The organism is Agrococcus sp. SGAir0287, from assembly GCF_005484985.1.
In the GTDB taxonomy this organism is placed as follows: domain Bacteria; phylum Actinomycetota; class Actinomycetes; order Actinomycetales; family Microbacteriaceae; genus Agrococcus.
In genome coordinates this window covers 2922002-2974281 of the sequence record NZ_CP027942.1, presented here as the reverse complement: position 1 = coordinate 2974281, position 52280 = coordinate 2922002, and the positions used below count along the sequence as shown (strand labels likewise).

The following is a 52280-nucleotide window of genomic DNA, read 5'->3' as shown; positions in this document are numbered from 1 at the left end:
GCCTCGCCGACGCCATGCGCCGCTACTCGTCGCTCGCGCTCGTGTCGTTCCTCGTCGTGGGCTTCTCGGGCGTCGTCTCGGCGTGGGTGCGGACGGGCTGGGAGGGGCTCGCGACGCCGTACGGGATGCTCGTGCTCGTCAAGACCGCGCTGCTCGTCGTCCTCGGCGCGTTCGGCGCATGGCAGCGCACGCGGCTCATCCCGCGCGCGGTCGAGACGGGCCGCATCCGCTGGTTCCTCGTCGCCGAGCTCGCCTTCATGGGCGTCGCGATGGGCGTCGCCAACGGCCTCGCGCAGACGCCGACGCCCATCTCGGAGGCGCTCGTCGACTCGAGCCCCGCGACGATCCTCACCGGCTCGCCGCTGCCGCCGACGTTCGAGGCGTCGCGCCTCGCCACCGAGTGGTCGCTCGATCCGCTCTGGACGGTCGTGTGCGCCATGCTCGCGTTCTTCTACGTGGCCGGCGTCCTGCGCCTGCGTCGCCGCGGCGACCGCTGGCCCGTGCTGCGCACCGTGCTGTGGCTGGCCGGCGTCGCGCTGCTGTGGTGGGTGACGTCGGGTGCGCTCGCGGTGTACGAGCACTACCAGTTCTCGTTCCACATGGCCGGCCACATGCTGCTGGGCATGGCCGTGCCGCTCCTGCTCGTGCCCGGTGCGCCCGTCACGCTCGGGATGCGGGCCATCGCGAAGCGCACGGACGGCACGCGGGGCGGGCGCGAGTGGCTGCTCGCGATCGTGCACTCGCGCTACATGCACGTCATCGGGCATCCGATCGTCGCGACGGGCATCTTCATCGTGAGCCTGTGGATCTTCTACTTCTCGCCGCTGTTCCGCTGGGCGATGGAGGACCACGTCGGCCACGTGTGGATGGTGGTCCACTTCGTCGGCTCCGGATACCTCTTCGTGCAGGCGCTCATCGGCGTGGACCCGTCGCCGCATCGCACGCCGTACCCGATGCGCATCGTGCTGCTGCTGGCAGCCATGGCGGCGCACGCGTTCTTCGGCGTCACGATCATGACGAGCGAGGGGCTCCTGCTCGCCGACTGGTTCGGCGCGATGGGCAACGGCGTCGACGCGCTCGAGGATCAGCGGGTGGGCGGCGGCATCGCCTGGTCGATCGGCGAGCTGCCCGCCCTCGCGCTCGCCCTGATCACGTGCGTGCTGTGGGCGCGCTCGGACCGCCGGGAGCAGCGTCGCGTCGACCGCAAGGCCGATCGCGACGGCGACGCGGAGCTGCAGGAGTACAACGCAATGCTCGAGAGGATGTCGAACCGATGACCGATGCGACCACCACCGTCCCCTCCGACGGGCAGCGACTGCCCGAGGAGCTCGGCGCGCTCGCGGGCGGCACCTCGCTCACGCTGCACGTCGTGCGGCACGCCGAGACGGAGTACAACGTCGCGCACGTCATGCAGGGCTGGTCGAACTCGCCCATCACGGCGCTCGGCGAGCGGCAGATCGCGGCCGCAGGCGCCGCGCTCGCGGGCGTGCCCTTCGACGCCGCGTTCTCGAGCGACCTCGAGCGCACGCGCCTCACGGCCGAGGGCATCCTCGCCGCGCATCCCTCGCCGCCGCCGCTCGAGCTGCGCGAGGACCTCCGCGAGTGGAACTTCGGCGGTCACGAGGAGGTGCCGTCGGTCGAGGTCTGGGGGCGGCTCTTCGCGCAGCACGGGCTCGAGGTCGATCGCGAGATGTCGGCGATGCGCGTGCTCGCCGAGCGGATGACGTGGAGCGACATCTTCGACGGCATCGCCGACCTCGACGAGACCGGCCGGAGCGAGAAGGCCGCCGAGACCGTCGTGCGCGCCGACCGCGCGCTCGCGCACGTCATCCGCACCGCGACGGCCGGCGCGGCGCCCGGCGACGAGCGCACCGCCCTCGTCGTGAGCCACGGCGGCTTCATCACGACGCTGCTGCGGCAGATGACGCCCGAGATGACGCCGAACACCATCCTGCCGAACTGCTCGATCTCGACGGTGCGGCTGGTGGACGGGGCGTGGACGCTCGTCGGCGTCGGCGAGCGCCCGGAGGCGTTCGCGGCCTGAGCGGAGCACGCGGTCGTCCCCCTGGTGCGCGCGAGTAGGGTACGGAGAACGCGACACGGTGTCCGACGTTCGTCGCGACGCGGCCATGATGGTCGCACGACCCGTCGACGAGCCGAGGAGGCGTGCATGAGCCCCGACCGCCGCAGCCTGCGCACCCCGCCCGTGCAGCGACGCGCCTCGGACCGCATCGACGAGATCCTCGCCGCCGCCGCCGAGGTCGTCGACGAGGTGGGGCCGGAGCTGCTGACCACGACGCTCGTCGCCGAGCGCGCCGGCGCAGGGGTCGGCACCGTCTACCGGTACTTCCCCGATCGGCTCGCGATCCTGCAGGGCCTCGCCGACCGCAACGTCCGCGTGCTCGGCGAGCGCTTCGCGTCGGTGGCGTCCGAGGCGCGCGAGGACGTGCTCGACGACCTCACGGCCCTGTTCCACGCGTACGTCGACGTGTACCGCGACCTCCCCGGATACCGCTCGGTGCGCACGGGCGAGTGGCTGCCGAGCCAGACGAGGCCGCGCGGAGCCGTCGTCGTCGGGCTCGTGGATCGGGTCGCCGACATCATCGGCGCGCGCTCCGGCGCGGTGATCGATGCGGATCTCCGCGCCCGCTTCGTCGACTGCTTCCACGTGGTGGACGCGGTGGTCGCGGCGGCGTTCGTCGACGATCCGGCGGGCGACGAGCACCTGCTCGACCTCGCCTACGACGTCGCCCGGGCGATCTCGCGCCGTCGCCTCGGGCTGCTGCCGTCGCGCCTCGAGGTGCGCGCGTCCGTCGGCGAGCCGCGGCCGACGCTGCCCTCGCCGCGACCCACGCTGCCGAGCGCGGCGCCGACGTTGGTCGCGGGCGACGATGCTCGCTCGCTCGCATCCGTCGAGGCGACGCCGCCCGTCGCGGTCGCGCACGAGGCGGCGGCCGACGCGCCGCAGCCGCCCGTCTGAGCAGCGTCGGCTGCGCTACGCCGCGCGGCGCGCGGCCTGCGGCAGGTCGACGACGTCGAAGGCGAGCGTGGCAAGGTCGACGCGCGCGGCCGTGTGCTGCGCCATCCGCTGCCAGCCCTCGCTCGCGAGTCCGCTCGACGTGAAGGCGATCGCGCCATCCGCCTCGCGTCGCCACGACAGCTGGTAGTAGTGGTCGACGTGGTCGGCGGGGAGGTCGATGCCGAGCCCCGACTCCTCGAAGAGGTCGAACGGCACGGGCGCGCCCTCGTTGGCGTGCACGGCGATGAGCTCGTCGGCCGAGAGGACCAGCAGGTTGATCGCCGAGGTCGCGAAGCGCTCGCGCAGTCGCGCGACCGTCGACGTCACCGCCTCGAAGAGCGGCACGCCGCGGGCGACCTCGCGCAGCACGAGGGCCACGACGATCGCCGAGTCGGTCGTGCCGCCGACGCGCTCGACCTCCTCGGGTCGCACCATGGCGCGCAGCTCCTGCACGGGATGGATCGAGCCGTTGTGGGCGAAGGCGATGCCGTCGACGAGGAACGGATGCGTGTTGCCGAGCACGTTGCCCATGCCCTCGGTCGCGAGCCGCAGATGCGCGATGCGCGCCGGTGCGAGGTCCTCGCCGATCGCGCGAGCCAGGTCGGGGCTCGTCGCGCCATCGCTCGGATCGCGGTGCCGCTGCACGGCGCCGGACTCGTCGACCCACGCGGTGCCCCAGCCGTCGGCGTGCAGGCGCCCCATCCGCTGCCACTCCCGCGCGTCGGCCTCGCCGAGCACGGCCGCTGCCGTCGTCGCGCGAGGGGCGGCGTATCCGAGCAGTCGGCACATGCGCATCCCCCTTCGTCCCCTCCATCCTCTCGCGCTCGCGTGACGGTCGTGTCACCGACGCGTCACGCGACGCAACAGAGGAGGTCGACGGGGAGCGGCGCCTCAGCCGTCGTGCAGCCGCCGCTTCACGGCGTGCTCCGTGAGCACCTCGACGTAGTCCTGCACGGGATTGCCCGCGAGCTTCGCGTGCTCCTCGCGGGCGAGATGCTCGACGGTCTCGCCGTCGAGCTCGGGATGCCGGGTCGTGATCGCCTGCACGACGTGGTCGACGACCGCGTCGGGCTCGGCCTCGGTGCCGCTCATGCGTCGACGCTGACATGCGAGCGGCGCGAGGGCAAGGGCGGCCATCGATGGCGACCGACTCCGCAGCCCGCGTCGATCCACAGGGTGCGCGGGCAGCCGCTCGAGCACGCGTCCCGCGCGTACCCTGGACGGATGGGTGTGTCGCTGACCGCGGAGCAGCAGGCGGTCTTCGATCGCATCGAGCTGACGCGCGACCACCTCTTCATCACGGGTCGCGCGGGCACGGGCAAGTCGACGCTGCTGCAGCATCTCGCGTGGCAGACGTCGAAGGCGCTCGCGATCTGCGCGCCGACGGGCGTCGCGGCCCTCAACGTCGGCGGGCAGACGATCCACTCGCTCTTCCGCCTGCCGCTCGGCCTCATCGGCGATGCCGCCATCGAGCAGACGCAGGAGACCCGCAAGCTGCTCAACGCGATCGAGACGCTCGTGATCGACGAGGTCTCGATGGTGAACGCCGACCTCATGGATGCCATCGACCGCTCGCTGCGACAGGCGAGGCAGCGGCCCGCGGAGGCGTTCGGCGGCGTGCAGGTCGTCATGTTCGGCGATCCGTACCAGCTCGCGCCCGTGCCGGGCGACGCCGACGAGCGCGCCTACGTCGCCGACCACTACCGGTCGATGTGGTTCTTCGACGCACGCGCGTGGCTCGAGGCAGAGCTGCACACCGTCGAGCTCGTCGAGATCCACCGGCAGGCCGACCTCGAGTTCAAGGTGGCGCTCAACGCCGTGCGCCACGGCACCGTGACGGCCGAGGTCGCGCAGCTGCTCAACGATGCGGGTGCGCGCACGCCACCCGAGGACGACATCCTCACGCTCGCCACCCGCAACGACATGGTGCAGCGCACGAACGCGCGCGAGCTCGCGCGCCTGTCCGGCTCGGTGCGCAAGGCGGTCGCCGAGGTGTCCGGCGACTTCGGCCCGCGGGCGCTGCCGGCCGACGAGGTGCTCGAGCTCAAGGAAGGCGCGCAGGTCATGTTCCTGCGCAACGACTCCCAGCAGCGCTGGGTCAACGGATCGATCGGCCGCGTCGTCGACATCGGCGCGACCGTGTGGGTCGAGGTCGACGGCGAGGACCACGAGGTCGAGCCGGCGGTCTGGGAGCGCTACCGCTACCAGTACTCGCCGGCGACGAAGGAGCTGCGGCGCGACGTCGTCGCCGAGTTCACCCAGTTCCCGCTGCGGCTCGCGTGGGCCGTGACGATCCACAAGTCGCAGGGCTCGACGTTCGACCAGGCGATCGTCGACCTCGGCTCGCGCGCCTTCAGCCCGGGGCAGACGTACGTCGCGCTGTCGCGGCTCACGAGCCTCGACGGCCTCTACCTGTCGCGGCCCCTGCGTCCAGCCGACATCATCGTCGACCAGCGCGTGCGCGAGTACATCTCGGAGGTGCGTACGAGGGCGCAGGCGGCGAGCGCCTGATCAGATCGGCGCGATCGGCTGCCGGAGGATGGTGCGCCGACGCTCGGGTGGCGTGCGCCGCGCGTCGGACAGGTAGATCTCGTGGTGCCGGCCCGTCATGCGGTGCCCGGAGGCTGGGATCGCGTCGTCGTGCATGTGCGCGAGCACCGCTGCCTCGTCGTCGAACGCGCCGACGTGGAGCGTCTGCATGCAGCGGCCCTCGATGAGACGCTCGAGGCGCACGTCGCCGAGGGTGGGCGCCGCGCGCCTGCGCTCGACCTTCGCGCGCGCCTGGTCGAGCGCGTCACGGTCGACGTGCTCGGGCACCACGATCAGCAACGTCCAGTGCCAGCGAGCCTTGTCGCGCTCGTGCGTGAACGCCGCCATGTCGTCGGCCCACCAGAGCCCCTCGAGCGGCATCACGACGAAGTCGCGGCCCTCGCGCCGCGCCGCCTGCTTCAGCGCGTACGCGAGCGGGAACAGCGCACCGACGGCGAGCCCGAAGCGCTCGGTCGCGTTCGGGTCGCCGTGCCCGTCGATCGACAGGGCCGTGAGTGGCGGCACGTCGAGGATGCGCAGCTCGCCCTCGCGGGCCCGGTACGCGTCGAGCTCGCGCTTGAGGTCACGGGGACGCGACGGGGCGTCGCTCATGTCCGCATCGGGATCGGCGTACGCGTGCGTGGTCTGCGGCGATGCCGGCTCGTGACGCGCCATCGCGCGAGCGCAGGGAGCCGCTCGGCTCGAGATCGGGGCCGGGGAGGTCGATGGCCGGCGTCGGCCATCGCGTCCTCCTCCGGGATCGCGCCATCCTTGGGTCGGTCCTCGACGGGTCGGATCTCGAGCGCGCCGCGATGCACCTCGGTGTGGTGGAAGCGGCAGAGCAGGATGCCGTTCGCGACGTCGGTGACGCCGCCGTCCGCCCAGCGCACGACGTGGTGCGTCTCGCACCAGCCGGCGGGTGCCGAGCAGCCCGGCGCCCGGCAGTGGCGATCGCGGGCGACGATCGCGCGTCGCTGGCTCGTCGAGAAGAGCCGCCTGCGGCGCCCGAGGCGCAGCACCTCGCCGTCGTCGCCCTGCAGCACGGGCTGCACGAAGGCGTCGCACAGCAGGGCCGCGGCGACCGCGACCGGCACGATGTCGCCCGATCGTCGCAGCCAGGGCCGGTCGTCGGGACTCGCGGGCTCGCCGTGGAGGGCATCGGCCGTCGTGACGATCGTGAGCGTCGCGGCCTCGCCGCAGACGCGCGGGGAGGCCGACGCGCCGTGGTGCGCGACGATCGCGGCGAGCGCGTCCATGCGTCGCTGGTCGAGCGTCCGATCGTCGCGCTCCTCCTCCGCCTCCGCGTCGCCGTCGCACGCCGCGAAGGTCACGCGTCGAGGCCGTACCTCGGCGTCGAGCACGGTCTGGATGGCGTCGCCGACCTCGGGGGTGCAGCGCAGCTCGCCGCGCACCGAGCCGTCGGCCATCCGACGCAGGCGCAGGAACCGACCGGCGAGCTGCTCGTCGTAGCGCGGCTCCTCGCCGTCGGGGTCGAGGTGGTCGAGCCACCGGCGCGCGAGCACCGAGAGCGCCTCGGGCACCTGCGGCGAGGCGTCCCCCTCCGCAGCGCCGATCGCGCGGGCGACGAGGTCGCGCTCGGCGATCTCGACGTCGGCCGGAGCGACGCGTGCGCCGCAGCGCTGCAGCGGCTCGACGATCGCGTGCGCCTGCGAGAGCGAGATCCAGCCCGCCGAGAGCGCTGCGGCGACGTGCGGGAACGGCACCGCGATCGTCGCGCCCGAGAGCGAGACGGTCGACCGCGTGGCGTCGGCGACCGCGCACAGCACGCGCGCCTCCCGCGAGCGGAGCCCGACGCGCTGCTGCAGCATCTCGGCGGCCGATCGGTGGCCGGCGCGCCGCACGAGGGCGTCGGCGGGCGGCAGGTCGTCCGAGCGTCGCGCCATCTCGGCCGTCGCGCGGGCGAGGGCCGCGTCGATCGCCCGGCGGCGCGCCGCGAGCTCGTCGACGACGGTCAGCAGCTCGGCATCGAGCAGCCCGGACCAGGACTCGCGACCGGCGAGGAGCGCGTCGACGACCGCCGTCTCGACCGTCGCCTCGTCGCGCATCCGCTGCCCCTTCGCCATACGAAGCATACCATGGATTCGAACGTATGTTCGAATCCATGCGACCTGTGGAAGGCGAATCGTGGCCGGAGGCGCCAGGACCGTCGCATCCGACTCAGTCGGCCGATTCGCCCGATCCGACGACGCGCGCGAGCAGGACATCCAGCTGCTGCTGCGCGATGGAGCGCATCGCGCCGACGACCAAGGTCGCCAGGAGCGTCGCTGCGCCGGCGGCGAGGAGCGCCAGGCCCAGCTCGCCCTGCGCGATGCGTCGTTCGGGCTCCTGGGACGCGTACGAATCGATCCCCTGGACCGCGAGCCACGTGCCGAGGATGACGAGCGCGATCGTCACGACCAGCAGGACGATCCCCGCGGGTGGGAAGCGCACGCGCGCCGGGTCTCGATCGGGATCGTCGCCGAGCGTGCTCATGAGCGGACCCTAGGCGCACCACGGGGCCGATCGGCCGCGCCACGCTCGAACCTCGAGTCGCGGCCGTTTGCGGCGAGCACGGACGAAGGGGCGCGGCCCACGTGGCCGCGCCCCTCCATCCGTCCTGCGCTACTCGTTGCCGATGCGCTTGTCGATCTGCTCGCGAGCATTCTGGATCGCGTCCGAGTGCTTGCCGCCCGTGACGTCGTCGATCTTGCCTGCGACGGCGTCGAGGACGGTGTCGCTGACCTCCTCGGCCTTCTCGCTCTGCAGGGCCTCCTCGATCTGCCCCTTGTTCTCCTCCACGAAGCCCTGCGCCTTCTTGGCGAGGTCGTCGAGCGCGCCCATGCTGACTCCTTCGGTCGGTGCCGCGGCTCACGACGAACGGCGGCCTGGGGGAGAGGCTATGCCCGGCCCGCGCCGAGCGGTAGGGCGGATGCGCGGACGCGGCGGCAGCAGGTCGCGCAGCTGGGCTGCCGCGTCGGTCACGCGTGCGCACGCGTCGAGAGAACGCTCGGGGAGGTCGGGCAGGTCGTAGCCCGCGTCGAGGCCGACGTGGCAGATCTCGATGCGCGCGAGGGCGGCGTCGAGCTCGTCGCGGAGCGCGCTGCCGGCGACGGCAGGGGCGGGAGCGCGCCGCACTGCCGCACGCAGCTGCCTGGACCGCTCGACCAGCGTCGCCGCGAGCGCAGGGCCCTCGAGCACCTCGTCCGTCCGGGTGCAGGTCAGCGCTGCCTCGGGCGCGTGGCACGAGCGCAGGGCTGCCGTCACGTGCGCGAGATGCGTCGCGAGTCCTCGCAGCAGCGCGCGGCGGGATGCGTTCGACGAGCGCGATGGGGCGTCGAGGTCGTCGAGGTCGCGCACCGTCGCCGCCAGGCGATCTAGCGCGGCGCCGATCGCCGCGACGAGGGCGTCGATCGCGTCGTCGCTCATGCCGCGACCGCCGCGCGCGCGACGGACGACGGGATGCGCTGCACAGTGCTCCAGGAAGTGTGTGGTTCGGCGGCCGAATCACCTGCAGCGCACCGACGTGGCCCGCGATCCCAGGAATCCAGCGGCCTCATCCTATCGAGACGATCGTGCGAGATGCTTCGCGTGCCGAGGCATCGACCCGCGCGCTGTGGCGACGTCAGGGCGACGTCGAGGCACGAGTCCTATCGTGTGCGCGTGGATCCGCTCGCGTTCGCCATCGCCCTCATGGTGCTCGGCGCGCTGCTCGTCGTGGCCGGGCTGCTGCTGCGCCCCATCTGGCGCGCGCTCGTCGCCCCGCTCTACCGTCGCCCCGACGCGCAGGAGCCCTCGCCGCTCGGCTGGCGCCTGCGCACCGCCATCCTCGTCGTCGGCGGCATCGCGACGATCGTCGGCGGAGCGCTGCTCGCGAGCGACCTCGCCGGGCGGACCGCGGAGGTGGAGCCGGCAGCGAGCGTGGCGACGTCCGCCGGCGAGGCACCCGACGCGTGCGCGTCGATCGTCGAGGCCGTCGCGCGGCCGGCCTCGCTGGACCTCGCCGACGCCGCGATCGCGGAGGCGGCAGCCGACGCCGGGTACGAGGTCGACCGGGAGTCGAGCGAGACGGAGGAGACGCTGCCGCAGCCGAGCGGCGAGGCCACGGTCGTCGTGCTCCAGACCAGGTGGACGGTGCTCGACGGCGACGCCGAGGTGGCGGCCTTCACCTGGACGAGCGACGCGGCGGGCGGCAGCGCGCGCTTCGACGCCGAGCCCTGCGACTGAGTCGCTCCGTTGCCGCGCGGACCCGAGCGCGTGCCCGTCGCGGCGTCGCTTGCACCGCATCCGGCGCTTGTCCAGCCCCACCGCCTGTGCGGCGCGCCGCGCTCGGTCGACCGTAGCGTCGAGGCATGCCGAAGCACGCCGCGTCGCCCGTCGATCCCGACGACCTGCCTGCGGAGCCGACCGTGACGCGCACCGACGACCCGCGACGCATCCTCGTGCTCGGCGCGACGGGCTACCTCGGCGGGCGGCTCGCGCCGCGACTCGTCGATCGCGGGCACACGGTGCGCGTGCTCGCGCGCAGCCCGCAGCGGCTCGCGGAGGTGCCCTGGGCGAAGGACGTCGAGGTCGTGGAGGGCGACCTCGCGGACCTCGACGCCGTGCGCGACGCGATGGAGGGCATGGAGGTCGTCTACCACCTCGTGCACTCCATGTCCGCAGGCGGCGACTTCGAGACCGAGGAGGCGCAGGAGGCGCGCAACGTCGCCCGCGCCGCGAAGGACGCCGGCGTGCGCCGCATCGTCTACCTCGGCGGGCTGCATCCCAAGGGTGAGCTCTCCCGGCACCTGCGCTCGCGCGTGAAGGTCGGCGAGATCCTGCTCGCCTCCGGCGTGCCGACGCTGGTGCTGCAGGCGGGCATCGTCATCGGATCCGGATCGGCCTCGTTCGAGATGATCCGACACCTCACGGAGGTGCTGCCCTACATGCCCGCGCCCAGGTGGGTGCGCAACTTCGTGCAGCCGATCGCGGTGCGCGACGTCATGCACTACCTCATCGCGGCCGCGACGCTGCCGGACGACGTGCACGGCGCCTACGACATCGGCGGCCCGGACGTGCTGCGCTACGGCCAGATGATGAACGGCTACGCGGTCGAGGCGGGCCTGCGCCAGCGGCCCATCGCGTCGTTGCCGGTGCTCACGCCGTGGCTCGCCTCGCACTGGGTGAACATCGTCACGCCCGTGCCGCGGCAGATCGCGGTGCCGCTCATCGGCTCGCTCGTGCACGACTGCGTCATGCACGACCATCGCATCGACGACGTCATCCCGCCGCCCGCCGAGGGCCTCGTGCCCTACCGCCGCGCCGTCGCGCTCGCCCTCACGCGCGAGCGTGACGCGGAGGTCGAGACCTCCTGGCGCGACGCATCCGGCGACGACGCGCCGCCGTCGGACCCGCTGCCGTCGGATCCGGAGTGGGCGGGCACGATCGTGCGCACCGACGAGCGCGAGCGCGACTCGTCGGCGCCGCCCGAGGCCGTGTGGCAGATGATCGAGGGCATCGGGGGCGAGAACGGCTGGTACTCGATGCCGCTGCTGTGGGCGGCGCGCGGGTGGATGGATCGCTTCGTCGGCGGCGCCGGGCTCGCTGGTCGCCGCGACCGCAAGCGCATCCGCGTCGGCGAGCAGGTCGACTGGTGGCGCGTGGAGGACCTGCAGCGCGGGCGGTCGCTGCGGCTGCGCGCCGAGATGCGCGTGCCCGGACGCGCGTGGCTCGAGCTGTCGGTCGAGCCGCGCGGCGACGGCAGCACGTATCGGCAGCGCGCGGTCTTCTTCCCGAAGGGGCTCTCGGGCCGGCTCTACTGGGCCGTCCTCATCCCCTTCCATCACTTCATCTTCCAGGGCATGGCGGAGCGCATCACGGCCGAGGCCGAGCAGCTCGCCACCGTGTCCTCCGATCCCGGCGACACGGGCGCGCACGGCGTTCGCGACGAGGGCGCCGCGGGCGAGCCGCGGTAGCGTGGCGGGATGGAGGAACCGGTCGAGCTCGTGGTGCTGGTCGACGACGACGGCACGCCCATCGGCAGCCATCCGAAGGCCACCGTCCACACGACGGACACCCCGCTCCACCTCGCGTTCTCGTGCCACGTGCGCAACGAGGCCGGCGAGGTGCTCGTCTCCCGTCGTGCGCTGACGAAGCGCACGTGGCCGGGGGTGTGGACGAACGCCTTCTGCGGGCATCCCGCGCCCGGCGAGGACATGGAGGAGGCGGTGCGCCGTCGCGCTCGCGACGAGCTGGGGCTCGAGCTCGGTCCGCTCGCGTCGATCCTCCCCGACTTCCGCTACCGCGCCGTCGATGCGGGCGGCATCGTCGAGCACGAGATCTGCCCCGTGTTCGAGGCCGTCGCGCTCGCCGAGCCGCTGCCCGACCCCGACGAGGTCGCGGAGGTCGCCTGGGTGGCGCCCGCCGCCCTCCGCGCCGCCGTCGCCGGGGCGCCGTTCGCGTTCAGCCCGTGGCTCGTCTGGCAGCTCGAGGAGCTCGGCCGGGACCTCGCCGCGGAGCCCGCGTGACCGCCGTCGGGAGGCGGTGATGGCCGAGGAGACCGGGCTCGAGCTCTACGCCCGCACCGCGCGCCGCTCGGCCGCTCTCGTCATCCGCGACTACTCGACGTCCTTCGGCCTCGCGTCGCGGCTGCTGACGCCCGAGGTCCGTTGGCAGATCGGTGCGATCTACGGCGTCGTGCGCCTCGCGGACGAGGTCGTCGACGGCCCGGCGGAGGCGGCGGGCGTGCCGGTCGACGAGCGCCGCACGATGCTCGATGCGCTCGAGCGCGAGGTCGAGGCCTCGCTCGAGCGTCGCTTCTCGACGAACCTGCTCGTGCACGCGTTCCAGGACGCCGCGTCGGTCGCCGCGTTCGGTCCCGAGCTCACGCGCCCCTTCTTCGCCTCCATGCGCCGCGACCTCGACCCCGTCGACCTCACCGACGAGGCCGAGCTCGACGCGTACGTGTACGGCTCGGCCGAGGTCGTCGGGCTCATGTGCCTCGCGGCGTTCCTCGCGGACGCTCCGCCGCCCGCCGACGTGCGCGAGCGGCTCGACGAGGGTGCGCGCGCCCTCGGCTCGGCCTTCCAGCGCGTCAACTTCGTCCGCGACCTCGCGGCGGATGCCGACGGCCTCGGCCGCCGCTACCTGCCGCAGCTCGACCCCGCGCATCCGACCGAGGAGGCGAAGCACGCCGTGCTCGACCGCATCGACGCCGACCTGGCGACCGCCGAGGCGACCCTGCCGCTGCTCCCGCGCGACGCGCGGCGCGCCGTGGGTGCCGCGCACGGGCTCTTCGCCGCGCTGTCGCGCCGCCTGCGCACGACGCCCGCCGATCGGCTGCGCCGAGAGCGCGTCCGTGTGCCGGGGCCCGAGAAGCTGCGCATCCTCGCCGCGGCGGCGGTGCGCTGATGGTCGGCGCACGTCGCACGGGGGCGCACGCGCGCCGTCGCGCCGTCGTCATCGGCGGCGGCATCGCGGGGCTGCACTCCGCCGCCCTCCTCGCGCGCGACGGCCATGACGTGACGCTGCTCGAGCAGCGCGACGCGGTCGGCGGTCGCATGGGCACGTGGCGCAGCGAGGGGTTCACCTTCGACACGGGGCCGTCGTGGCTGCTCATGGGCTCCGTGTTCGAGCATGCCTTCCGCATGCTGGGCACGACGATGGAGCGCGAGCTCGACGTCGTACGACTCGACCCCGCATACCGCGTGTGGCATGAAGGGGGCGCGCCGATCGAGCTGCGCTCGGAGCGCGCCGATGCCGAAGCGACGTTCGAGGCGATCGAGCCCGGCGCAGGCGCTGCGCTCGGCGCGTACCTCGACTCGGCGGAGCGCGTCGCCGAGCTCGCGGTCGGCGGCCTGCTCTACAACCGGTTCGAGTCACCCGCATCGCTGCGCGGCACGGGCGTCGTCGGCGAGGCGGCGACGCTGACGCGCCTGCTGCTCGAGCCGCTCTCGCGCCGCATCGAGCGCACGGTGCACGACGAGCGGCTGCAGCAGATCCTCGGCTACCCCGCCGTCTTCCTCGGCACGAATCCGTATGCGGCACCGAGCATGTACCACCTCATGAGCCACTTCGACCTCGTCGACGGCGTCGGCTATCCCGTCGGAGGGTTCGGCACGATCGTCGACGCGTTCGCGCGGCTCGCGCGAGCGCACGGCGCGACGATCGAGACGAACGCGCGCGTCACGAGCATCCGCGTCGTCGACGGCCGTGCCGTGGGCGTCGAGGTCGACCGAGGGGCCGGTACGGAGTCGCTCGACGCGGACGTCGTCGTCGCCGCATCCGACATGCACGCGCTCGAGACGCGACTGCTGCCCGAGCGCTTCCACGCCCATGGCGAGCGCCGCTGGGAGCGGGCGACGCCCGGGCCGAGCGCCGTGCTCGTGCTGCTGGGCGTCGAGGGTCGCCTGCCCGAGCTCGCCCACCACTCGCTGCTGTTCACGAAGGACTGGCGCACGGGCTTCCAGGCGCTCGACGGCACCGTGCCGTGGCCGGGCGGCGACGCGAACATCTACGTGTGCGCGCCGAGCCGCACCGACGCGACCGTGGCACCGGAGGGCTCGGAGAACCTCTTCGTGCTCGTGCCGCTGCCCGCGGACGCCTCCATCGGCCACGGCGGCATCGACGGCGCCGGCGACGCCGCCGTCGAGCGCATCGCCGACGACGCCATCGCGCAGATCGCATCCTGGACGGGCGCGACCGATCTCGCAGACCGGATCCGCGTGCGCCGCACGATCGGCCCGGCGGACTTCGTCGAGTGGTTCGACGCCTGGCGCGGCACCGCGCTCGGGCCGGCGCACACGCTGCGGCAGTCGGCCTTCCTGCGCGGCTCGACGGCGTACAAGGGCGTCGACGGGCTGCTCACCGCCGGCCAGTCGACCGTGCCCGGCATCGGCATGCCCATGTGCCTCATCTCGGCGGAGCTCGTGCTGAAGCACGTGCGGGGCGACCGCTCGGTCGGCCCGCTGCCCGAGCCGCCGCTCGACGAGGAGGAGCGCGCGGAGGGCACCGCCTCGTGACGCTGCTGTCGTTCGCCTACCTCGGCGCGCTGCTGGCGTCGATGGGGGGCGTGGCCCTCCTCGACCGCCGCTGGCGGCTCGCGCTGTGGCACGATCCGCGGCGCACGCTCGCCGCCGTCGCCGCGTCGACGCTCGTGCTGCTCGTCTGGGATCTCGTCGCGATCTCGATCGACCTGTTCCGTCTCGGCGAGAGCGCAGGCATGACCGGCATCGAGCTCGCGCCGCACCTGCCGATCGAGGAGCCCGTCTTCCTCGTCTTCCTCTCCTACCTCGCGATCGTCGCGTGGCGCGGGGCGATGCGCGTCCTCGCGGCGCGGCGACCGCGCACGGGGCCGGCGTCGTGACCTACCTGCTGCTCATCGCGATCTTCGGCGCCGCATCCCTCGCGCTGCTGCTCGTCGCGCGTCGTCGGCTCGCGCCCCGATCCGTGCAGGCGCTGCTCGCCGCGTTCGTCGCGCTGTCGGTGCTGACGATCGTCTTCGACTCGCTCATGATCGCCGCCGACCTGTTCTCGTACGGCCCCGGCACGACGGGCATCCTGCTGTGGCTCGCGCCGATCGAGGACCTCGCCTACCCTGCGGTCGCGCTGCTCGTCGGCGTCGCGGTGTGGTCGCTCGTGCCTGCCAGGCCGCGCGCGGGCACGGCGGACGAGGCAGAGGAGCGGGCGTGATCGGTCGGCTCGTCGCATCCTCGCGGCCGCTGTCCTGGATCAACACGGCCTTCCCGTTCGCTGCGGCGTACGTGATCGCCACGGGCCGCATCGACGTCGCGCTCGTCGTCGGCACCGTCTTCTTCCTCGTGCCGTACAACCTCGCGATGTACGGCATCAACGACGTCTTCGACTACCCCTCCGACCTGCGCAACCCGCGCAAGGGTGGCGTCGAGGGCGCGCTGCTCGCGCCCGAGCTGCATCGCCCGACGCTCGTCGCCTCCGCCGTCGTGTGCGCGCCGTTCGTCATCGCGCTCGTCGTGCTCGGGTCGTGGCCGTCGTGGATCGTGCTCGCGGTGAGCCTCGCAGCGGTCGTCGCGTACTCGGCGCCGCCGCTGCGCACGAAGGAGCGGCCCTTCCTCGACTCGATGACCTCGTCGACCCACTTCGTCTCGCCCGCGGTCTACGGCCTCGTGCTCGCGGGTGCCACCTGGACGCCGCAGCTCGTCGCACTGCTCGCCGCGTTCTTCCTCTGGGGCATGGCGAGCCACGCGTTCGGGGCCGTGCAGGACGTCGTGCCGGACCGCGAGGGCGGCATCGCGTCGATCGCGACGGTGCTCGGCGCCGCCCGCACGACGCGGCTCGCGATCGGGCTGTGGATCGGGGCGGGCGCGCTCATGCTGCTCACGGGCTGGCCGGGCGTCGTCGCCGCGGTGCTCGCCGTGCCGTACGTCATCGCCGCGTGGCCGTACCGATCGGTGTCGGATGCCGACTCGGGTCGTGCGAACGGCGGTTGGCGCTGGTTCCTCGGCATCAACTACGCGTGCGGCTTCGTCGTCACGATGCTCTGCATCGCATACGCGCTCACCCGCTGAGGGGCGCGGCTGCCGTCAGCCGAGCACGACCTCCGCCTCCCTCGGACCACCGCACTGCTCGGATCCGCCGACGCGCTCCCAGTCGGGCGTCACCTCCCCCTCGTCGAGCACGACGCCGTCGGACGCGACGAGCCGATACGCGACGACCTCGCCGCCGGTCATGATCGTGACCGACCAGCCGTCGACGCCGTCGCCCTCGAGCATCCAGATGCCGTCGTCGGCCCTTGCGGGCTCGTCGGGCGTCGGCGTCGCCGTCACGCAGTCGAGGGTCTCGCAGACCACGATCGGCTCGTCGGCCGGCAGGTCGTCGCGCGCCCGCGGCGAGCACCCCTCGGTGACGCAGAGCTCGAGGGCGATGTCGTCGCGCGGCTCGGCGAGCTCGACCGTGAGCGTCGACGAGTACCCGACCGTCGGGCAGGCGAGGGGCGCGGAGCAGGAGGCCGTCGACGTCGCGGCCAGCGCCATCGCTGCGAGCCCGATCGTGCGCATCCCGTGTGCCATGCAGCGAGGCTACGGGCGTCGACTGGACGCTCGGTGGCGGTCAGCGGCGCTCGTAGCGCCACCGCGGCTCGGCCGTCAGCAGCCGGTGGCGCGGGCCGTCGAGCGTCTCGTCGGCCCCGTCGTAGGCCTCGTCGCCGTGCCACAGGAATCGAGCGCCGGCGGCGTCGTGCCGCGTCACGTACCGGTCGACGCCCGCTGCGCGCACGCCCTCGAGCGCGTCGTCGACGGATGCGGCGCCCACGAGCGCGTGCAGCGTGACCCACGTGGGCGGGAAGAGCAGCAGATCGCCCTCCGCGTGGGCGTCGAGCGCATCCTCGGGGCGCAGCCACCGGTGCTCCTCGATCTCGCCCGGATTCGCCGCGACCTCCGCCTGCGGCGCCCGCGCGAGGAAGAACCACGTGCGGTAGCGCCTGCTCGTCTCCTCGGGCGGGGTCCAGTGCGACAGGGCGGCCAGGTCGCCGGCCGCGAGCTCGAGGCCCGTCTCCTCGCGCGTCTCGCGGATGGCGGCCGACAGCGCCCGCGCATCCTCGTCGTCGCCGGCGTCCGACTCGTCGACGCGGCCGCCGGGGAAGACCCAGGCCCCGGCGAAGGAGCCGCGGTCGGGGCGACGCAGCAGCAGCGCCTCGGTGCCGGGCAGCACGGGGTCGTCGGCGTCGCGCAGCAGCACGACCGTCGCGGCGGCGGGCAGAGCGTCGTCGGCGTCGACCATGCCGCCCACGCTACCCGCGCAGCGACGGCGCGGGACTCGCCGGGTCGGCGGCGCGACCGGTGCGACGCGCCGAGAACCAACGCCGCGACGGCGGCAGCCACAGCAGCAGGGCTCCCACGACGATCGGCGCCGCGACGAACCACGACTGCCCGTGCTGCAGCAGCGTGATGCCCGCGAACGCGGCGGCGACCACCACGAGCAGCGGACGCGACCATCCGCGCCGGCGGATGGCCGCGACGATCGCGCACACGGCCGCCGCGGCGGTCACGGCGGCAGCGACGAGGCGGGCCAGGGCGGACCCCTCGTCGGGCTCGCCCAGCGCGAAGATGCCCTCGACCACGGCGATGGCTCCGGCGACGTACGAGGCGAGGGCGACGCCGAGCGCCGCGACCACGATCCCGACGACGACCTGCCACGGCGCGCGAGGCCGACGAGGGGAGGTCGATGCATCGTCCATCCAGACAGCGAAGCAGCGCTGCCCGCGAGTCGACTGGATGCGCCCAGCCGGGACCCATCGCCGACCCATCGACGCCGCACGCGCGCCGCATGGCCGCGGGGATAGCGTGGATGCATGGTGGCCAACGTCGGCATCCGCCGCATCCTCGCGCCGAACCCCTCGGCCATGACGCTCGACGGCACGAACACGTGGATCGTCGGCGACATGCGCGGCGTCGTCGTGGTCGATCCCGGCCCGCGCAACGCCGCCCACGTCGCGACGCTCGCGAGCCTGCCCGTGCGCCTCGTCGTCGTGACGCACCACCATCACGACCACACCGACGCCGCGATCGAGCTCGCCGAGCGCGTGGGCGTGCCGCTGCGCGGTCTCGACGAGGCGTGGTGCGTCGGCGCGGACCCGCTCGTCGACGACGAGGTGCTCGACGTGATCGAGGCGCCCATCCGCGTCGTCGCCGCGCCCGGCCACACGGCCGACTCGATCGCGCTGTGGATCGAGCACCACGGCGAGCACGGCGCGATGGTGACGGGCGACACGATCCTCGGCCGCGGCACGACCGTCATCGCGCAGCCCGACGGCTCGATCGACGACTACCTCGCGACGCTCGATCGCCTCGAGTCGTTCGGCGACGCTCGCGTGCTGCCCGGCCACGGCGACGAGCTGCCATCGCTCGCGGGCGTCGTGCGCGCCTACCGCGAGCATCGCCTCCAGCGACTCGCCGAGGTGCGCCAGGCGCTCTCACGGCTCGGCGCGGACGCATCGGTCGAGGACGTGGCGAACCTCGTCTACGCCGACGTGCCGTCGTCGGTGCGCGCGGCGGTGGAGGCATCGGTCGCGGCGCAGCTCGCCTACCTGCGGCGCTGACCGCCGCGAGATCGCGCGGGCCGCCTCGGGCAGCCCGCGCGACGTCGCAGGCGGATCAGTCGGGTGCGTCGAGCTGCGGGTCGTCCGAGGTGTCTGCCGTGCCGGTGCCGGCGTCCTCGACGGGCTGCCCCGTGTCGTCCGTGCCTGCGCCGCCCTCGCCATCGAGGTCCGTCGCCGCGGCACCCTCCTGCGCGGCGGGGCCCGCGGCCTCGTCGGACTCGTGCTCGTCGGTCAGGGCCTCGACCTCGCTGGGCTCGTCCTGCGGTCGTGCGTCGCTCATCGCGTCGCTCCTCTCGATCGGTCGTCGGCTCCGCGGCGCGGGCCGGACGTCAGCCGGACTTCCTGCGGTGCACGCGCTTCTGCACCGCGGGGCCCGTGTGGGCGGCGTGGATGGGTCCGGCGGGCTGGCCCTGGCCGTGGTGCTGCTGGCCCTTCTTGGCGAGCGCCTCGCGGAACTTGCGCCGCTGCGCCTCCTCGGGCGTCTCCGAGCCCTCGGGGGTGTCGGGCGGGGTCTCTACGGCATCGGCGTCGGTCATGTCCCCACCCTCCCACCGACCGGCGGGCGCCGCCACCGGGTGGCGTCAGGCGTCGCGCCACCATCCATCCGCCGGCGACGCGGGCAGGTGCCGCTTGTGCCGCGTGCGGTCGTAGCGCTCCTCGATGCGGGCGGCGACGTCCTCGGCCACCTCTCGACCCTCGAGGTAGGCGTCGATGTCGGCGTAGGTGAGCCCGAGCTCATGCTCGTCGGCCTGCCCCGGCGCATCGTCGAGCAGGTCGGCGGTCGGCGCCTTCGTCACGAGGTGCGCGGGCGCGCCGAGGTGCTCGAGCAGCGCGCGACCCTGCCCCTTCGTGAGCCCGGTGAGCGGCGTCACGTCGGCGGCGCCGTCGCCGTGCTTCGTGAAGAAGCCCGTGACCGCCTCGGCGGCGTGGTCGGTGCCGACGACGAGCAGGCCGGACGCGCCGGCCAACGCGTACTGCACGACCATGCGCACGCGCGCCTTGACGTTGCCGCGCGCGAAGTCGTCGAGCGGATCGCCCTCGCCCTCGGCGACGGCGCGGACGATGCCCGCGACCCCGGGCTCGACGTCGATCGCCATCGCCTCGTCGGGCTCGACGAACGCCATGGCCGAGCGTGCGTCGTCCTCGTCGGCCTGGCGGCGGTACGGCAGGCGGACGCCGACGAGCCGCGCCTCGCGCCCGCCCTCGCGGAGCCGGTCGACGGCGAGCGCGCACAGCCGGCCGGCGAGCGTCGAGTCCTGACCGCCGCTGATGCCGAGCACGAATCCGCGGGCGCCGGATGCCACGGCGTAGTCGTGCAGGAAGGCGACGCGGCGCTCGATCTGCTCGGCCACGTCGATCGGATGCTCGACGTGCAGCGCCGCCGCGATCGCGCGCTGCCGGGTCGTCGCCTCGCGCTCAGCCATGCCGCACCTCCTGCGCGCCGTCGAGCGCTCGCAGCAGCACGCGCATGCCGTGCTCGACCGACGCATCGACGATCTCGGGCGCGTCGCCGTCGAACGCGTGCTCCTCGGCGATCGACCCGTCCGGCGTCGCGCAGGCGATGAGGACCGTGCCGACCGGCTGCCCCTCCTGCCGGTCGGGGCCGCCCACGCCCGTGATGCCGAGCCCGACGTCGGCACCGAGCAGCCGCCTGGCCGCATCCGCCATCTGCGTCGCGCACTCGCGCGAGATCACCGGGCCGTCGACCGCGAGCAACGACCGCTTCACCTCGGTGCCGTAGGCGACGATGCCGCCGCGCAGCCACTCGCCCGATCCCTCGCTCGTCGCCAGCGCATCCGTGAGCAGGCCGCCCGTGAGCGACTCGGCAACGCCGACGCTCAGGCCGTCCTCCTGCACGCGGCGCGCGATGCGCTCCTGGAGGTCCTCGTCGAAGTCGGGCACGGCATCCTCGCTCTCGTCTCGCCGGCGATCGGGCCGGGAGCGTCAGCGTCGCGCCGACCGACCGTGCGCGACCAGCGGGTTGAGGCGCGGGCGCCCAGTCCGCTACGCGTCCGAGCGCGCCGCACGGTCGCCGGCAGCGGCCGAGATGGCGCGCAGGAAGACCGTGAGCCAGACGAAGATGAGGCCGCACGCGGCGAACTCGAAGCCCGTGAAGTTGTAGTAGCCGAACGGGATCCAGAGCAGGAGGGCGCCGATCGTCGCAGCCACGAGCACGATGGAGGCGACGTGCACGCCGCGCGGGAGCCGGGGAGCCAGGCGCGGCATGAGCGCGCAGAGGATGCAGAACACGAGCACCATGCCGGCGGCGAGCCCGATGTGGAGCAGCTCGGCGACGTCGACCTGCACGACGCCCGTCAGCAGCATGAGCAGCCCGACGAGGGCGAGGAGCCGACCGACCCAGGGCGCACGCTCACCGGCGTCGATCGCGCGCTCGAGGTCGTGGCCGACGTAGGCGGCCATCGTCATGACGAGCAGGCCCGACACGATGAGGGTCGCGTTGAACGCGAAGCCCGAGATGCCGCCGCCGGCGCCGAGCGACGAGAAGTGCACCTGCCACCAGGCGTCGTCGGATGCGGTGAGCATCGAGAACAGCACACCGACCGCGAGGAACGACGGCGCGAGGGCGCCGAGCACCGCGGTGTCGACCTGCTCGCCGAGGAGCCGCGCGAGGTAGGCGGCGCCCGCGCAGGCGAGGGCGACGGCGATGGCGCCCGCCACGCCGTCGAGCTCGAGACCGACGAAGCCCTCCTGGAAGACGAGCCCGAGCGCCTGCACGGCGATGTACGCGAAGCCAGCGCAGACGACCGTCAGCGAGGCTGCCGCCGTCATGCGCACGAGCCGCGTCACCCTCGTCGACCCGGCGACGTGCACGCGCCACGACGAGCGGAGGAAGGCGATCGCGAACGTCGTCGCCGCCGTGCCCGCCGCGAGGATCGACGCGACGGTCGCGACGGTGAGGCCGGCGGCATCCGTGGCATCGGGACCGCCGTCGGGCGCTGCCGAGATCGGCCGCGTGTCGCCGAGCAGCACGACGAGGCCGACGACGAGGCCGACGGCGGCGGCGACGAGCGCGGCGAGCACCGCCTCGAGCTCCTGGCGCGAGCGGGGGCCGAGATCGCTCGTCGCGAGCGCCCGCCGCAGCGGCTCGAGCGGCGAGCGGGTCACGCGGGGTTCGCGAGCAGCAGGCGCTCGGCGCGGGGCAGCCGCAGCAGGGCGGCGGCGGGCACGAGCAGCTTCGCGGCGCGGATGCCGGCGCCGATCACGACCTCGCCCGCATCCGCCACCGCGTCGTCGACGAGGATCGGCCAGTCGGGCAGGCCGATGGGCGTGATGCCGCCGAACGCCATGCCGGTGTCGCGCACGGCGTCGTCCATGGGTGCGAACGACGCCTTGCGCGCGTCGAGCATGCGCCGCACGACGCCGTTGACGTCGGCGCGATGCGTCGCGAGCACCATGACGGCGGCGGTTCGCACGTCGTCGCCGCGACGGCCCGCGACGATGACGCAGTTGGCGCTCGCCGACAGCGCGACGTCGTACGCCTCGCAGAACGCCGCGGTGTCGGCGAGGGACGCATCGATGGGGGCGACGAGCGCCTCCGGCACGGCGTCGATGGCGGCGGCGACGGCGGGCGCGAGGAGCTCGGGATGCTCTGCTGCCGGCCGCCAGTCGAGAGTGCCGCGGGCGCTCGGGCTCATGCGGCGAGCCTAGCCGCGGTGCGCACGGTCGCTCGTCGGTCCGCCGCGCCTCCCTCCGCCGCGGGCGCGGGTCCGCGCGGGAGGGTGGCCCCCGCTCGCGCGACCCGCCACGGGGATCCGGGCCGGATGGCTCACGGGGACGGTGGACGGACACGTCGAGGGATCGAGGACACCGTGTACTTCCACCTGCAGCAGCTCATCCATCCGATCGTCGAGGACGAGCCGGATCCCGCAGCGGCGAACGCGCTGCAGGAAGGGCTCGGCGGCCAGTTCGGCGAGATGCGCACGATGATGCTCGGGGTCGACTGGCGCACCTCGCTGCCGATCCCGAAGACGAACGCCGAGGCCTTCCCCGAGGTCAAGCGGCTCGTCGACCTCGGGCTGCAGTCGAAGAGCTACTCCTTCGACCTCGGCGACCAGTCGGAGGCCGGTCGCATCTTCCAGGGCGCCTCGCCGTCGAACGACGGCACCGATCTCACGGCGACGGAGCAGGCGCCCGAGGGCGGTCCCATGACGATCGCACCCGAGCGGCCGGAGGAGTTCGCCCCCGGTGCGGACGCCGACCTGCGCGCGCTCATCGAGGCGACCGCCGAGATGGAGATGGCCGACATCGACATGACCTTCGGCGCCCTCAAGGGCTGACCGCGCATCCACGCCTCGCACCACCCACCACGACACGAAGGAGCAGGACATGGCCAAGGACGTCATCGAGAAGGCCGCGACCTTCGACCCCATCGCGCTCGCCCACGGGCTGGGCGTGCGCAGCCAGCATGCGTACCTCGCCGGGTTCGCGTCCGTCGGCCTGTCGTTCACGACGTGGCTCATCTCGCGCGGCAAGCCCGACGACGATCGCGCGCAGTCCGACCGATGGGGCATCTTCACCGGTCACTGGGCGCCGACGTTCTTCCTCATCGGCCTCGCGCTGAAGAAGGAGGAGCGCTAGCCGCAGCGCACGACGCAGGGCTCGACCGGTCGGTCGAGCCCTGCGTCGTGCGTCAGGACGGGGACGGCTCAGGGAAAGGTCACGCCTGCGAGCTCCTGCGAGACGTCCCACATGCGCGCCGCATCCGACTCCGACCGCAGCGACGGGAAGAGCGGCTGCAGGGCAGGGGCACCGCCGACGCGGCCCGGGCCGCGCGGGCTCCACAGCTGGCCGGCCTCCACGTCGGGCGACGTCGCGGCCACGAGCGCGGGCAGCATGGCCGTCTCGGGCGTGCCGACGAGGATGCCGCGGACCGACAGCGCCCGGATCACGCGCACCTGCGGCGTATCCGTCGCGCGCCCGACCTCGGGTCGCGCAGCGAGCAGGCTCGTCGGCGCGACGCCCGGATGCGACAGGACGCTCGTGATCCCCCACCCGTGCCGCTCGGACCGGCGTGCGAGCTCGAGGCCGAAGAGGCCGTACGCGATCTTCGACTGCCGGTAGGCGGCCATGCCGTCGTAGTCGCGGGTCCACTGCAGGTCGTCCCAGCGGATGCTGCCGCGGGCGGCCGCGATGCTCAGCTGCGACACGACACGTGCGCCGCCGTCGCGCAGCAGCGGCAGCAGGTGCGCGACGAGCGCGACGTGCCCGAGGTGGTTCGTGCCGAGCTGCAGCTCGAAGCCGTCGGCGGTCGTCTGCCGCTCGGGCGGCGTCATGACGCCGGCATTGCCGACGAGCACGTGGATGGGCTCGCCCGTCGCCCGCAGCGTCTCGCCGAGCGCCGCGACGGACGCGAGCGACGACAGGTCGAGGTCGAGCAGCGTGAGCCTCGCTCCGGGCACGGCGGCGCGGATGCGGGTCGCGGCGGCGTCGCCCTTCGTGCGATTGCGCACGGGCAGCAGCACGTCGGCCCCGGCGCGGGCGAGGCGCTCGGCGAGCCTCAGGCCCATGCCGTCGCTGCCTCCCGTCACGAGGGCGCGGCGGCCGGTCAGGTCCGGGACGGACACGTCGATGGTGCGTGGCATGGGTGGACTCCTCGTCGTCGCATCCACCCTCGCGCCGTCGCCGACGCGCATCCAGGGATCGCCGATCCGTGGATGCGCGACGGCGCCGTGGGCCAGGATCGTGGGCATGGACCTCGACCGCGCCGGCCTCGCCGACTTCCTGCGCACGCGTCGCGCGGCGCTGCAGCCGGAGGACGTCGGCCTGCCGCGCGGTCGCCGCCGCCGCACCGAGGGGCTGCGGCGCGAGGAGGTCGCGGCGCTCGCGCACATGAGCGCCGACTACGTCGCGCGCCTCGAGCGCGAGGTGGGGCCGCAGCCGTCACCGCAGATGCTCTCGTCGATCGCGCAGGGCCTGCACCTGTCGCGCATCGAGCGCGACCATCTCTTCCGTCTCGCGGGCCATGAGCCGCCGGCGGCCGGCGTCGAGGGCGAGCACGTCGCACCCGGCCTGCAGCGCGTGCTCGATCGGCTCGACGACACCCCCGCCGAGATCGTGACCGAGCTGGGGGAGACGCTGCGGCAGACGCGCATGGGCGTGGCGCTGCTCGGAGACCTCACCGGGCTGCGCGGTCCCGAGCGCTCGCTCGGCTACCGCTGGTTCATGACGCCCGGCGCTCGCGATCGGCACCCCGCGGAGGATCACGGCTTCTATTCGCGGATGTACGCCGCGGGGCTGCGCGAGCTCACCGCTCGCCGAGGACCGGGCTCGCGCGCGGCGGCGTACGCGGAGCTGCTGCTCGAGCGCTCGGAGGAGTTCCGCGAGCTCTGGCAGCGGCACGAGGTCGGCATCCGACCCCGTGAGGTCAAGCGATTCGTGCACCCCGAGGCCGGCGAGCTCGAGCTCGCGTGCCAGCAGCTCGTCGACCCCGCCGCATCCCACACGCTGCTCGTCTACACGGCGATCCCCGGCACGCCGAGCCATGAGCGCCTGCAGCTCCTGTCGGTGCTGGCGGATGCGGGGTCGTCGGCGGGCTGACCGCCGCCCCGCACCCCCGCCCGCGCCCGCCGTTGCGAGGTGCGCCTGCTGCACCGAGGTGCAGATCCCGACACCCCAAGCGTTGCGAGGTGCGGTTCCTGCACTGAGGTGCCGTTGCATCAGCACCCCACTGCAGCAACCGCACCTCGCAACGTCGGCGCCGCCTGCCTGGGCGCCGCCTCGCACCGGGGACGCGGAACGGGCGCGCACCCCCAGGGAGTGCGCGCCCGTTCGAGCGAGGAGGGCGTCAGGCCTTCGCGGCCTCCGACCCCGCCTTCGCCGCCTTCTCGGCGTCGGCAGCGGCCTTCGCCTCCGCCGCCTGGCGCTCCAGCAGCGCGTCGCGCTTGGCGCCGGGCACCCATCCGCCATCGACGACCTTCCGCTGGAAGATCGACGCCGCGACGACGAGCACCAGGGCGATGACGATGCAGAGGATGACGCCGAGCGTCGTGCCGCCCATGAGCGAGACGCCGATGAGCGTGCCGAACCAGCCGAAGTCGGCATCGCCGAACGTCGAGTTGGCGAAGCCGAACTCGCCGAGCACGAGCAGCAGCACCGCGGGCAGGATCGTGATGATCACGCCGTTCACGAAGCCGCCGACCGCGGCGCCGATGCGTCCGCCGGTCGAGTTGCCGAAGACGCCCGCGCCACCACCGGTGAAGAAGTGCGGCACCATGCCGGGCAGGATGAGCGCGAGGCCCAGCGCCGGGTTCAACCACACGGCGATGATGCCGAGCGTCACGAGGCCGCCGGCGAACGACGACAGGAAGCCGATGAGCACGGCGTTCGCGCCGAAGGGGAACACGATCGGGATGTCGAGGGCCGGCTTCGCGCCGGGCACGACCTTCTCGGCGATGCCCTGGAAGGCGGGCACGAGCTCGCCGAGCACGGTGCGCACGCCGTAGAGGATCACCGCGACGCCGACGCCGAACTGCAGCGCCTGCGCGAACGCGGCCATGATGAACGCGCCCGCGTCGGCCGAGCCGAACAGCTCGAGCGCCCGGTCGGGGATGGCGATGAGGCCCCAGATGGCGAAGACCTCGTAGATGAGCACCATCGACAGCGCCGTGGCGATCATCGAGTCGCGCAGGAACTTCAGCCCCTGCGGGAAGCGGATCTCCTCCGTCGAGCGGCTGCGGCGACCGGTCGCCTGGCCTGCGGCGCCGGCGGCGATGTAGCCGAGCGTGCCGAAGTGGCCGATCGCGAGCGAGTCGTCGCCGGTGATCTTCTTCATCCACGGCTGCGCAAACGCCGGCATGACGACCATGATCACGCCGAGCAGCAGCGCGCCCACGAGCACGACGAGCCAGCCGAGGTCCTCGCCGAAGCCGGTCGAGAGCACGACCGTGAGCATGAGGGCCATGAACACCATGTGGTGCCCGGTGAGGAAGATGTAGCTGAGCGGCGTGAAGCGCGCGAGCACGAGCATCACGAGGAAGCCGAGCACGAGCACGTAGGCGCTCGTCGCGCCGTACTGCTCCGATGCGATGGCCGTGATGACCTCGTTCGTCGGGATGACGCCCTGCGCGCCCGTGACGGCGAGGATGAGCTCGCCGAGCGGGCCGAGGGATGCGACGACGACGTTGGCGCCGGCACCGAGGATGAGAAAGCCGAGCGCCGCCTTGAGTCCGCCGCCGACGACCTGGCCGGCGCTGCGGCGCAGCGCGATGAGGCCGATGGCGGTGATGATGCCGATGAGGTACGCGGGCACGTTGAGGATCTGCTGCCCGATGAAGTCGAGGATGACGACGAGCCACTCCATCGCGGCTCCCTTCTGCTGTGTCTGGTGGGGGAGGTGGCTCAGCCGACGTGCGGCGTGAGCTTCTCGGTGATCTCGGCGACGCTCGTGAAGTTGTCGATCACGATGACAGTCGCGGGGACGTCGCCGATCTCGGGAGCGAGCTCGTCGGAGGTGAGCACGACGTCGGCCGTGCGGGCGGCGCCGCGGGCGGTGCCGATGTCGGCCGCCTCGACGTCGGCGTCGTCGACGCCGAGCGAGCGGAGGGCCTTCTCCGCGTTCATCTTGAGCAGCACCGAGGTGCCGATGCCCATGCCGCAGACTGCGACGATCTTCATGGGGTGCCTCTCTTCTTCGGTCGGATGGGTCGGATGCGTCAGGCGGCCGGGGCGAGCGCGGCGAGGCGCGCGCGGACGGCGGCGGGGGAGTCGGCGGCGAGCAGCGACGCGAAGGCGTCGTCGTCGGCGAGGATGCCGGCGAGCGCGGCCATGATCTCGAGGTGGCCGTCGTGGTCGGTCGCGGCGAGGCCGACGACGAGCGAGACGGGGTCGTTCGCCTTCGAGCCGAACGCGACGGGCTCGGCGAGCGTGATCCACGAGATCCCGGTGCGCTGCACCGCGGGGCTCGGTCGCGAGTGCGCGAGGGCGAAGCCGGGGGCGATGACGATGTAGGGGCCGTGCTCCTCGACGGCGGCGATCATCTCGTCGGTGTACGCGTCGGTCGTGACGCCCGTCGCGACGAGGCGGTCGCCTGCAGCGCGGATGGCTGCGCGCCAGTCGTCGGCGGCGACGCGAGTGGCGATCGCCGCCTCGGGCAGCTGCTCGGCCAGGTCCACGTGCGCTCCTTCGTCGTCCGGATGAGTCGTCCCTCGCGGGCGTGGCCGACACTACGCGAGAATCGGCACTTCTGCACACTATTGGTCGAAAGCGGGCGCGTCGAGTGACCGCGCGCGTCCGCTCCCAGGACCGATCCTTGAGGTGCGAGCGAAGCGAGCCTCGAAAGGATCCCTCCGGCTGCCGTCAGCGCGCGGGACCCTTCGAGGCTCGCCCTTCGGGCTCGCACCTCAGGGAGCGGTGGTCGGCGACCGAGATCCCGGCCGCGACCGCCGTCAGCCCGCGCGCCGACGCGTGATGCGGCTGATGCGATCGGCGTCGAACAGGGCGTCCTGCGCGAGCAGCGACGCGCCGCGCACGCCCGCCTTGGAGCCGAGACGCGAGCGCTCGACGACGAGCCCCTGCCGCGAGAAGACGTGGCTCGCGCCGAAGATCGCCCGCCGGATGGCGCCGATGAAGCGCTCGCCTGCCTCGGCGAGGTTGCCGCCGATCACGACGGCCGACGGGTTCAGCAGGCCGACGACGTCGGCGATCGCGTACCCGATGACCCCGCCGATCTCCTCGAGCGCGGCGATCGCGTCCGCATCCCCCGCGTCCACGAGCGCGACGATGTCGGCCGACGTGCGGATCCGCGCGCCGCCGCGGGCGAGCTCGTCGCGCACCGTGCCGCCGGAGGCGACGGTCTCGAGCCGGCGCAGCGGCTCGCTGAGCCGCTCTCGGATCGGCGCCGACAGCTGGCCGGCGCCGCCGCGCGAGCCGCGCAGGATCACGCCGTCCTGCACGAACGCGCAGCCCACGCCGATGCCGGCCTTCACGACGACGAGGTCGCGGTACTCCTGCCAGGCGAGGCGGGACTCGCCGACCGCGAGGATGTTGACGTCGCGGTCGACGGAGACGACGACGTCGGGCATCAGCGAGCCGAGGTAGCGCGAGATCTCGACGTCGTCCCAGCGCGGATCCAGCTGCGGCGAGCCGAGGATGCCGGTGCGCGAGTCGACGGGGCCGGGCACGCCGATGCCGATGCCGCGCACGTCGGCCGTCGATCGGCCGAGCGCCGCGAGCAGGTGCTCGAAGACCTGCATCGCCCAGTCGAAGATGTCGTCGGGGCCGTCGAAGAGGCCGATGTCCGCCTCGTCCTCGCTCAGGACCGTCGAGACGAGGTCGGTGACGCCGACCTTCGTGTGGCTCGAGCCGATGTCCATCGCGAGCAGCACGCCCGAGTCGGCGTTCACGGCGAACTCCTCGGCCGGCCGGCCGCCCCGTGAGTCCTGCTGGCCGGAGCGCACGACGATGCCGGGCTCGAGCAGCTCGTCGAGCCGCCGGCCGATCGTCACGCGCGACCAGCCGAGCCGGTCGACGAGCTCGCTGCGCGTCGTCGCCTCGCCCGAGCGGATGAGGTCGAGCACGACGCCGGAGCCCGTGGACAGGTGCTTGGGCACGCTCGGGCTCCTCTCTCGCGACGATGCTGGTGGATGCGGTCGCGTCGACTTCGGACTACTTCTATGCCAAAGTAGCGGACATGGCCGACGACGTCACCACGATCCTGCCCGACTCCGTGCGCGGAGCCCGCCACGACGCCGAGCGCCGCGCCGTCGCAGCGGCCATCGCCATCCCCGCCCACGTCGTGCAGGCCAAGGGGCACGGCCACGCGGGCACGGCGATGGCGATGGCGCCGCTCGCCCACGTGCTGTTCCAGCGCGTGCTGCGTCACGATCCGTCCGACCCGACGTGGGAAGGCCGCGACCGCTTCGTGCTGAGCGCCGGGCACGCGAGCCTCCTGCTGTACACGCAGCTGCACCTCACGGGCTACGACCTCTCGCTCGCCGACGTCGCCGCATCCCGGCAGCTCGACGCCCGCACGCCCGGCCACCCCGAGCTGCGGCACACGCCGGGCGTCGAGATGTCGACGGGTCCGCTGGGACAGGGCGTCGCCTCCGCCGTCGGCATCGCGCTCGCCGCGCGCCGCGACGAGGCGCTGCACGGTGCGGGCACGGGCGTGTTCGATCCGACGGTCTTCGTGCTCGCGGGCGACGGCTGCCTGCAGGAGGGCGTCTCGGGCGAGGCCTCGAGCCTCGCCGGCACCCTCGGCCTCGAGAACCTCGTGCTGCTGTGGGACGACAACCGCATCACGATCGACGGCGGCACCGACGTCGCGTTCTCGGAGGACGTGCGGGCCCGCTACGCCGCGTACGGCTGGCGCGTGCTCGAGATCGAGGACTTCCGCGACCTCGCCGAGATCGAGCGCGTGCTCCTCGACGCGCGCCGCCGCACGGGCCGTCCGACGCTCGTCGCGGTGCGCTCGACGATCGGCTGGCCCTCGCAGGGCGTCGGCGGCACGCCGGCCGCGCACGCGGGCGGATTCGGCGACGCGGAGGTCGCCGCGGTGAAGACGGCGCTCGGCATCGCGGCCGACGCGTCGCTCGACGATCTCGTGACGCCAGAGGTGCTCGCCGTCACGCGGCGTGCGCTCGAGCGCGGCTCCAGGCTGCACGCCGAGTGGCGCGACGCGTACGCGAGGTGGATGGAGTCGGCACCGGGCCGCGTCATGATGCGCCGCTGCTCGGGCGTCGCAGGCTGGCACGAGGACGGCGGGTTCGCCGGGCACCTGCAGATCGAGGCAGGGCTCGCCGCCCTCGACGAGGTCGAGGCGCCCGGGGAGGGCGCGTCGGTCGCGACGCGCGCGACGAACGGCATGGTGCTGCAGGGCCTGCAGGCGTGGGGCGGGCTCTACGGCGGCTCGGCCGACCTCGCGGGCTCGACGAGCGTCGCGCTGCCGGGCGAGGCGATGTCGGCGGCGAACCCGGGCGGCGCGTTCGTGCACTTCGGCATCCGCGAGCACGCGATGGCGGCGATCCTCTCCGGCATCGCGCTGCACGGGCTGTGGCGCCCGTACGGGTCGACGTACCTCGCGTTCAGCGACTACCAGCGGCCGGCGCTGCGCCTGCAGGCGCTCATGGGGCTGCCGGCGATCCACGTCTACACGCACGACTCGGTCGCGGTCGGCGAGGACGGCCCGACGCACCAGCCGGTCGAGCAGGTCGCGGCGCTGCGCACCATCCCGGGGCTCGACGTCGTGCGCCCGGCGGATGGTGCCGAGGTGCTCGCGGCGTGGCGGCGCATCCTCGCCCGACCCTCGGGCCCGACGGCGCTCGTGCTGTCGCGGCAGGGCGTGCCCGGGCTGCCCGCGCGCGACGGGCTCGACGACGCAGTCGCGCACGGCGGCTACGTCGCTTGGCAGCACGGTGCGGGTGCCGACGTGGCGCTGATCGCGACGGGCTCGGAGGTGCAGCTCGCGCTCGCCGCCGCTCGCGCGCTCGCGGACGAGGGCGTCGAGGCGCGCGTGGTGTCGATGCCGTGCGTGGAGTGGTTCGAGGCGGCGCCTGCCGCGTGGCGGGACGCGGTGCTGCCGCCGACGCTGCGTGCGCGCGTCGCGGTCGAGGCCGGCCGCGGCGACGCGTGGTGGCGCTGGGTCGGGCTCGACGGGCGCGTCGTGTCGATCGACGCGTTCGGCGAGTCGGGCGCGGGCGACCAGGTCATGGCCCGTCGCAGCATGACGACGGATGCGGTGCTCGCCGCGGCCCGCGAGGTGCTGGCGCGCTGACCGCGTCGCGCCCGTCGTTGCGAGGTGCGTCTCCTGCAGCGCGGTGCGCTTCGTGCTCCGCCCCTCGCTCCGAGGTGCGGTTGCAGCACTGAGGTGCTGGTGCAACGCCACCTCAGTGCACGAAGCGCACCTCGCAACGACACCGCCGCGGCGCTCAGTCGAGCGGCGGCACCGAGCCCATCGCGCGCTCGATGGCGATCTCGATGACGATGCGCTCGCTGCTCTCCCGCGGCTGCCGATAGCGCTCGGCGTATCGGCGCACCGCCTCCGCGACGCGCTCGGGATCGCTGGACACGGTCGCCCACCCCTCGATCGTCGACCACCAGCGCCCCTCGACCTGCGACACGGACGCGCGCAGCCCGGGGCGCCGCGCGACGTTCCGGGCCTTGAACGACGACTTCGACGCGATGATGCGCACGAGGTTCGCGTCCGCGTCGTACGTCGCACCGACGGGCACCTGGTGGATGGATCCGTCGGGCCGGGGCGAGGCGAGCATGCAGAGGCGGTAGTCGCTCCAGAAGCGGACGAACGCGTCGGATCCGGGCTGCGAGTCGGGTGCGGAGGCCATCGGCACCGAGGCTAGCCGCGCGCCGGCTCGTGGAGGCTCGGGTTGCGCTCGAGCAGCGCGACCGTCGCGGCTCGCAGCCAGCGCGCCGGCTCCGCGAGCGCCGCCTCGACCGAGCCCACCGCATCCACGGCCGACGCGGCATCGGCGATGCCGGCGGCGGCCAGCGCGTCGGGCCCCGCCGCGACGCGGCCGGCGACCGCGACGCACGGCACGCCCGCGGCGCGCGCATGCCGCGCGATCCCCACGGGCGCCTTGCCGAGCAGCGACTGCGCGTCGAGGGATCCCTCGGCGACGACGACCAGGTCCGCGGCGGCGATGGCCACGTCGAGCCCGACGACGTCGGCGACGACCTCGACGCCGTCGGCGGCCGTCGCGCCCACAGCGACCTGCAGCGCGCCCGCGATCCCGCCGCCCGAGCCACCCCATCCTGCCGTCGCGAGCTGCGAGCCGAGCGCGTCGTCGAGCACGTGCGCCCACGAGCGCAAGCCGGCGTCGAGCGCGGCGACGCCCGCCGAATCCGCACCCTTCTGCGGCGCGAAGACCTCGGCGGCTCCGCCGCGGCCGGCGAACGGGTTGGCGACGTCGGAGCACAGCACGAGCTCGACGCCGTCGAGGGCTGCTCGCGCGGCCGCGAGGTCGACCGAGCGGATGCGGTGCAGCGCGCCGCCTCCCCCGCGCACCTCGTCGCCGTGCTCGTCGAGCGCGCGGGCGCCGAGCGCCCGCAGCGCGCCGAGCCCGCCGTCGGTGGTCGCCGAGCCTCCGACGCCGAGCACGATGCGCCGTGCGCCGGCCGCGACCGCGCGCAGCAGCAGCTCACCGGTGCCGACCGTGTCGGCGTCGAGGGCGTCCTGCGGCGTGCGCGCGGTGAGGCCGATGCCGCTCGCGGCCGCCATCTCGACGACCGCCGTGTCGCCGAGCAGCGCCCACCGCGCGTCGACCGGCTCGCCCAGCGGCCCCGCCACGCGATCGACGCGCGCCTCGGCACCCGCGGCGATCGCCGCGTCGACGGTGCCCTCGCCGCCATCGGCGAACGGTACCCGCGTCACCGCGGCGTCCGGCAGCACCGCGAGCACGCCCGCGGCGATGGCGTCGGCGGCCTCGACGGCGGTGAGCGTGCCCTTGAGCGAGTCGGGCGCGATGAGCACCCGCAGGGGATCGGTCATGGTCTGCGCCCGTCCGTCCGGCCGTTACTCGCTCTGCTGCGCACCCCAGCCGTGCGCGCCGACGATGCGCGCGCGCACGTCGACGCGGGGGCGCTCACGATCGGGGTAGGGGCGGCCGCCGTAGTGCTGCGACAGGGAGTCGATGCCCGAGAGGTCCGCGTCGTCGACGATCTCCTCGGCGACGAGCTGCAGCGAGAGATGCGTGTACCAGCTCGCCTCGTCGATCACGTCGAGCGCGAAGCGCGGATCGCGGCGCAGGTGGCCGAGGCGCACGCGCTGCGCGTCGAGGTTCACGAGGATCCGTCCGTCGTCCTCGAGCAGGTACCAGGTCGCGACGGCGACGGGCCGGCCGTCCTTCGCGAGCGTCGCCATCACGGCGGGGTTCGGCTTGCGCAGGAACTCGATGGACTCGGGGCTCAGCGTCGTCGTCATGACGTCCACGCTAGCCTCGGAATGCACCACGACCGCCTCGGTTGCACCTGCCATGGCCACGATGCGTGCAGCGATGATCGACCGGTACGGCGCACCCGAGGTGCTCCGGCTGCGTCAGGCGCCGATCCCGGACGTGCCCGTCGGCGCGATCCGCATCCGCGCGACTGCCGCGAGCGTGAACCCGCTCGACTGGAAGATCCGCGACGGCAGCATCCAGCAGCACCTGCCGCTCGAGCTGCCCGTCGTCCTGGGGCGGGATGCCGCGGGCGTCGTCGAGGCCGTCGGCGAGGGCGTGCACGACGTCGCGGTCGGCGACCGCGTCTTCGGCCTCGGCACCGCGATCGGCGCCTACGCAGAGCTCGTCGTCCTGCACGCGTGGGCGCGCACGCCCGACGCGTGGACGGATGCGGAGGCGGCGGCGATGAGCCTCACGGGCGTGACCGCCGCACGGGGGCTCCGCGAGCTCGGAGCCATCGACGACGTGCTCGTCGTGCACGGCGCGGGCGGCGGCGTCGGCAGCGCGGCCGCGAGCATCGCGATCGCGCAGGGAGCGCGCGTCGTCGGCACCGCCCGGCCCGCCGACCACGAGCACCTGCGGTCGCTCGGCGTCGACCCGATCGCCGCGGGACCGGATGCGGCGGATGCGGTGCGGGCTGCGATCGGCGACGCCGACCCGCAGGTGCTCGACACGGTCGGCGACGAGAGCGTCGACCCGCTCGTGGCACTCACGCGCGGCGGCGACCGCGCCGTCACCGTGGTGAGCCAGGTGCAGGCCGAGCGCCTCGGCATCCGCTCCGCCGACGGGCAGAACGACGTCGCCGCGCTCGAGCTCCTCGCGCGGCTCGCCACCGAGGCGGACCTCCGCCCGCGCATCGCGCGCGAGTACCCGCTCGCCGACGCGGCCGCCGCGCACCGCGACGCCGAGGAGCGCAGACTCCGCGGCAAGGCGGTGCTGCGCATCGCCGACTGAGCGAGGAGCGCCCGATGGGCCGAGGCCGCGGTCAGGCGATGCCCGGCCCGCTCCCGCGCACGAGCCGCTCGACCGCGATGCGCGCAGCCTCCGCACGCGCGCTCGTCGTGATCGATCCCTCGGCGGCGAGCCCCGCAGGCGAGAGATGCCACGCCTGGGCGATCGCGTACACGAACATGAGCACGTCGGCGGGCAGCAGCCCGGTCGCAGCGGCGCTCGCGACCGTCGCGACCTTCGCGGCGTAGACCTCCAGCGGCTCGATCGTCGTCTCCGGCCGCTCGAGCTGCGCCCACATGCTGACGCGCAGCGCGCGAGGGTCGCGGTCGTGGTGCTCGACGAGGGCGGCGGCCCAGCCGGGCATGTCCTCCGGCCTCGGCGGCACGGCCTCGGCCATCTCCCGCACGAGGTGCGCGAGGCTCGCGTCGAACAGGGCGCTCTTGTCGCCGAAGTAGGCGTAGATCATCCGCACGTTCGTGCCCGCGGCGGTCGCGATCCGCTCGACGCGCGCGCCCGCATGGCCCACGCGGGAGAACTCGTCGCAGGCGGCGAGCAGCAGCCGCTCGCGCGTCGCCTCGGCGTCACGGGCCACGAGAGACCTCCTTGCATCGCGATCGAGTCGCTCCTAGGTTAGAAGTAAATGGTTACTTACTTTGGAGGAGCGATGCGAGCGGACATCGAGCGAGCGCTGGCGATCACGCCGGCCTCGTCGGCGCGCGAGCGGACCATCGACATCACGACGACCGGCGCGCGCACGGGTCGTGCACGCCGCATCGAGATCTGGTTCTACCGGGTCGACGGCGAGATCTACCTCACGACGACGCCCGCCGGTCGCGACTGGTACGCGAACCTGCTGGCCGAGCCGCGCTTCACCGTGCACCTGAAGCACGGCGTGCGCGCCGACCTGCCGGCCGTCGCGACGCCCGTGCTCGACGAGGCGACGCGGCGGCACGTCTTCGCGAGCGTCATCGACGACCTGCAGCAGCCGAGCGACCCGGCCGGCCTGCGCCATGCCGTCCCACCGCTCGAGGCGTGGCTCGCCGGCAGCCCGCTCATGCACGTGACGTTCGAGGAGGCCGACGATGCCCGCTGACCGCATCGCCATCGTCACCGGGGCGACGCGCGGCCTCGGCCTCGCGACCGCGACGGCGCTCGCCGAGCGGGGGATGCGCGTGGTCGTGACGCATCGCGGCGACGCGTCGAGCGCGCAGCCCGCGCTCGACGCCGTCGCCGCTGCGGGATCCGAGGCGCTCGCGATGCCGCTCGACGTCGCCGACGTCGCGAGCATCGAGCGACTGGGCCAGCGGCTCCCCGACGCGCTGCGGGATCGATGGGGTCGCGACCGCGTCGACGTCCTGGTCAACAACGCAGGGGTCGGACGATGGGGCGCGGTCGGGCAGGTCGATCCCGCCGACCTCGACGCGCTCCTGGATGTCAACGTGCGCGGCACGATCCTCACGACCCAGGCGGTCGTGCCCCACCTCGTCGACGGCGGCAGCATCGTGAGCATCTCGTCGATGCTCACGCGTCGGGTCTCACCGGGCACGGCCGCGTACGCGGCGTCGAAGGCGGCGATCGAGACCTACTCGCTCGGCCTCGCGCTCGAGCTCGGTGCCCGGCGCATCCGAGTCAACGTCGTCGCGCCGGGCCCGACGGCGACCGACTTCAACGGCGGGGCGATGCGGGACGACGAGGCCATGCGCGCGTCGCTCGCGGCCGACACCGCCTTCGGTCGCGTCGGCGAGCCCGACGACGTCGCGGCGGCGATCGCGCTGCTCGCGTCCGACGACGCCGCCTGGATCACGGGGCAGCGCATCGAGGCGTCCGGCGGCGCGCTGCTCTGACGTCGCAGCCCGCACCGCGGCGACCGCACGACGATCGGCACGACGAAGCGCCCCGGCCCGCGCGATGCGGGGCCGGGGCGCTGCCGTCCGGTCGGCGGCGGGTGACCGGGGTCAGACCTGGATCAGAAGTCCCAGTCCTCGTCCTCCGTCGCCACGGCCTTGCCGATGACGTAGGAGGAGCCGGAGCCCGAGAAGAAGTCGTGGTTCTCGTCGGCGTTCGGCGACAGGGCCGAGAGGATCGCCGGGTTCACGTCCGTCACGGTCGACGGGAACAGGGGCTCGAACCCGAGGTTCATGAGCGCCTTGTTCGCGTTGTAGTGCAGGAACTTCTTGACGTCCTCGGTGAGGCCGACCTCGTCGTACAGCTCGGCCGTGTACTTCGACTCGTTCTCGTACAGCTCGTAGAGGAGCGTGTACGTGTAGTCCTTCAGCTCGGCCTGCTGCTCTTCGGAGAGCTTCGCGTAGCCCTGCTGGAACTTGTAGCCGATGTAGTACCCGTGCACGGCCTCGTCGCGGATGATGAGGCGGATCATGTCGGCCGTGTTCGTGAGCTTCGCGTGGCTCGACCAGTACATCGGCAGGTAGAAGCCCGAGTAGAACAGGAACGACTCGAGCAGCGTCGAGGCGATCTTGCGCTTCAGCGGGTCGTCGCCCTCGTAGTAGTCGACGATGATCTCGGCCTTGCGCTGCAGGTACGGGTTCTCGGTCGACCAGCGGAAGGCATCGTCGATCTCCTTCGTCGACGAGAGCGTCGAGAAGATCGACGAGTACGACTTCGCGTGCACCGACTCCATGAACGCGATGTTCGTGTAGACGGCCTCCTCGTGCGGCGTGATCGCGTCGGGGATGAGCGACACGGCGCCGACGGTGCCCTGGATGGTGTCGAGCAGCGTGAGGCCCGTGAAGACGCGCATCGTGAGCTGCTGCTCGGCCGGCGTCAGCGTGCCCCACGACTGGATGTCGTTCGACAGCGGCACCTTCTCGGGCAGCCAGAAGTTGTTCACGAGGCGGTTCCACACCTCGAGGTCCTTGTCGTCCTCGATGCGGTTCCAGTTGATCGCCTGCACCAGGTGGTTGTGGCGGTGCTGGCGCTTCTGGGCCTCGGTCTGCTGCCCGGCTGCGAGCGTCTCGCTCGTCGCCTCGCGCTCGGCCGCGATGGCCTCGCGCGTGTCCTCTATGGGGGCGTCGACGATCTCGTCGAACGCGCCGGCAGCGCCGGTGCTGTGCTGGGTGTCGGTCATCGTCCTGTGTCCTGTTCTCAGTGCGCTCGGCGGGTCACAGCATGCAAGAAACGCAACCATCCACTTCCGTGCCCTCCAGCGCGAGCTGGCGGAGACGGATGTAGTAGACGGTCTTGATGCCCTTGCGCCATGCGTAGATCTGGGCCTTGTTGATGTCGCGCGTCGTCGCCGTGTCCTTGAAGAACAGCGTGAGCGACAGGCCCTGGTCGACGTGCTGCGTCGCCGCGGCGTACGTGTCGATGATCTTCTCGGGGCCGATCTCGTACGCGTCCTGGAAGTACTCCAGGTTGTCGTTCGTCATGAACGGCGCCGGGTAGTAGACGCGGCCGATCTTGCCTTCCTTGCGGATCTCGATCTTCGCGGCGATCGGGTGGATCGACGACGTCGAGTTGTTGATGTACGAGATCGAGCCCGTCGGCGGCACGGCCTGCAGGTTCTGGTTGTAGATGCCGTGCTCCTGGATGAGCGCCTGCAGCTCGCGCCAGTCGTCCTGCGTGGGGATGTGCACGTTCGCGTCGGCGAACAGCTGCGCGACGCGCTCGGTCGCCGGCTTCCACTCGGTGTGCGTGTACTTCTCGAAGAACTCGCCCGACGCGTACTTCGAGCGCTCGAAGCCCTCGAACGTCTGCCCCTTCTCCTGCGCGATGAGGTTCGACGCCCGCAGGGCGTGGAACAGCACCGTGTAGAAGTAGATGTTCGTGAAGTCGACGCCCTCCTGGGAGCCGTAGAAGATGCGCTCGCGTCCGAGGTAGCCGTGGAGGTTCATCTGGCCGAGGCCGATGGCGTGGCTCATGTCGTTGCCGCGCGCGATCGACGGCACCGAGTCGATGTTCGACTGGTCGGACACCGCCGTGAGCGCGCGGATCGAGGTCTCGATCGTGCGACCGAAGTCCGGCGAGTCCATCGTCAGCGCGATGTTCAGCGAGCCGAGGTTGCAGGAGATGTCCTTGCCGATCGACTCGTAGCCGAGGTCCTCGACGTACTGCGACGGCGTGTTCACCTGCAGGATCTCGCTGCACAGGTTCGACATGTTGATGCGGCCGTCGATCGGGTTCGCCCGGTTCACCGTGTCCTCGAACATGATGTACGGGTAGCCCGACTCGAACTGGATCTCCGCCAGCGTCTGGAAGAAGTCGCGGGCGCGGATCTTCTTCTTCGTGATGCGGGCGTCGTCGACCATCTCGTGGTACTTCTCCGTCACCGAGATGTCGGCGAACGGCACGCCGTAGACGCGCTCGACGTCGTAGGGCGAGAACAGGTACATGTCCTCGTCCTTCTTCGCGAGCTCGAACGTGATGTCCGGCACCACGACGCCCAGGGAGAGCGTCTTGATGCGGATCTTCTCGTCGGCGTTCTCGCGCTTCGTGTCGAGGAACCGCATGATGTCGGGGTGGTGCGCCTGCAGGTACACCGCACCGGCACCCTGACGGGCACCGAGCTGGTTCGCGTACGAGAAGCTGTCCTCGAACAGCTTCATCACGGGGATGATCCCGGACGACTGGTTCTGGATCTGCTTGATCGGGGCGCCGTACTCGCGGATGTTCGTGAGGTTGAACGCGACGCCGCCGCCGCGCTTCGACAGCTGCAGCGCCGAGTTGATCGAGCGGCCGATCGACTCCATGTTGTCCTCGATGCGCAGGAGGAAGCAGGAGACCAGCTCGCCGCGCTGCTTCTTGCCCGCGTTGAGGAACGTCGGGGTCGCGGGCTGGAAGCGACCGGTGACGATCTCGTCGACGAGCGCCTCCGCGAGCCGCTCGTCGCCGGCGGCGAGCGCGAGCGCGACGTTGACGACGCGGTCCTCGTAGCGCTCGAGGTAGCGGTTCCCGTCGAACGTCTTCAGCGTGTACGACGTGTAGTACTTGAACGCGCCGAGGAACGTGGGGAAGCGGAACTTGTACCCGTAGGCGCGCTTCATGAGCGACTTGATGAACTCGAACGAGTACTGCTCGAGCACCTCGCCCTCGTAGTACTCGTGCTCGACGAGATAGTCGAGCTTCTCCTTCAGCGAGTGGAAGAAGACCGTGTTCTGATTGACGTGCTGGAGGAAGTACTGGTTCGCAGCCTCGCGATCCTTGTCGAACTGGATCTCGCCGTTCGGGCCGTAGAGGTTGAGCATCGCGTTGAGCGAGTGGTAGTCCATCTGCGGCGAGTGCGTACCCGCTGCGGACTGCTCGGTGGTCACTGTCGCCACAGGTCGTCCAATCGGTCGTTGACGGCGTCGACGTCCTCGGGGGTCCCGAAGAGCTCGACGCGGTACAGGTAGGGGATGCCGCACTTGGCGGCGATGATGTCGCCGGCGATGCAGAAGTCAGCGCCGAAGTTCGTGTTGCCCGCCGCGACGACGCCGCGGATGAGCGATCGATTGCCCTCGTCGTTCAGGAAGCGGATGACCTGCTTCGGCACGGATCCGCGGCCGTGCTCCCCGTAGGTGGGGGTCACGAGCACGTACGGATGCGTCACCTCGAGGGCGGGCTCGCTGGCGTGGAGGGGGATGCGCACCGCCGGCCGGCCCAGCTTCGCCACGAAGCGCGCCGTGTTGCCCGAGATCGACGAGAAGAAGACGATCTCGGGGGCGACGACGGGGGCTTCGAGGAGCATGGGATGCGGCTCGCTGCGCTGGGGACCGGGACCGGGTGGGCTCAGGCCGAGAGCGCCTGGATCTTGTCGGGGCGGAAGCCCGACCAGTGGTCGCCGTCGGCGATGACGACGGGCGCCTGCATGTAGCCGAGGTCCTTGACCGTCTGCAGGGCCTTCTCGTCGACGGAGACGTCGAAGATCTCGTACTCGACGCCCTGCGCGTCGAGAGCGCGCTTCGTCGCGGTGCACTGCACGCATGCCGGCTTGGAGTAGACGGTGACAGCCATTTCGGTCCTGCTCTCTCGCGTTGGGCGGTGGTCCTGCGGTGGGGTGGGACCTCGGTCCCTCTCCGGGAGCACCCACTATATGTAGGGCCACCGACATTCCCAGGGCACTAGATGCGGCGTTTCTCCACATCTGATGCAACGTCTGTCCACCGCTGCGGATTCCTCCCCAGCAACGGCGCGGATCTCGCCTGTGGAGTTCGTTCTCCACACCTGTGGACACGACTTTCGCGACACGCCGACGGATGCTTACACGCGTGTGATTCCGTGGTCGCATCCGGGCCTCCCGACGTGGGGAACCATGCTGCAGACCACCGACGCGCGACGCTCAGGGCGCGGGTCGGCACCCCTCGCGCTCGCGATCCTCCGAGATCCGCTGCAGCGCGAAGCCGCGCAGCGCGATCCCGATGCCGACGGGCACGAGCAGCGCGAGCACGACGGACGTCGCCGGCAGCGCGAGGCCACCCGCCACGAGGATCGACAGGCCGACGACGCCGACGACCGCGAGCGCCACGCCGCCGCGGACCCACCAGGGCGGCGCGAGCCGATGCTCCCGGGGCGGGCGCACCGGCCGCTGGCCCTCGCCGGGCAGGCGGCCACCGCCGACGGGCTCGCCGTCGGCGGCGCCACGCATGCTCATCGCTCGGGCTGCTCGGGCGCCCCGCCGGAGGTCGGGTCCTGGTGGTCGGGCTCGTCGCCCGAGCCGGCGCCCGAGGGCAGGTCGTCGACGCGCTCTCGCTCCTCCTCGCTCGGGCTCGTCGAGCTCTCGTCGTGCTGCTGGTCGCTCATGCGGTCCTCCTCGCATCGTGCCGTGCCGGTTCGACCCGGCACGGCCACGCTCGCGCGCGCATGCCCGCTGCCGGGAGGGCCTTGCGCGACTCCCACGTCCGTGAGCGGGGGACGGCCCGCGAACAGTACGACCACAAAGGAGCGGCCGGATCGGCGAGCCGCACGATGAGCGAGCAGGGCGGTCGCCGTTGACCGCCCCAGGGCGTCAGCCCGCACTCCATCGACGACGATCGGACACTGCACATGGCCATCCCTCGCACCGCGCGCCACGCGCGCCTCGTGCCTCCCGCAGCCGCAGCCCTCGTGCTGGGCATCGCGCTCGCCGGCTGCTCCAGCGGCTCGAGCGGCGCGGATCCCGCCTCCTACCCCGACGACACGATCGAGGTCATCGTGCCGTTCGCGGCGGGCGGCCCCACCGACACCGTCACGCGCATCGTCGCCGAGCCCATGGGCGCCGAGCTCGGCCAGCAGGTCGTCGTGCAGAACGTCGAGGGCGCGGGCGGCACCGTCGGCGCCGGCGAGGCCTCGCAGGCCGACCCCGACGGCTACACGGCGCTGCTGCACCACATCGGCATGTCGACGGCGCCGAGCCTCTACGCCGACCTCAACTTCGACCCCGTGGAGGACTTCGAGCCCGTCGGCCTCGTCACGGAGGTGCCGATGACGATCATCTCGCGCCCCGGCCTCGGCCCGGCCGACATGGACGAGCTCGTCTCCTACATCGAGGAGAACGAGGGCTCCATCACCCTCGCCCACGCGGGCGTCGGCTCGGCGTCGAACCTCTGCGGCCTGCTGCTCGAGGATGCGCTCGGCGTCGACGTGCAGGAGGTGCCGTACGACGGCACCGGCCCTGCGATGACCGACATCCTCGGGGGCCAGGTCGACATCATGTGCGACCAGACCACGAACACGGCGAGCCAGATCACGTCCGGCGCGGTCGACGTCTACGCCGTCACGACGCCCGAGCGCGTCGAGGTCTTCCCCGACATCCCGACCGCGCAGGAGGAGGGCGTCGACCTCGAGGTCAGCGTCTGGCACGGTCTGTACCTGCCGGCCGGCACGCCCGAGGAGATCGTCGAGACGCTGCGCGCCTCGCTCGAGACCGCGCTCGCCGACCAGGCGGTCATCGACGCGCTCGCCGACCTCGGCACCGCGCCCGTCGCCGCCGACCAGGTGACGCCGGATGCGCTCTCCACCCGCCTGCAGGAGCAGATCGACCTCTGGGCCGAGGTCCTGCCCGAGCCCGGGAGCTGACGATCGCCTCCACGATGCCGCCGCGCGAGCACGACTCGCGCGGCGGCAGCCGCTCCTTCTCGTCCGCCGACCTCGTCGCGGGCCTCGTGCTCGCCGGGATCGGCCTCGTGTTCGGCGTCGTCGCCTTCGGCTACGACATGGGGACGCCGCTCGCGATGGGTCCGGGCCAGTTCCCGCTCATCGTGTCGATCGTCCTCATCGCCATCGGTGCCGCGATCGTCGTGCGCGCCTTCGTCGCCCCCTCGCAGGAGCCGGAGCCCGACGCATCCGTCGACGTCGTCGAGTACCTCGAGACGGCGATCGAGCAGGGGCCGGAGGTGCTCGAGGAGCGCCCCATGCGCCCCGTGGTCTTCGGCGCCATCCCGTGGCGCCCGCTGCTGCTCGTGACCGCCGCCGTCATCTGGTTCGCCGTGACGATCGACGGGCTCGGGATGCTGCTGGCCGCCTTCGGCACCGTCGTCCTCGCCTCCTGGGCGCGGTCGGGGGTGCGGTGGTGGCAGCCGCTCGTCGTCGGCGCCGTGCTCACGCTCGCGAGCTGGCTCATCTTCGTCGTCGGCCTGCAGCTGCGCGTGCCGCTGATCGGCGACTGGCTGGGGGGCTGAGCCGTGGATCTCCTCGACGACCTCGCGCTGGGCCTCTCGACGGCGCTGCAGTGGCAGAACGTGCTGTTCTGCCTCCTCGGCGTCGCCATCGGCACCGCGGTCGGCGTGCTGCCGGGCATCGGCCCGACGGCGACCGTCGCGCTGCTGCTGCCGATCACCTTCACGTTCGACGAGCCGGTCACGGCGCTCATCATGCTCGCGGGCATCTACTACGGCGCGCAGTACGGCGGATCGACCACCGCGATCCTCATCAACCTGCCGGGCGAGTCGTCGTCGGCGGTGACGGCGATCGACGGCCATCAGCTCGCGCGGCTCGGCAAGGCGGGCACGGCGCTCGCGACGGCGGCGATCGCGTCGTTCTTCGCCGGCACCGTCGCGACGCTCCTGCTCGCCGTCGCCGCGCCGCCGCTCGCGGCCGTCGCGCTCTCGTTCGGCGCACCGGAGTACTTCGCGCTCGTCGTCCTGGGCCTCATCGTCTCCGTGGCGCTCGCGGCCGGCTCGGTGCTGAAGGCGGTCGGCGCGATCGCGCTCGGCATCCTCCTGTCGACGATCGGTCAGGACACCTTCACGGGCGTCGCGCGCTACACGCTCGGCATCCGCGACCTCGACGGGGGCGTCGACTTCGTCGCGCTCGCGGTCGGCATCTTCGGCATCGCCGAGATCCTGAAGAACCTCGCCGACCCCGACCGGCGCGAGAAGCTCGTCGCCAAGGTGTCGCGGCTGTGGCCCGCTCGCGACGACTTCCGTCGCATGGCGGCGCCCATCCTCCGCGCGACGGGTCTCGGCTCGCTGCTCGGCCTGCTGCCGGGCGGCGGCCACATCCTCGCCTCGTTCGGCTCGTACTCGCTCGAGAAGCGCATCTCGAAGCACCCCGACCAGTTCGGCAAGGGTGCCATCGAGGGCGTCGCGGGCCCGGAGGCGGCGAACAACGCCGCGGCGCAGACGTCGTTCATCCCGCTGCTGACGCTCGGCATCCCGGCGCATCCGGTGATGGCGCTCATGCTCGGCGCGTTCATCATCCAGGGCATCACGCCCGGGCCGAGCGTCATCGACGACGAGCCCGTGCTGTTCTGGGGCCTCATCGCCTCGATGTGGATCGGCAACCTGCTGCTCGTGCTGCTCAACCTGCCGCTCATCGGCATCTGGGTGCGCATGCTGCGGGTGCCCTACTGGTTGCTGTTCCCGATGATCGTGCTGTTCGCCGCGATCGGCACGTTCTCGATCTCGGGGAGCATGTACGACGTGCTCGCCGTCGCGGTGTTCGGCATCCTCGGCTTCGTGCTCGTGAAGGCGGGCTGCGAGCCGGCGCCGCTGCTGCTCGGCTTCGTGCTCGGGCCGCTGCTCGAGGAGAACCTGCGACGTGCGCTGCTCATCAGCCAGGGCGACCCGTCGGTCTTCGTGACGCGGCCGATCTCGCTCGTGCTGCTGCTCGTCGCAGGCGCCGCGCTCGTGCTGTCGCTGCTGCCGACGATCCGCAAGCGCCGCGAGGTGGTCTTCGTCGACGAGGACTGAGCCGCGGATGACGCCAGCGGGCCGTCGAGGGGAGTGCTCCCTCGGCGGCCCGCTCCACGTCGCGATGCGAGCGCGTCAGACCGCGCCCTCCTCGACGAGCGCGTCGAGCTTGGCGTAGCCGTCGTTCACGCCGCGCTCCATGCCGCTCGCGAGCCAGGCGTCGCGCGCCTCGAACGAGTCGACGAGCGACTGCGCGTGGAGGCGCGTGCGGCCGTCGCCGAGGTCCTCGAACGTGAGCGTCTCGAGTGCGACGCCCGGGGCGCCGAGGAACTCGAAGGTCTGCACGATGCCGGCCTCGGACACGTCGTGGAAGGTGCCGCGGAACCCGTACTCCTGCCCCTCGTGCACGTGGGTCATCGCCCACGCGCCGCCCGAGACGGCGTCCCAGCGGTCGAGGCGCACCTGCGTGCCCTCGGGGCCGTTCCAGCGCACGTAGAGGTCGGGGTCGGTGTGCGCGCGCAGCAGCTGCGCGGGCGTGGCGTGGAAGTCGCGCGTGATGCGGATGACGGGGACGGTGGGGTCGGCGGTGATGGTGGCGTCCATGATGGTCTCCTGATCGGATGCGGGCGGCCGTGGTCGGGTCAGGCCCGGGATTCGGTGGTGTCGTCGGATGCGGTGGCTGCGGCGTCGGCCGCTCGCAGCTCGTCGAGCACGGCGTCGAGGCGCTGGAAGCGCTCCTCCGCCTGCCGCTGGTGCTGCTCGATCCACGACGTCATGGATCCGAGCGCGTGCGCCTCGAGGTGCACGAGCCTGCGCGTGCCGTCGCGACCCTTGGTCACGAGGCCGGCCGCCTCGAGCACCGCGAGGTGCTTCGAGATGGCCTGCAGGCTGACGTCGAAGGGGGCGGCGAGCTCGCCGACGGTCGCGTCGCCGAGCGACAGCCGCGCCACGAGGGCGCGCCTGGTCGCGTCGGCGAGGGCCGCGAACGCCTTGTCGAGCGATGCATCCACCGTCGCCTCCTTCTCAACTGATCGGTTGAGAAGAGCGTGGCACGACGTCGTCGCCTTGTCAACCGATCGGTTGAGGAACGAAGGCGAGGCGGAGTCGGAGAGGATGGAGCCGACGAGGGGAGGGGTCATGGCCCGCTGGCAGCTGCGACGCACCACGGCGTGGGTGTCGCGCATCCGCGCGGTCGGCCGCGTGCCCTTCCTGCAGGTGGTGAAGACGAGCGTCGCGGCCATCGCCGCGTGGTTCGCCGCCGACGCGCTCATCGCCGAGGAGCCGCCGATCTTCGCCGTCATCGCGGCGCTCATCGTCGTGCAGCCGAGCGTGAACCAGTCGCTCGGGCGCGCCCTCGAGCGCTCGATCGGCGTCATCGTCGGCGTCGTGCTCGCCACGGGCATCTCGCTGCTGTTCGGCTCGGCCGCGTGGATCATCCTCGTCGCCGTCGTCGTCTCGATCCTGCTCGCGTGGGCGCTGCGGCTGTCGCAGCAGACGTCGAACCAGATCCCGATCTCGGCGATGCTCGTGCTCGCGCTCGGCGCCGCGTCGCCCATCTACGCGATCGACCGCATCGCCGAGACCGTGCTGGGCGCCGCGATCGCGTTCGTCGTCAACCTGCTCATCGTGCCGCCCGTGCTCATCGAGCCCGCGCGCCGCGAGGTGCGCTCGCTCGCCGAGGAGATCGCGCGCAGCCTCGAGCGGCTCGCCCTCGCCGCATCCGAGCCCGTCGGCCGGGGCGCGCTCGAGGGCAACCTCGTCGAGGTGCGGCTGCTGCGACCCATGCTCGCCCGCGCGCAGGCGGCCGTCGCGACGGCCGAGGACTCGCTCGCGCTCAACTGGCGCGGCGGCCGGCACCGCGGCGAGCTGGCCGCGTACGACGACGAGCTCGCCAGGCTCGGCGTGCTCGTCACGCGCGTCGCAGGCATGACGCGCACCATGCGCGACCACTACGACGACTCGCTGCACCGCGAGCCCGTGATGGAGCAGATCGCCTCCGAGCTGCGCCGCGCAGCGCACGACCTGCGCATCCGCGCCGCACTCCCCGAGGTCGGTGCGGATGCCGCCTCCGACACCGGGCCGCTGCTCACGGCGCCGCTCGTCGTGGTGTCGCCGCATCCCGAGCACTGGGTGGTCATCGGCTCGATGCTGGAGGACCTGCGCCGCGTGCACGAGGAGCTCACGGCCGACTGAGCCGCGTCGATCAGGCCTCGGGATCGTCCTCGTCTGGCGGTGCGGGATGCGCGTCGTCGTCGGGATGGTCGGGGCCCTGGGGATCCGAGCCGTCGACCGCTCCGTCGCCCTCGTCCCTCGGCGACCGTCTGTCGATCCGATCGGCGAGCCGCTCCAGCTCGTCCCAGATGCGACCGAGGTCGCCCGTGTCGTCGATGCTCCCGGGGAGCGATCGGTCGTGCTCGTTCCTGCCCATGCCGTCGTGCCGACCGCGCGACGCGATCGACGAACCTCCTTGACGTCCTCCTGGAGACGTCACGACGGCGGCGTTCGTCACGCGGCACGCCGCCCGGGCGTGTCGCACCCGCGCCGACGGCTCAGCGCGAGGCGAGCACGCGGCGCCCCGTAGGACGCGCCGGCGAGCGCCGCGCGGGTGCTGCGTCGGCGCTCGCGGGCCGTGCCGCGCCGTTCGACGACGGCGACGCCGACGCACAGCAGCGCCAGCATCCCGAGCAGCATGAGGGCGATCGCCGCGTACACGACGACGCCCAGGTTCATCAGGTCCTGCGCCCGCTCCACGATGTCCATGTCGCCCTCCTCGCGGTTCTCCTCGAGCCTCGCGGCGGGAGGGGGTGCAGCGCGTCGTCCGGAGGGCTCGCGCCCGTCATCCTCGGGGATGATCCCGGCCGGTGCCGGGGTGCGACGGGGGCGGGGGCTACCGTCGCCTCCATGGAGCAGCGCATCAGCCTCATCACCCTCGGTGTCCGCGACCTCGCGCGCGAGCGCGCCTTCTACGAGGCGCTCGGCTGGGCGGATGCGCAGCAGCCCGACGACGAGGTGTGCTTCTTCCAGGTCGGCGGCCTCGTCTTCGCGCTGTGGACGGGCGTCCGCGGCCATGGTGCCCCGGGCGTCGAGATCGCCCACAACGTGCGGACGCCGGACGAGGTCGCCGCGGTGCTCGCCGAGGCGGATGCGGCGGGTGGCACGGTCGTGCGTCCGGCGGCGCAGGCCGAGTGGGGCGGCATCACGGGAGCGTTCGCCGATCCCGAGGGCTACGTGTGGGAGGTCGCGCACAACCCCGACTGGCCCATCGCGGCCGACGGATCGATCACGATCTGAGGGCCGCTGCGGGGAGGCGTCAGCGTCGCGTGCGCGCCTCGATCGCGTCGAGCCCCTCCTGCGTGACCTCGACGACGACGTCGTCCCAGCGGTGGTCGCGCTCCACGACCTTCGCCACGAACGGGCACACCGGCATCACCCGCATGCCGTCGGCGCGGGTGGCGTCGAGCGCCGCCACGACGAGCACCTTCCCGAGGCCCTGGCCCGCGTACGCGTCGTCGACGACGGTGTGGAAGAAGACGCGCGCGCCCGACGCCTCCACGAAGTAGGCCCGCCCCGCGACGACGCCGGCGTCGTCGAGGATCTCGAATCGGTCGCGGGCCTCGCCCATGCGTACGGTGCTCATGCGCTCGACACTGCCAGTCGTGCGCGCGTGGCGCATCCCCGGCCTGCGAGGATCGAGGCATGCCGATCGAGCCCGACGTGAAGGACTGGACCTGGGTGCTCGAGCGGCCGTGCGCCGAATGCGGGTTCGCGCCGGACGTGCCGGACGCCGAGCTGCCTGGCCGCATCCGTGCGGCCGTCGGCACGCTCCACCGCGCGCTGCACGACGACGACGCGCGCGAGCGGCCGGACGAGGCCACGTGGTCGAAGCTCGAGTACGCCGCGCATGCGCGCGACGTGTGCCGCATCATGCGCGAGCGGCTCGACGCGATGCTCGCCCAGGACGACCCGGTGTTCGCGAACTGGGATCAGGATGCGACGGCCGTGGAGGAGGCGTACGGCGAGCAGCGCCCGCCGCGCGTGGCCATCGAGCTCGACGTCGCCGGCGCCGAGCTCGCCGAGGCCTACGCATCCGTGCCCGCGGACGCGTGGGAGCGGCCGGGTCGCCGCTCGAACGGCTCCCGCTTCACGGTGCGCTCGCTCGGCGTCTACGCGCTGCACGACCTCGAGCATCACGCCTGGGACGTCACCAAGGGCTGACGCGCGGGGCGTCGGTGCTCGGCGTCGTGGTCGACGCTCAGGTCTCGTGACGCGTGCTCGCTGCGCTCGCGCGCTCCTCGACCAGCTGTGGGGTGACGTCGCGCCTGCCGGCCGCATCAGCCTCGCCCCGCCCACTCCCTCGCGAGCGCCTCGCATCCCGTCGGGTACAGCGGGCGGTCGAGGCCGTCGAGCGGCCGCCAGCCGACGGGGCTGCCCTCGTCGAGCACGTGCAGTCGCGCGTCGAGCGGGATGGCGTCGATCGCGCGCGAGCGCACGGCGAAGACGTGGACGATCTCGTGGCCGGGCTCGCCCTCGTAGACGAAGCGGTTGTCGACGATGCCCAGCGGCACCGCCTCCTCGATCGTCACGTCGAGCTCCTCGAAGAGCTCGCGCCGCAGCGCCTGCTCGGGCGTCTCGCCCACCTCGATCCCGCCGCCGATGGCGCGATGGAACCGCTCGCCCTTCGTGCGGTCGACGCCGTCGAGCACGAGCACGTGGCCGTCGCGAACGGGCAGCGCGACGGCGATGGCGCGAGTGGAGGTCACCGCTCGAGCGTAGGGTGACCCGTCGTGGCCGCCGTGCCTGGCACATCCCGACGCCGCGCATCGCAGGCGATCCCGGGAGCCGAGGGGAATGCTCCCTCCGCTCGCCGGATCGCCTGCGAGACGCAAGACCGTCGGCGAGATCGTCGGGCGGTCCGCCGTGGGCGAACGACCCCCGGGAATGCCGTCGACCACCCCGGTGCTGACTTGAGCGTAGGTCGCTCACATCCGTATCCTTGAGCGAACCAGACGCAAGTTTCATTGGAGGCAGGATGCCCGCGTTCACCGGTCCCAGCGGATCGTTCGACGACTTCCTCGCTCGACTGCTGCAGGCGCAGGGCGCCGGCCGTCAGATCGACGTCTCGCGGCTGCTCACCCGACGCGCCGCATCGATTCTCGCGAGCGCCGTCGAGCGCGCCCGCGAGCACGGACACCAGGATGTCGACGCCCTGCACCTGCTGCAGGCGACGGTCGCCCACCCGCAGGTCGCCGAGGCGATCCGCGCCTCCGGCGCCGACGTCGGCGCCATCGAGCGCGCCGCCGAGGAGCGGCTGCCCGCCGAGACCGAGGCCACCGACGCGCCGCAGGTCCTCACGGCGAGCGCGCAGCGCGTGCTGCGCGACGCCTACCAGGTCGCCCGCGCGAACGGCGCGAGCTACATCGACCCCGAGCACCTGCTCTTCGCCCTGCTGCTCGCGCAGGACACCGTCGCCGGCCGCATCCTCGACGCCAACGGCGTGACCCAGGAGTCGCTCGGTCGCGCGATGGCGGAGGCGCAGCGTGCGCAGGCGGAGGGTCGCGAGCCGCGCACGGCATCGAGCGCGAACCCCGAGTCGACGACGCCGACGCTCGACGAGTTCGGCATCGACCTCACGGCGCGAGCCGAGGCAGGCGAGATCGACCCCGTCATCGGGCGCAGCGACGAGATCGCGCAGACGATCGAGATCCTCGCTCGTCGCACGAAGAACAACCCCGTCCTCATCGGCGAGGCCGGCGTCGGCAAGACCGCGATCGTCGAGGGCCTCGCCCAGGCGATCGTCGCCGGCGACGTGCCGCCGCAGCTCGAGGGCAAGCGCGTCATCGCGCTCGACATGACCGCCATGGTCGCGGGCACCCGCTACCGCGGCGACTTCGAGGAGCGCATCGGCAAGGCCATGGACGAGATCGCGGCGAACCGCGACGGCCTCGTCGTCTTCATCGACGAGCTGCACACGATCCTCGGAGCCGGTGGCGGCGAGGGCGGCATGGACGCGGCGAACATCCTGAAGCCGCGGCTCGCGCGCGGCGACCTGCACATGATCGGCGCGACGACGCTCGCGGAGTACCGCCGCATCGAGAAGGATGCGGCGCTCACCCGCCGCTTCCAGTCCGTGCACGTCGCCGAGCCGTCCGTCGAGGACGCCGTGGCGATCCTGCAGGGCATCCGCTCGGCCTACGAGGAGCACCACGCCGTGCGCTACACCGATGAGGCGCTGCGCGCCGCCGTCGACCTGTCGCACCGCTACGTCACCGACCGCTTCCTGCCCGACAAGGCGATCGACCTCGTCGACCAGGCCGGCGCGCGCCTGCGCCTGCGGCTCGGCCGTGCGATCGACGTCACCGCGCTGCAGGCGGAGCTCGCGACGCTCGAGGCCGACAAGAACGGCGCGATCGCGCGCGAGGACTACGAGGAGGCGTCGCGCATCCGCGACCGCATCCAGGCCGTGCAGGCGGAGCTCGCCGGCGAGACGCCGATCGCCCGCACGACCCAGGCCGTCGTCGACGCCCCGCAGATCGCCGAGGTCGTGAGCCGCGCGACGGGCATCCCCGCGTCGTCGCTCGGCGACGACGACCGGCAGCGCCTCGCCCGGCTCGGCGACGAGCTGCACGAGCGCGTCGTCGGGCAGGACGACGCCGTCGAGGCCGTCGCCCGCGCCATCCGTCGCTCGCGCTCGGGGCTCGGCGACGAATCGCGCCCGATCGGATCGTTCCTCTTCCTCGGCCCGACCGGCGTCGGCAAGACCGAGCTCGCGAAGACCCTCGCCGCGTCCCTCTTCGGCGACGAGTCCGCGATGGTGCGCTTCGACATGTCGGAGTTCGGCGAGCGCCACACGGTCTCGCGGCTCATCGGCGCCCCTCCCGGCTACGTCGGCTACGACGAGGCCGGCCAGCTCACCGAGCGCATCCGCCGCCGCCCGTACTCGGTCGTGCTGCTCGACGAGATCGAGAAGGCGCACCCCGACGTGCTCACGCTCCTCCTGCAGGTGCTCGAGGACGGTCGCCTCACCGACGGCCAGGGCCGCACGGTCGACTTCCGCAACGCGGTCGTCATCATGACCTCCAACCTCGGCTCCGAGACGCTCGCGAGCAGGTCGGGCGCCATGGGCTTCGTCGCGCACGGCGGCTCGGGCTTCTCGGAGGAGGAGCTGCGCGCCCGCGTCATGGGTCGCCTGCGCGAGGCGATGCGCCCCGAGCTCATCAACCGCATCGACGACATCGTGCTGTTCCGCGCCCTGGAGCGGGAGCAGCTGCAGACGATCGTGCGGATGCTGCTCGCGCAGACGTCGGCGCGGCTCGCCCGCCAGGGCATCCGCACCGACGTGGACGACGCCGCCGTGGCGTGGCTCGCCGAGCACGGGTACGAGCCCGAGCTCGGTGCGCGTCCGCTGCGCCGCCTCATCCAGCGCGAGGTCGACGACCGCATCGCCGACCTGCTCGTCGCGGGAGCGGTCGCCGACGGCGGAGCCGTGGCGGTGACCGTGGAGGCGGATGCGCTGGCCGCGGCCGTCGCCGAGCCCGGGCACGTCGAGGATGCGAGGATCGCAGCATGACCGACGCGACCACGCCCGACGCAGCCACGACGGAGCAGATCACGATGTTCGGCGCCGAGTGGTGCCGCGACTGCCGCCGCACGAAGGCGCAGCTCAACGGGCTCGGCGTGCCCTATCGGTACGTCGACCTCGAGGCGGAGCCCGACGCCGTCGAGGTGGCGCGCGACATCTCGGGCCGCACGCAGATCCCGGTCGTCGTCTACCCGGACGC

64 protein-coding genes and 2 pseudogenes (2 of these 66 running past the window's edge) are annotated in these 52280 nt (G+C 72.8%); 29 read left to right on the top strand and 37 right to left on the bottom strand.

Annotated features, from left to right (window positions below; all coding sequences use genetic code 11):
• The 3 genes from C1N71_RS14240 to C1N71_RS14230 form a co-directional block, all read left to right on the top strand.
• A protein-coding gene (locus C1N71_RS14240; protein WP_254678024.1) for a cytochrome c oxidase assembly protein crosses the window boundary here: on the top strand, window positions 1-1277 show its 3' portion. 652 nt of this gene lie to the left of the window's left edge; the window shows 1277 of its 1929 coding nt (coding positions 653-1929); the start codon falls outside the window, past its left edge; the stop codon is at window positions 1275-1277.
• A complete protein-coding gene (locus C1N71_RS14235; protein WP_137757017.1) occupies window positions 1274-2044 on the top strand; it encodes a histidine phosphatase family protein in 771 nt (256 codons plus the stop codon). The genes C1N71_RS14240 and C1N71_RS14235 overlap by 4 nt, the downstream gene beginning before the upstream one ends.
• Before the next feature lie 126 nt (window positions 2045-2170).
• Entirely contained in the window at window positions 2171-2980 is an 810-nt protein-coding gene (locus C1N71_RS14230; RefSeq protein ID WP_137757016.1) for a TetR/AcrR family transcriptional regulator, read from the top strand.
• Window positions 2981-2995: 15 nt separating this feature from the next.
• On the opposite strand, the gene C1N71_RS14225 is transcribed toward C1N71_RS14230, so the two are convergent.
• Window positions 2996-3808, bottom strand: coding sequence for a class II glutamine amidotransferase (locus tag C1N71_RS14225; protein ID WP_175414248.1), 813 nt, complete (start codon window positions 3806-3808; stop codon window positions 2996-2998).
• Between the two features lie 102 nt (window positions 3809-3910).
• Window positions 3911-4111 carry a three-helix bundle dimerization domain-containing protein gene (locus C1N71_RS14220; protein WP_137757014.1) on the bottom strand — a complete coding sequence of 67 codons (201 nt, stop codon included), beginning with the start codon at window positions 4109-4111 and terminating at the stop codon, window positions 3911-3913.
• Window positions 4112-4243: 132 nt separating this feature from the next.
• On the opposite strand from C1N71_RS14220, the gene C1N71_RS14215 reads away from it, so the two are divergent.
• Window positions 4244-5530: an ATP-dependent DNA helicase gene (locus tag C1N71_RS14215; protein ID WP_137757013.1), complete on the top strand. Its 1287-nt coding sequence runs from the start codon at window positions 4244-4246 to the stop codon at window positions 5528-5530.
• Here C1N71_RS14215 and C1N71_RS14210 read toward each other — a convergent pair whose 3' ends face one another.
• From C1N71_RS14210 to C1N71_RS14190, 5 genes are all read right to left on the bottom strand, one after another.
• Complete coding sequence (locus tag C1N71_RS14210; protein WP_137757012.1) at window positions 5531-6160, bottom strand: GyrI-like domain-containing protein; 630 nt, start codon at window positions 6158-6160, stop codon at window positions 5531-5533. It lies immediately after the preceding gene.
• Window positions 6157-7614, bottom strand: coding sequence for an HNH endonuclease signature motif containing protein (locus C1N71_RS14205; protein ID WP_175414247.1), 1458 nt, complete (start codon window positions 7612-7614; stop codon window positions 6157-6159). Before C1N71_RS14205 ends, C1N71_RS14210 begins: the two co-directional genes overlap by 4 nt.
• A 112-nt stretch (window positions 7615-7726) precedes the next feature.
• A complete protein-coding gene (locus C1N71_RS14200) occupies window positions 7727-8041 on the bottom strand; it encodes a hypothetical protein (RefSeq protein ID WP_137757010.1) in 315 nt (104 codons plus the stop codon).
• A gap of 129 nt (window positions 8042-8170) precedes the next feature.
• Window positions 8171-8389 (bottom strand): antitoxin, encoded by a 219-nt coding sequence (locus C1N71_RS14195; RefSeq protein ID WP_137757009.1) that lies wholly within the window; start codon window positions 8387-8389, stop codon window positions 8171-8173.
• Window positions 8390-8416: 27 nt separating this feature from the next.
• Complete coding sequence (locus C1N71_RS14190; RefSeq protein WP_137757008.1) at window positions 8417-8974, bottom strand: hypothetical protein; 558 nt, start codon at window positions 8972-8974, stop codon at window positions 8417-8419.
• A gap of 234 nt (window positions 8975-9208) precedes the next feature.
• Here C1N71_RS14190 and C1N71_RS14185 point away from each other — a divergent pair, with 234 nt between their 5' ends.
• The 8 genes from C1N71_RS14185 to C1N71_RS14150 all read left to right on the top strand — a co-directional run bounded on the left by C1N71_RS14185 (window position 9209) and on the right by C1N71_RS14150 (window position 16071).
• On the top strand, window positions 9209-9772 hold the full coding sequence (locus C1N71_RS14185; RefSeq protein WP_137757007.1) for a hypothetical protein: 564 nt from the start codon (window positions 9209-9211) through the stop codon (window positions 9770-9772).
• A 125-nt stretch (window positions 9773-9897) separates the two neighbouring features.
• On the top strand, window positions 9898-11502 hold the full coding sequence (locus C1N71_RS14180; protein WP_137757006.1) for an SDR family oxidoreductase: 1605 nt from the start codon (window positions 9898-9900) through the stop codon (window positions 11500-11502).
• 9 nt (window positions 11503-11511) lie between these two features.
• Window positions 11512-12054: an isopentenyl-diphosphate Delta-isomerase gene (idi, locus tag C1N71_RS14175; protein WP_137757005.1), complete on the top strand. Its 543-nt coding sequence runs from the start codon at window positions 11512-11514 to the stop codon at window positions 12052-12054.
• Between the two features lie 19 nt (window positions 12055-12073).
• Window positions 12074-12937, top strand: coding sequence for a phytoene/squalene synthase family protein (locus C1N71_RS14170; RefSeq protein ID WP_137757004.1), 864 nt, complete (start codon window positions 12074-12076; stop codon window positions 12935-12937).
• Window positions 12937-14547: a phytoene desaturase family protein gene (crtI, locus tag C1N71_RS14165; RefSeq protein ID WP_137757003.1), complete on the top strand. Its 1611-nt coding sequence runs from the start codon at window positions 12937-12939 to the stop codon at window positions 14545-14547. The genes C1N71_RS14170 and crtI overlap by 1 nt, the downstream gene beginning before the upstream one ends.
• Window positions 14544-14891 carry a lycopene cyclase domain-containing protein gene (locus C1N71_RS14160; protein WP_254678023.1) on the top strand — a complete coding sequence of 116 codons (348 nt, stop codon included), beginning with the start codon at window positions 14544-14546 and terminating at the stop codon, window positions 14889-14891. The genes crtI and C1N71_RS14160 overlap by 4 nt, the downstream gene beginning before the upstream one ends.
• Window positions 14888-15217, top strand: coding sequence for a lycopene cyclase domain-containing protein (locus C1N71_RS14155; protein ID WP_137757002.1), 330 nt, complete (start codon window positions 14888-14890; stop codon window positions 15215-15217). Before C1N71_RS14160 ends, C1N71_RS14155 begins: the two co-directional genes overlap by 4 nt.
• Window positions 15214-16071 (top strand): prenyltransferase, encoded by an 858-nt coding sequence (locus C1N71_RS14150; protein WP_137757001.1) that lies wholly within the window; start codon window positions 15214-15216, stop codon window positions 16069-16071. The genes C1N71_RS14155 and C1N71_RS14150 overlap by 4 nt, the downstream gene beginning before the upstream one ends.
• Before the next feature lie 15 nt (window positions 16072-16086).
• Here the strand turns inward: C1N71_RS14150 and C1N71_RS14145 are convergent, their stop codons facing one another.
• Genes C1N71_RS14145 through C1N71_RS14135 form a run of 3 tightly spaced genes read right to left on the bottom strand, consistent with a single transcriptional unit; the run spans window position 16087 to window position 17738 of the window.
• Window positions 16087-16572: a hypothetical protein gene (locus C1N71_RS14145; RefSeq protein WP_137757000.1), complete on the bottom strand. Its 486-nt coding sequence runs from the start codon at window positions 16570-16572 to the stop codon at window positions 16087-16089.
• Between the two features lie 40 nt (window positions 16573-16612).
• On the bottom strand, window positions 16613-17281 hold the full coding sequence (locus C1N71_RS14140; protein ID WP_137756999.1) for an NUDIX hydrolase: 669 nt from the start codon (window positions 17279-17281) through the stop codon (window positions 16613-16615).
• Between the two features lie 10 nt (window positions 17282-17291).
• Window positions 17292-17738, bottom strand: a complete 447-nt coding sequence (locus C1N71_RS14135; protein WP_137756998.1) for a hypothetical protein — start codon at window positions 17736-17738, stop codon at window positions 17292-17294.
• Between the two features lie 114 nt (window positions 17739-17852).
• Between C1N71_RS14135 and C1N71_RS14130 the strand changes: the two genes are divergently transcribed.
• Window positions 17853-18599, top strand: a complete 747-nt coding sequence (locus C1N71_RS14130) for an MBL fold metallo-hydrolase (protein WP_137756997.1) — start codon at window positions 17853-17855, stop codon at window positions 18597-18599.
• Between the two features lie 55 nt (window positions 18600-18654).
• Here C1N71_RS14130 and C1N71_RS14125 read toward each other — a convergent pair whose 3' ends face one another.
• The 6 genes from C1N71_RS14125 to C1N71_RS14100 form a co-directional block, all read right to left on the bottom strand.
• On the bottom strand, window positions 18655-18879 hold the full coding sequence (locus tag C1N71_RS14125; protein WP_137756996.1) for a hypothetical protein: 225 nt from the start codon (window positions 18877-18879) through the stop codon (window positions 18655-18657).
• A gap of 49 nt (window positions 18880-18928) precedes the next feature.
• Window positions 18929-19135: a DUF5302 domain-containing protein gene (locus C1N71_RS14120; protein WP_137756995.1), complete on the bottom strand. Its 207-nt coding sequence runs from the start codon at window positions 19133-19135 to the stop codon at window positions 18929-18931.
• 45 nt (window positions 19136-19180) lie between these two features.
• Window positions 19181-20023 (bottom strand): ammonia-dependent NAD(+) synthetase, encoded by an 843-nt coding sequence (nadE, locus tag C1N71_RS14115; RefSeq protein WP_137756994.1) that lies wholly within the window; start codon window positions 20021-20023, stop codon window positions 19181-19183.
• Entirely contained in the window at window positions 20016-20501 is a 486-nt protein-coding gene (locus C1N71_RS14110; protein ID WP_137756993.1) for a CinA family protein, read from the bottom strand. The genes nadE and C1N71_RS14110 overlap by 8 nt, the downstream gene beginning before the upstream one ends.
• A gap of 102 nt (window positions 20502-20603) precedes the next feature.
• Entirely contained in the window at window positions 20604-21725 is a 1122-nt protein-coding gene (locus C1N71_RS14105) for a DUF998 domain-containing protein (RefSeq protein ID WP_137756992.1), read from the bottom strand.
• Window positions 21722-22255, bottom strand: a complete 534-nt coding sequence (locus tag C1N71_RS14100; RefSeq protein ID WP_137756991.1) for a YbaK/EbsC family protein — start codon at window positions 22253-22255, stop codon at window positions 21722-21724. Before C1N71_RS14100 ends, C1N71_RS14105 begins: the two co-directional genes overlap by 4 nt.
• On the opposite strand from C1N71_RS14100, the pseudogene C1N71_RS15550 reads away from it, so the two are divergent.
• The 3 genes and pseudogenes from C1N71_RS15550 to C1N71_RS14090 all read left to right on the top strand — a co-directional run.
• Window positions 22205-22495: pseudogene (locus tag C1N71_RS15550) on the top strand (hypothetical protein); the annotation flags it as partial. The gene C1N71_RS14100 and the pseudogene C1N71_RS15550 sit on opposite strands and share 51 nt — an antisense overlap.
• A gap of 54 nt (window positions 22496-22549) precedes the next feature.
• Window positions 22550-22897, top strand: a pseudogene (locus C1N71_RS14095) (manganese catalase family protein); the annotation flags it as partial.
• A 49-nt stretch (window positions 22898-22946) separates the two neighbouring features.
• Window positions 22947-23198 carry a hypothetical protein gene (locus C1N71_RS14090; RefSeq protein WP_137756989.1) on the top strand — a complete coding sequence of 84 codons (252 nt, stop codon included), beginning with the start codon at window positions 22947-22949 and terminating at the stop codon, window positions 23196-23198.
• Between the two features lie 68 nt (window positions 23199-23266).
• Here the strand turns inward: C1N71_RS14090 and C1N71_RS14085 are convergent, their stop codons facing one another.
• Entirely contained in the window at window positions 23267-24202 is a 936-nt protein-coding gene (locus C1N71_RS14085; protein ID WP_137756988.1) for an SDR family oxidoreductase, read from the bottom strand.
• A 106-nt stretch (window positions 24203-24308) separates the two neighbouring features.
• On the opposite strand from C1N71_RS14085, the gene C1N71_RS14080 reads away from it, so the two are divergent.
• The gene (locus C1N71_RS14080) at window positions 24309-25157 is read left to right on the top strand and encodes a helix-turn-helix transcriptional regulator (protein WP_137757360.1); all 849 of its coding nucleotides are present in this window, start codon (window positions 24309-24311) and stop codon (window positions 25155-25157) included.
• A gap of 247 nt (window positions 25158-25404) precedes the next feature.
• On the opposite strand, the gene C1N71_RS14075 is transcribed toward C1N71_RS14080, so the two are convergent.
• The 4 genes from C1N71_RS14075 to C1N71_RS14060 form a co-directional block, all read right to left on the bottom strand.
• A complete protein-coding gene (locus C1N71_RS14075; protein ID WP_137756987.1) occupies window positions 25405-26919 on the bottom strand; it encodes a PTS ascorbate transporter subunit IIC in 1515 nt (504 codons plus the stop codon).
• Between the two features lie 38 nt (window positions 26920-26957).
• The gene (locus C1N71_RS14070; RefSeq protein ID WP_137756986.1) at window positions 26958-27233 is read right to left on the bottom strand and encodes a PTS sugar transporter subunit IIB; all 276 of its coding nucleotides are present in this window, start codon (window positions 27231-27233) and stop codon (window positions 26958-26960) included.
• A gap of 38 nt (window positions 27234-27271) precedes the next feature.
• Window positions 27272-27730, bottom strand: a complete 459-nt coding sequence (locus C1N71_RS14065; RefSeq protein ID WP_137756985.1) for a PTS sugar transporter subunit IIA — start codon at window positions 27728-27730, stop codon at window positions 27272-27274.
• 273 nt (window positions 27731-28003) lie between these two features.
• Entirely contained in the window at window positions 28004-29167 is a 1164-nt protein-coding gene (locus C1N71_RS14060; RefSeq protein WP_137756984.1) for an ROK family transcriptional regulator, read from the bottom strand.
• Between the two features lie 80 nt (window positions 29168-29247).
• Between C1N71_RS14060 and C1N71_RS14055 the strand changes: the two genes are divergently transcribed.
• Window positions 29248-31329: a transketolase family protein gene (locus tag C1N71_RS14055; RefSeq protein WP_137756983.1), complete on the top strand. Its 2082-nt coding sequence runs from the start codon at window positions 29248-29250 to the stop codon at window positions 31327-31329.
• Between the two features lie 154 nt (window positions 31330-31483).
• Here C1N71_RS14055 and C1N71_RS14050 read toward each other — a convergent pair whose 3' ends face one another.
• The 3 genes from C1N71_RS14050 to C1N71_RS14040 are packed head-to-tail and all read right to left on the bottom strand — an operon-like array spanning window position 31484 to window position 33492.
• Window positions 31484-31897 (bottom strand): pyridoxamine 5'-phosphate oxidase family protein, encoded by a 414-nt coding sequence (locus C1N71_RS14050; protein ID WP_137756982.1) that lies wholly within the window; start codon window positions 31895-31897, stop codon window positions 31484-31486.
• 11 nt (window positions 31898-31908) lie between these two features.
• Entirely contained in the window at window positions 31909-33060 is a 1152-nt protein-coding gene (locus C1N71_RS14045; RefSeq protein ID WP_254678022.1) for a glycerate kinase, read from the bottom strand.
• Between the two features lie 24 nt (window positions 33061-33084).
• Window positions 33085-33492: a TIGR03618 family F420-dependent PPOX class oxidoreductase gene (locus C1N71_RS14040; protein WP_137756981.1), complete on the bottom strand. Its 408-nt coding sequence runs from the start codon at window positions 33490-33492 to the stop codon at window positions 33085-33087.
• A 61-nt stretch (window positions 33493-33553) separates the two neighbouring features.
• On the opposite strand from C1N71_RS14040, the gene C1N71_RS14035 reads away from it, so the two are divergent.
• On the top strand, window positions 33554-34462 hold the full coding sequence (locus C1N71_RS14035; protein ID WP_137756980.1) for an alcohol dehydrogenase catalytic domain-containing protein: 909 nt from the start codon (window positions 33554-33556) through the stop codon (window positions 34460-34462).
• A 31-nt stretch (window positions 34463-34493) separates the two neighbouring features.
• Here the strand turns inward: C1N71_RS14035 and C1N71_RS14030 are convergent, their stop codons facing one another.
• Entirely contained in the window at window positions 34494-35051 is a 558-nt protein-coding gene (locus C1N71_RS14030; protein WP_137756979.1) for a TetR/AcrR family transcriptional regulator, read from the bottom strand.
• 72 nt (window positions 35052-35123) lie between these two features.
• Here C1N71_RS14030 and C1N71_RS14025 point away from each other — a divergent pair, with 72 nt between their 5' ends.
• Together C1N71_RS14025 and C1N71_RS14020 are read left to right on the top strand one after the other, a co-directional pair.
• On the top strand, window positions 35124-35552 hold the full coding sequence (locus C1N71_RS14025; RefSeq protein ID WP_137756978.1) for a nitroreductase/quinone reductase family protein: 429 nt from the start codon (window positions 35124-35126) through the stop codon (window positions 35550-35552).
• Entirely contained in the window at window positions 35542-36303 is a 762-nt protein-coding gene (locus C1N71_RS14020; protein ID WP_137756977.1) for an SDR family NAD(P)-dependent oxidoreductase, read from the top strand. The genes C1N71_RS14025 and C1N71_RS14020 overlap by 11 nt, the downstream gene beginning before the upstream one ends.
• Window positions 36304-36425: 122 nt before the next feature.
• On the opposite strand, the gene nrdF is transcribed toward C1N71_RS14020, so the two are convergent.
• The 6 genes from nrdF to C1N71_RS15080 form a co-directional block, all read right to left on the bottom strand.
• Window positions 36426-37544, bottom strand: a complete 1119-nt coding sequence (gene nrdF, locus C1N71_RS14015; RefSeq protein ID WP_137756976.1) for a class 1b ribonucleoside-diphosphate reductase subunit beta — start codon at window positions 37542-37544, stop codon at window positions 36426-36428.
• A 34-nt stretch (window positions 37545-37578) separates the two neighbouring features.
• Window positions 37579-39684, bottom strand: a complete 2106-nt coding sequence (nrdE, locus tag C1N71_RS14010) for a class 1b ribonucleoside-diphosphate reductase subunit alpha (protein WP_137757358.1) — start codon at window positions 39682-39684, stop codon at window positions 37579-37581.
• Between the two features lie 38 nt (window positions 39685-39722).
• Window positions 39723-40142: a class Ib ribonucleoside-diphosphate reductase assembly flavoprotein NrdI gene (gene nrdI, locus C1N71_RS14005; RefSeq protein ID WP_137756975.1), complete on the bottom strand. Its 420-nt coding sequence runs from the start codon at window positions 40140-40142 to the stop codon at window positions 39723-39725.
• Between the two features lie 41 nt (window positions 40143-40183).
• Window positions 40184-40408, bottom strand: a complete 225-nt coding sequence (nrdH, locus tag C1N71_RS14000) for a glutaredoxin-like protein NrdH (protein ID WP_137756974.1) — start codon at window positions 40406-40408, stop codon at window positions 40184-40186.
• A 325-nt stretch (window positions 40409-40733) separates the two neighbouring features.
• Window positions 40734-41045 (bottom strand): hypothetical protein, encoded by a 312-nt coding sequence (locus C1N71_RS13995; RefSeq protein ID WP_137756973.1) that lies wholly within the window; start codon window positions 41043-41045, stop codon window positions 40734-40736.
• Window positions 41042-41194 (bottom strand): hypothetical protein, encoded by a 153-nt coding sequence (locus C1N71_RS15080; RefSeq protein WP_175414244.1) that lies wholly within the window; start codon window positions 41192-41194, stop codon window positions 41042-41044. Before C1N71_RS15080 ends, C1N71_RS13995 begins: the two co-directional genes overlap by 4 nt.
• Before the next feature lie 243 nt (window positions 41195-41437).
• On the opposite strand from C1N71_RS15080, the gene C1N71_RS13990 reads away from it, so the two are divergent.
• From C1N71_RS13990 to C1N71_RS13980, 3 genes are read left to right on the top strand one after another with little or no spacing between them, the layout of a single operon-like run.
• Complete coding sequence (locus tag C1N71_RS13990) at window positions 41438-42448, top strand: tripartite tricarboxylate transporter substrate-binding protein (RefSeq protein WP_137756972.1); 1011 nt, start codon at window positions 41438-41440, stop codon at window positions 42446-42448.
• A gap of 14 nt (window positions 42449-42462) precedes the next feature.
• The gene (locus C1N71_RS13985) at window positions 42463-43050 is read left to right on the top strand and encodes a tripartite tricarboxylate transporter TctB family protein (protein WP_137756971.1); all 588 of its coding nucleotides are present in this window, start codon (window positions 42463-42465) and stop codon (window positions 43048-43050) included.
• A gap of 3 nt (window positions 43051-43053) precedes the next feature.
• Window positions 43054-44562: a tripartite tricarboxylate transporter permease gene (locus tag C1N71_RS13980; RefSeq protein WP_137756970.1), complete on the top strand. Its 1509-nt coding sequence runs from the start codon at window positions 43054-43056 to the stop codon at window positions 44560-44562.
• A 75-nt stretch (window positions 44563-44637) separates the two neighbouring features.
• Here the strand turns inward: C1N71_RS13980 and C1N71_RS13975 are convergent, their stop codons facing one another.
• Both C1N71_RS13975 and C1N71_RS13970 read right to left on the bottom strand, forming a co-directional pair.
• The gene (locus tag C1N71_RS13975; RefSeq protein WP_137756969.1) at window positions 44638-45105 is read right to left on the bottom strand and encodes an SRPBCC domain-containing protein; all 468 of its coding nucleotides are present in this window, start codon (window positions 45103-45105) and stop codon (window positions 44638-44640) included.
• Window positions 45106-45143: 38 nt separating this feature from the next.
• Window positions 45144-45512, bottom strand: coding sequence for an ArsR/SmtB family transcription factor (locus C1N71_RS13970; RefSeq protein ID WP_254678021.1), 369 nt, complete (start codon window positions 45510-45512; stop codon window positions 45144-45146).
• Window positions 45513-45639: 127 nt separating this feature from the next.
• Here C1N71_RS13970 and C1N71_RS13965 point away from each other — a divergent pair, with 127 nt between their 5' ends.
• Window positions 45640-46695 (top strand): FUSC family protein, encoded by a 1056-nt coding sequence (locus C1N71_RS13965; RefSeq protein ID WP_137756967.1) that lies wholly within the window; start codon window positions 45640-45642, stop codon window positions 46693-46695.
• A gap of 10 nt (window positions 46696-46705) precedes the next feature.
• On the opposite strand, the gene C1N71_RS13960 is transcribed toward C1N71_RS13965, so the two are convergent.
• Both C1N71_RS13960 and C1N71_RS13955 read right to left on the bottom strand, forming a co-directional pair.
• Window positions 46706-46930: a hypothetical protein gene (locus tag C1N71_RS13960; protein ID WP_137756966.1), complete on the bottom strand. Its 225-nt coding sequence runs from the start codon at window positions 46928-46930 to the stop codon at window positions 46706-46708.
• A gap of 77 nt (window positions 46931-47007) precedes the next feature.
• Window positions 47008-47262 (bottom strand): hypothetical protein, encoded by a 255-nt coding sequence (locus C1N71_RS13955; RefSeq protein ID WP_137756965.1) that lies wholly within the window; start codon window positions 47260-47262, stop codon window positions 47008-47010.
• A 141-nt stretch (window positions 47263-47403) separates the two neighbouring features.
• Between C1N71_RS13955 and C1N71_RS13950 the strand changes: the two genes are divergently transcribed.
• The gene (locus tag C1N71_RS13950; protein ID WP_137756964.1) at window positions 47404-47793 is read left to right on the top strand and encodes a VOC family protein; all 390 of its coding nucleotides are present in this window, start codon (window positions 47404-47406) and stop codon (window positions 47791-47793) included.
• A 19-nt stretch (window positions 47794-47812) separates the two neighbouring features.
• On the opposite strand, the gene C1N71_RS13945 is transcribed toward C1N71_RS13950, so the two are convergent.
• Window positions 47813-48139, bottom strand: a complete 327-nt coding sequence (locus C1N71_RS13945) for a GNAT family N-acetyltransferase (protein ID WP_175414243.1) — start codon at window positions 48137-48139, stop codon at window positions 47813-47815.
• 59 nt (window positions 48140-48198) lie between these two features.
• Between C1N71_RS13945 and C1N71_RS13940 the strand changes: the two genes are divergently transcribed.
• Entirely contained in the window at window positions 48199-48717 is a 519-nt protein-coding gene (locus C1N71_RS13940; protein WP_137756962.1) for a DinB family protein, read from the top strand.
• Between the two features lie 116 nt (window positions 48718-48833).
• Here C1N71_RS13940 and C1N71_RS13935 read toward each other — a convergent pair whose 3' ends face one another.
• The gene (locus C1N71_RS13935; protein WP_217496009.1) at window positions 48834-49262 is read right to left on the bottom strand and encodes an NUDIX domain-containing protein; all 429 of its coding nucleotides are present in this window, start codon (window positions 49260-49262) and stop codon (window positions 48834-48836) included.
• Between the two features lie 269 nt (window positions 49263-49531).
• Here C1N71_RS13935 and C1N71_RS13930 point away from each other — a divergent pair, with 269 nt between their 5' ends.
• Both C1N71_RS13930 and C1N71_RS13925 read left to right on the top strand, forming a co-directional pair.
• Window positions 49532-52069, top strand: coding sequence for an ATP-dependent Clp protease ATP-binding subunit (locus C1N71_RS13930; protein ID WP_137756961.1), 2538 nt, complete (start codon window positions 49532-49534; stop codon window positions 52067-52069).
• Window positions 52066-52280: the 5' portion of a glutaredoxin family protein gene (locus C1N71_RS13925; protein WP_137756960.1), read on the top strand. 67 nt of this gene lie beyond the right edge of the window; only the first 215 of its 282 coding nucleotides appear in the window; its start codon is at window positions 52066-52068; the stop codon falls past the right edge of the window. The genes C1N71_RS13930 and C1N71_RS13925 overlap by 4 nt, the downstream gene beginning before the upstream one ends.

Bases quoted from the DNA above. Each gene is read 5' to 3' on its own strand.
- C1N71_RS14235 (WP_137757017.1), top strand. From the start codon at position 1,274: ATGACCGATGCGACCACCACCGTCCCCTCCGACGGGCAGCGACTGCCC.
- C1N71_RS14230 (WP_137757016.1), top strand. From the start codon at position 2,171: ATGAGCCCCGACCGCCGCAGCCTGCGCACCCCGCCCGTGCAGCGACGC.
- C1N71_RS14225 (WP_175414248.1), bottom strand. From the start codon at position 3,808: ATGTGCCGACTGCTCGGATACGCCGCCCCTCGCGCGACGACGGCAGCG.
- C1N71_RS14220 (WP_137757014.1), bottom strand. From the start codon at position 4,111: ATGAGCGGCACCGAGGCCGAGCCCGACGCGGTCGTCGACCACGTCGTG.
- C1N71_RS14215 (WP_137757013.1), top strand. From the start codon at position 4,244: ATGGGTGTGTCGCTGACCGCGGAGCAGCAGGCGGTCTTCGATCGCATC.
- C1N71_RS14210 (WP_137757012.1), bottom strand. From the start codon at position 6,160: ATGAGCGACGCCCCGTCGCGTCCCCGTGACCTCAAGCGCGAGCTCGAC.
- C1N71_RS14205 (WP_175414247.1), bottom strand. From the start codon at position 7,614: ATGCGCGACGAGGCGACGGTCGAGACGGCGGTCGTCGACGCGCTCCTC.
- C1N71_RS14200 (WP_137757010.1), bottom strand. From the start codon at position 8,041: ATGAGCACGCTCGGCGACGATCCCGATCGAGACCCGGCGCGCGTGCGC.
- C1N71_RS14195 (WP_137757009.1), bottom strand. From the start codon at position 8,389: ATGGGCGCGCTCGACGACCTCGCCAAGAAGGCGCAGGGCTTCGTGGAG.
- C1N71_RS14190 (WP_137757008.1), bottom strand. From the start codon at position 8,974: ATGAGCGACGACGCGATCGACGCCCTCGTCGCGGCGATCGGCGCCGCG.
- C1N71_RS14180 (WP_137757006.1), top strand. From the start codon at position 9,898: ATGCCGAAGCACGCCGCGTCGCCCGTCGATCCCGACGACCTGCCTGCG.
- idi (WP_137757005.1), top strand. From the start codon at position 11,512: ATGGAGGAACCGGTCGAGCTCGTGGTGCTGGTCGACGACGACGGCACG.
- C1N71_RS14170 (WP_137757004.1), top strand. From the start codon at position 12,074: ATGGCCGAGGAGACCGGGCTCGAGCTCTACGCCCGCACCGCGCGCCGC.
- crtI (WP_137757003.1), top strand. From the start codon at position 12,937: ATGGTCGGCGCACGTCGCACGGGGGCGCACGCGCGCCGTCGCGCCGTC.
- C1N71_RS14145 (WP_137757000.1), bottom strand. From the start codon at position 16,572: ATGGCACACGGGATGCGCACGATCGGGCTCGCAGCGATGGCGCTGGCC.
- C1N71_RS14140 (WP_137756999.1), bottom strand. From the start codon at position 17,281: ATGGTCGACGCCGACGACGCTCTGCCCGCCGCCGCGACGGTCGTGCTG.
- C1N71_RS14135 (WP_137756998.1), bottom strand. From the start codon at position 17,738: ATGGACGATGCATCGACCTCCCCTCGTCGGCCTCGCGCGCCGTGGCAG.
- C1N71_RS14130 (WP_137756997.1), top strand. From the start codon at position 17,853: ATGGTGGCCAACGTCGGCATCCGCCGCATCCTCGCGCCGAACCCCTCG.
- C1N71_RS14125 (WP_137756996.1), bottom strand. From the start codon at position 18,879: ATGAGCGACGCACGACCGCAGGACGAGCCCAGCGAGGTCGAGGCCCTG.
- C1N71_RS14120 (WP_137756995.1), bottom strand. From the start codon at position 19,135: ATGACCGACGCCGATGCCGTAGAGACCCCGCCCGACACCCCCGAGGGC.
- nadE (WP_137756994.1), bottom strand. From the start codon at position 20,023: ATGGCTGAGCGCGAGGCGACGACCCGGCAGCGCGCGATCGCGGCGGCG.
- C1N71_RS14100 (WP_137756991.1), bottom strand. From the start codon at position 22,255: ATGAGCCCGAGCGCCCGCGGCACTCTCGACTGGCGGCCGGCAGCAGAG.
- C1N71_RS14090 (WP_137756989.1), top strand. From the start codon at position 22,947: ATGGCCAAGGACGTCATCGAGAAGGCCGCGACCTTCGACCCCATCGCG.
- C1N71_RS14085 (WP_137756988.1), bottom strand. From the start codon at position 24,202: ATGCCACGCACCATCGACGTGTCCGTCCCGGACCTGACCGGCCGCCGC.
- C1N71_RS14080 (WP_137757360.1), top strand. From the start codon at position 24,309: ATGGACCTCGACCGCGCCGGCCTCGCCGACTTCCTGCGCACGCGTCGC.
- C1N71_RS14075 (WP_137756987.1), bottom strand. From the start codon at position 26,919: ATGGAGTGGCTCGTCGTCATCCTCGACTTCATCGGGCAGCAGATCCTC.
- C1N71_RS14070 (WP_137756986.1), bottom strand. From the start codon at position 27,233: ATGAAGATCGTCGCAGTCTGCGGCATGGGCATCGGCACCTCGGTGCTG.
- C1N71_RS14055 (WP_137756983.1), top strand. From the start codon at position 29,248: ATGGCCGACGACGTCACCACGATCCTGCCCGACTCCGTGCGCGGAGCC.
- C1N71_RS14050 (WP_137756982.1), bottom strand. From the start codon at position 31,897: ATGGCCTCCGCACCCGACTCGCAGCCCGGATCCGACGCGTTCGTCCGC.
- C1N71_RS14045 (WP_254678022.1), bottom strand. From the start codon at position 33,060: ATGACCGATCCCCTGCGGGTGCTCATCGCGCCCGACTCGCTCAAGGGC.
- C1N71_RS14040 (WP_137756981.1), bottom strand. From the start codon at position 33,492: ATGACGACGACGCTGAGCCCCGAGTCCATCGAGTTCCTGCGCAAGCCG.
- C1N71_RS14035 (WP_137756980.1), top strand. From the start codon at position 33,554: ATGCGTGCAGCGATGATCGACCGGTACGGCGCACCCGAGGTGCTCCGG.
- C1N71_RS14025 (WP_137756978.1), top strand. From the start codon at position 35,124: ATGCGAGCGGACATCGAGCGAGCGCTGGCGATCACGCCGGCCTCGTCG.
- C1N71_RS14020 (WP_137756977.1), top strand. From the start codon at position 35,542: ATGCCCGCTGACCGCATCGCCATCGTCACCGGGGCGACGCGCGGCCTC.
- nrdF (WP_137756976.1), bottom strand. From the start codon at position 37,544: ATGACCGACACCCAGCACAGCACCGGCGCTGCCGGCGCGTTCGACGAG.
- nrdE (WP_137757358.1), bottom strand. From the start codon at position 39,684: ATGGACTACCACTCGCTCAACGCGATGCTCAACCTCTACGGCCCGAAC.
- nrdI (WP_137756975.1), bottom strand. From the start codon at position 40,142: ATGCTCCTCGAAGCCCCCGTCGTCGCCCCCGAGATCGTCTTCTTCTCG.
- nrdH (WP_137756974.1), bottom strand. From the start codon at position 40,408: ATGGCTGTCACCGTCTACTCCAAGCCGGCATGCGTGCAGTGCACCGCG.
- C1N71_RS13995 (WP_137756973.1), bottom strand. From the start codon at position 41,045: ATGAGCATGCGTGGCGCCGCCGACGGCGAGCCCGTCGGCGGTGGCCGC.
- C1N71_RS15080 (WP_175414244.1), bottom strand. From the start codon at position 41,194: ATGAGCGACCAGCAGCACGACGAGAGCTCGACGAGCCCGAGCGAGGAG.
- C1N71_RS13990 (WP_137756972.1), top strand. From the start codon at position 41,438: ATGGCCATCCCTCGCACCGCGCGCCACGCGCGCCTCGTGCCTCCCGCA.
- C1N71_RS13985 (WP_137756971.1), top strand. From the start codon at position 42,463: ATGCCGCCGCGCGAGCACGACTCGCGCGGCGGCAGCCGCTCCTTCTCG.
- C1N71_RS13975 (WP_137756969.1), bottom strand. From the start codon at position 45,105: ATGGACGCCACCATCACCGCCGACCCCACCGTCCCCGTCATCCGCATC.
- C1N71_RS13965 (WP_137756967.1), top strand. From the start codon at position 45,640: ATGGCCCGCTGGCAGCTGCGACGCACCACGGCGTGGGTGTCGCGCATC.
- C1N71_RS13960 (WP_137756966.1), bottom strand. From the start codon at position 46,930: ATGGGCAGGAACGAGCACGACCGATCGCTCCCCGGGAGCATCGACGAC.
- C1N71_RS13955 (WP_137756965.1), bottom strand. From the start codon at position 47,262: ATGGACATCGTGGAGCGGGCGCAGGACCTGATGAACCTGGGCGTCGTC.
- C1N71_RS13950 (WP_137756964.1), top strand. From the start codon at position 47,404: ATGGAGCAGCGCATCAGCCTCATCACCCTCGGTGTCCGCGACCTCGCG.
- C1N71_RS13945 (WP_175414243.1), bottom strand. From the start codon at position 48,139: ATGAGCACCGTACGCATGGGCGAGGCCCGCGACCGATTCGAGATCCTC.
- C1N71_RS13940 (WP_137756962.1), top strand. From the start codon at position 48,199: ATGCCGATCGAGCCCGACGTGAAGGACTGGACCTGGGTGCTCGAGCGG.
- C1N71_RS13930 (WP_137756961.1), top strand. From the start codon at position 49,532: ATGCCCGCGTTCACCGGTCCCAGCGGATCGTTCGACGACTTCCTCGCT.